Annotated in this window: 57 protein-coding genes (2 of these 57 only partly in view); 25 read left to right on the top strand and 32 right to left on the bottom strand. The window is 67.5% G+C overall.

What is annotated here, in order from left to right; genetic code table 11:
- The 5 genes in view from NS1_RS07475 to NS1_RS07455 are tightly spaced (at most 17 nt apart) and all read left to right on the top strand, a layout consistent with a single transcriptional unit that may run on beyond the window.
- Window positions 1-821, top strand: partial view of a DUF4129 domain-containing protein gene (locus NS1_RS07475; protein WP_062982897.1) — the 3' portion only. The gene continues 109 nt to the left of window position 1, outside the view; only the last 821 of its 930 coding nucleotides appear in the window; the start codon falls outside the window, past its left edge; the stop codon is at window positions 819-821.
- The gene (locus tag NS1_RS07470) at window positions 818-1,312 is read left to right on the top strand and encodes a hypothetical protein (protein WP_056818943.1); all 495 of its coding nucleotides are present in this window, start codon (window positions 818-820) and stop codon (window positions 1,310-1,312) included. Before NS1_RS07475 ends, NS1_RS07470 begins: the two co-directional genes overlap by 4 nt.
- A 17-nt stretch (window positions 1,313-1,329) precedes the next feature.
- The gene (locus NS1_RS07465) at window positions 1,330-2,292 is read left to right on the top strand and encodes an AAA family ATPase (RefSeq protein WP_056818940.1); all 963 of its coding nucleotides are present in this window, start codon (window positions 1,330-1,332) and stop codon (window positions 2,290-2,292) included.
- Entirely contained in the window at window positions 2,289-3,563 is a 1,275-nt protein-coding gene (locus tag NS1_RS07460) for a DUF58 domain-containing protein (protein ID WP_062982801.1), read from the top strand. Before NS1_RS07465 ends, NS1_RS07460 begins: the two co-directional genes overlap by 4 nt.
- Window positions 3,560-4,036 carry a hypothetical protein gene (locus NS1_RS07455; protein ID WP_062982800.1) on the top strand — a complete coding sequence of 159 codons (477 nt, stop codon included), beginning with the start codon at window positions 3,560-3,562 and terminating at the stop codon, window positions 4,034-4,036. Before NS1_RS07460 ends, NS1_RS07455 begins: the two co-directional genes overlap by 4 nt.
- Here NS1_RS07455 and NS1_RS07450 read toward each other — a convergent pair.
- Both NS1_RS07450 and NS1_RS07445 read right to left on the bottom strand, forming a co-directional pair.
- Window positions 4,020-4,850, bottom strand: coding sequence for a GNAT family N-acetyltransferase (locus tag NS1_RS07450; RefSeq protein WP_218019910.1), 831 nt, complete (start codon window positions 4,848-4,850; stop codon window positions 4,020-4,022). The genes NS1_RS07455 and NS1_RS07450 overlap by 17 nt on opposite strands.
- A gap of 67 nt (window positions 4,851-4,917) precedes the next feature.
- Window positions 4,918-5,265: a winged helix-turn-helix transcriptional regulator gene (locus tag NS1_RS07445; RefSeq protein ID WP_062982797.1), complete on the bottom strand. Its 348-nt coding sequence runs from the start codon at window positions 5,263-5,265 to the stop codon at window positions 4,918-4,920.
- Window positions 5,266-5,335: 70 nt separating this feature from the next.
- Between NS1_RS07445 and NS1_RS07440 the strand changes: the two genes are divergently transcribed.
- Window positions 5,336-6,103: an SDR family oxidoreductase gene (locus NS1_RS07440; RefSeq protein WP_062982796.1), complete on the top strand. Its 768-nt coding sequence runs from the start codon at window positions 5,336-5,338 to the stop codon at window positions 6,101-6,103.
- 64 nt (window positions 6,104-6,167) lie between these two features.
- On the opposite strand, the gene dmpG is transcribed toward NS1_RS07440, so the two are convergent.
- From dmpG to NS1_RS07425, 3 genes are read right to left on the bottom strand one after another with little or no spacing between them, the layout of a single operon-like run.
- On the bottom strand, window positions 6,168-7,223 hold the full coding sequence (gene dmpG, locus NS1_RS07435; protein ID WP_062982794.1) for a 4-hydroxy-2-oxovalerate aldolase: 1,056 nt from the start codon (window positions 7,221-7,223) through the stop codon (window positions 6,168-6,170).
- 14 nt (window positions 7,224-7,237) lie between these two features.
- The gene (locus NS1_RS07430) at window positions 7,238-8,143 is read right to left on the bottom strand and encodes an acetaldehyde dehydrogenase (acetylating) (protein ID WP_062982792.1); all 906 of its coding nucleotides are present in this window, start codon (window positions 8,141-8,143) and stop codon (window positions 7,238-7,240) included.
- A gap of 23 nt (window positions 8,144-8,166) precedes the next feature.
- Window positions 8,167-8,952 carry a 2-keto-4-pentenoate hydratase gene (locus NS1_RS07425; RefSeq protein ID WP_062982790.1) on the bottom strand — a complete coding sequence of 262 codons (786 nt, stop codon included), beginning with the start codon at window positions 8,950-8,952 and terminating at the stop codon, window positions 8,167-8,169.
- Between the two features lie 172 nt (window positions 8,953-9,124).
- Here NS1_RS07425 and kstD point away from each other — a divergent pair, with 172 nt between their 5' ends.
- Both kstD and chsH3 read left to right on the top strand, forming a co-directional pair.
- Window positions 9,125-10,828, top strand: a complete 1,704-nt coding sequence (gene kstD / locus NS1_RS07420; RefSeq protein ID WP_062982788.1) for a 3-oxosteroid 1-dehydrogenase — start codon at window positions 9,125-9,127, stop codon at window positions 10,826-10,828.
- Between the two features lie 93 nt (window positions 10,829-10,921).
- Window positions 10,922-11,782, top strand: coding sequence for an enoyl-CoA hydratase ChsH3 (gene chsH3, locus NS1_RS07415; RefSeq protein ID WP_062982786.1), 861 nt, complete (start codon window positions 10,922-10,924; stop codon window positions 11,780-11,782).
- Between the two features lie 54 nt (window positions 11,783-11,836).
- Here the strand turns inward: chsH3 and NS1_RS07410 are convergent, their stop codons facing one another.
- The 5 genes from NS1_RS07410 to hsaA all read right to left on the bottom strand — a co-directional run bounded on the left by NS1_RS07410 (window position 11,837) and on the right by hsaA (window position 15,847).
- Window positions 11,837-12,214 carry a YdeI/OmpD-associated family protein gene (locus NS1_RS07410; RefSeq protein ID WP_062982784.1) on the bottom strand — a complete coding sequence of 126 codons (378 nt, stop codon included), beginning with the start codon at window positions 12,212-12,214 and terminating at the stop codon, window positions 11,837-11,839.
- 97 nt (window positions 12,215-12,311) lie between these two features.
- Window positions 12,312-12,887, bottom strand: a complete 576-nt coding sequence (hsaB, locus tag NS1_RS07405) for a 3-hydroxy-9,10-secoandrosta-1,3,5(10)-triene-9,17-dione monooxygenase reductase subunit (RefSeq protein ID WP_062982782.1) — start codon at window positions 12,885-12,887, stop codon at window positions 12,312-12,314.
- Window positions 12,888-12,905: 18 nt separating this feature from the next.
- Window positions 12,906-13,811, bottom strand: coding sequence for an iron-dependent extradiol dioxygenase HsaC (gene hsaC / locus NS1_RS07400; protein ID WP_062982780.1), 906 nt, complete (start codon window positions 13,809-13,811; stop codon window positions 12,906-12,908).
- Entirely contained in the window at window positions 13,811-14,680 is an 870-nt protein-coding gene (gene hsaD, locus NS1_RS07395; protein ID WP_062982779.1) for a 4,5:9,10-diseco-3-hydroxy-5,9,17-trioxoandrosta-1(10),2-diene-4-oate hydrolase, read from the bottom strand. Before hsaD ends, hsaC begins: the two co-directional genes overlap by 1 nt.
- A gap of 3 nt (window positions 14,681-14,683) precedes the next feature.
- On the bottom strand, window positions 14,684-15,847 hold the full coding sequence (gene hsaA, locus NS1_RS07390; RefSeq protein WP_062982778.1) for a 3-hydroxy-9,10-secoandrosta-1,3,5(10)-triene-9,17-dione monooxygenase oxygenase subunit: 1,164 nt from the start codon (window positions 15,845-15,847) through the stop codon (window positions 14,684-14,686).
- Window positions 15,848-16,041: 194 nt separating this feature from the next.
- Between hsaA and NS1_RS07385 the strand changes: the two genes are divergently transcribed.
- Window positions 16,042-17,217, top strand: coding sequence for a 3-ketosteroid-9-alpha-monooxygenase, oxygenase component (locus NS1_RS07385; RefSeq protein WP_062982777.1), 1,176 nt, complete (start codon window positions 16,042-16,044; stop codon window positions 17,215-17,217).
- On the top strand, window positions 17,217-17,597 hold the full coding sequence (locus NS1_RS07380; protein ID WP_056818908.1) for a hypothetical protein: 381 nt from the start codon (window positions 17,217-17,219) through the stop codon (window positions 17,595-17,597). Before NS1_RS07385 ends, NS1_RS07380 begins: the two co-directional genes overlap by 1 nt.
- On the opposite strand, the gene NS1_RS07375 is transcribed toward NS1_RS07380, so the two are convergent.
- The 8 genes from NS1_RS07375 to NS1_RS07340 all read right to left on the bottom strand — a co-directional run bounded on the left by NS1_RS07375 (window position 17,598) and on the right by NS1_RS07340 (window position 26,040).
- Window positions 17,598-18,347: a DUF427 domain-containing protein gene (locus NS1_RS07375; RefSeq protein ID WP_062982776.1), complete on the bottom strand. Its 750-nt coding sequence runs from the start codon at window positions 18,345-18,347 to the stop codon at window positions 17,598-17,600.
- A gap of 84 nt (window positions 18,348-18,431) precedes the next feature.
- Complete coding sequence (locus NS1_RS07370; protein ID WP_084503572.1) at window positions 18,432-19,679, bottom strand: MFS transporter; 1,248 nt, start codon at window positions 19,677-19,679, stop codon at window positions 18,432-18,434.
- A gap of 16 nt (window positions 19,680-19,695) precedes the next feature.
- Complete coding sequence (locus NS1_RS07365; protein ID WP_062982775.1) at window positions 19,696-20,148, bottom strand: MarR family winged helix-turn-helix transcriptional regulator; 453 nt, start codon at window positions 20,146-20,148, stop codon at window positions 19,696-19,698.
- Between the two features lie 130 nt (window positions 20,149-20,278).
- Window positions 20,279-21,328, bottom strand: coding sequence for an acyl-CoA dehydrogenase family protein (locus NS1_RS07360; RefSeq protein WP_062982773.1), 1,050 nt, complete (start codon window positions 21,326-21,328; stop codon window positions 20,279-20,281).
- A 65-nt stretch (window positions 21,329-21,393) separates the two neighbouring features.
- The gene (locus NS1_RS07355) at window positions 21,394-22,431 is read right to left on the bottom strand and encodes an acyl-CoA dehydrogenase family protein (RefSeq protein WP_062982771.1); all 1,038 of its coding nucleotides are present in this window, start codon (window positions 22,429-22,431) and stop codon (window positions 21,394-21,396) included.
- A gap of 28 nt (window positions 22,432-22,459) precedes the next feature.
- Window positions 22,460-23,602 carry an acyl-CoA dehydrogenase family protein gene (locus NS1_RS07350; RefSeq protein ID WP_062982769.1) on the bottom strand — a complete coding sequence of 381 codons (1,143 nt, stop codon included), beginning with the start codon at window positions 23,600-23,602 and terminating at the stop codon, window positions 22,460-22,462.
- On the bottom strand, window positions 23,603-24,478 hold the full coding sequence (locus tag NS1_RS07345) for an enoyl-CoA hydratase (RefSeq protein WP_062982767.1): 876 nt from the start codon (window positions 24,476-24,478) through the stop codon (window positions 23,603-23,605).
- Window positions 24,475-26,040: a FadD3 family acyl-CoA ligase gene (locus NS1_RS07340; RefSeq protein WP_062982764.1), complete on the bottom strand. Its 1,566-nt coding sequence runs from the start codon at window positions 26,038-26,040 to the stop codon at window positions 24,475-24,477. The genes NS1_RS07345 and NS1_RS07340 overlap by 4 nt, the downstream gene beginning before the upstream one ends.
- Before the next feature lie 79 nt (window positions 26,041-26,119).
- On the opposite strand from NS1_RS07340, the gene NS1_RS07335 reads away from it, so the two are divergent.
- The 5 genes from NS1_RS07335 (at window position 26,120) to NS1_RS07315 (ending at window position 32,098) form a co-directional block, all read left to right on the top strand.
- On the top strand, window positions 26,120-27,307 hold the full coding sequence (locus NS1_RS07335; protein ID WP_084503571.1) for an acyl-CoA dehydrogenase family protein: 1,188 nt from the start codon (window positions 26,120-26,122) through the stop codon (window positions 27,305-27,307).
- Window positions 27,304-28,110, top strand: a complete 807-nt coding sequence (locus tag NS1_RS07330) for an SDR family oxidoreductase (RefSeq protein ID WP_062982762.1) — start codon at window positions 27,304-27,306, stop codon at window positions 28,108-28,110. Before NS1_RS07335 ends, NS1_RS07330 begins: the two co-directional genes overlap by 4 nt.
- 46 nt (window positions 28,111-28,156) lie before the next feature.
- Window positions 28,157-28,777 (top strand): TetR/AcrR family transcriptional regulator, encoded by a 621-nt coding sequence (locus tag NS1_RS07325; RefSeq protein WP_062982761.1) that lies wholly within the window; start codon window positions 28,157-28,159, stop codon window positions 28,775-28,777.
- Window positions 28,778-28,787: 10 nt separating this feature from the next.
- The gene (locus NS1_RS07320) at window positions 28,788-29,987 is read left to right on the top strand and encodes an acetyl-CoA C-acetyltransferase (RefSeq protein WP_062982760.1); all 1,200 of its coding nucleotides are present in this window, start codon (window positions 28,788-28,790) and stop codon (window positions 29,985-29,987) included.
- Between the two features lie 149 nt (window positions 29,988-30,136).
- Window positions 30,137-32,098, top strand: coding sequence for a molybdopterin-containing oxidoreductase family protein (locus NS1_RS07315; RefSeq protein WP_062982891.1), 1,962 nt, complete (start codon window positions 30,137-30,139; stop codon window positions 32,096-32,098).
- Window positions 32,099-32,244: 146 nt separating this feature from the next.
- Here NS1_RS07315 and NS1_RS07310 read toward each other — a convergent pair whose 3' ends face one another.
- The 4 genes from NS1_RS07310 to NS1_RS07295 are packed head-to-tail and all read right to left on the bottom strand — an operon-like array spanning window position 32,245 to window position 35,721.
- Window positions 32,245-33,330, bottom strand: a complete 1,086-nt coding sequence (locus NS1_RS07310) for an NAD(P)H-dependent flavin oxidoreductase (protein WP_056818888.1) — start codon at window positions 33,328-33,330, stop codon at window positions 32,245-32,247.
- Window positions 33,327-34,073, bottom strand: coding sequence for a CoA-transferase subunit beta (locus NS1_RS07305; RefSeq protein ID WP_062982759.1), 747 nt, complete (start codon window positions 34,071-34,073; stop codon window positions 33,327-33,329). Before NS1_RS07305 ends, NS1_RS07310 begins: the two co-directional genes overlap by 4 nt.
- Window positions 34,070-34,960, bottom strand: coding sequence for a CoA transferase subunit A (locus tag NS1_RS07300; RefSeq protein ID WP_062982758.1), 891 nt, complete (start codon window positions 34,958-34,960; stop codon window positions 34,070-34,072). Before NS1_RS07300 ends, NS1_RS07305 begins: the two co-directional genes overlap by 4 nt.
- On the bottom strand, window positions 34,957-35,721 hold the full coding sequence (locus tag NS1_RS07295) for an enoyl-CoA hydratase family protein (RefSeq protein ID WP_056818882.1): 765 nt from the start codon (window positions 35,719-35,721) through the stop codon (window positions 34,957-34,959). Before NS1_RS07295 ends, NS1_RS07300 begins: the two co-directional genes overlap by 4 nt.
- A 70-nt stretch (window positions 35,722-35,791) precedes the next feature.
- On the opposite strand from NS1_RS07295, the gene NS1_RS07290 reads away from it, so the two are divergent.
- The 5 genes from NS1_RS07290 to NS1_RS07270 all read left to right on the top strand — a co-directional run bounded on the left by NS1_RS07290 (window position 35,792) and on the right by NS1_RS07270 (window position 40,580).
- The gene (locus NS1_RS07290; protein ID WP_062982757.1) at window positions 35,792-36,568 is read left to right on the top strand and encodes an SDR family oxidoreductase; all 777 of its coding nucleotides are present in this window, start codon (window positions 35,792-35,794) and stop codon (window positions 36,566-36,568) included.
- A gap of 221 nt (window positions 36,569-36,789) precedes the next feature.
- Window positions 36,790-37,701, top strand: a complete 912-nt coding sequence (locus NS1_RS07285; RefSeq protein ID WP_062982756.1) for an SDR family oxidoreductase — start codon at window positions 36,790-36,792, stop codon at window positions 37,699-37,701.
- A gap of 202 nt (window positions 37,702-37,903) precedes the next feature.
- Complete coding sequence (locus NS1_RS07280; RefSeq protein ID WP_157125123.1) at window positions 37,904-39,022, top strand: hypothetical protein; 1,119 nt, start codon at window positions 37,904-37,906, stop codon at window positions 39,020-39,022.
- Between the two features lie 11 nt (window positions 39,023-39,033).
- Entirely contained in the window at window positions 39,034-39,549 is a 516-nt protein-coding gene (locus NS1_RS07275) for an ImmA/IrrE family metallo-endopeptidase (RefSeq protein ID WP_056818874.1), read from the top strand.
- Window positions 39,546-40,580, top strand: coding sequence for a hypothetical protein (locus NS1_RS07270; protein ID WP_062982752.1), 1,035 nt, complete (start codon window positions 39,546-39,548; stop codon window positions 40,578-40,580). The genes NS1_RS07275 and NS1_RS07270 overlap by 4 nt, the downstream gene beginning before the upstream one ends.
- Window positions 40,581-40,711: 131 nt before the next feature.
- Here the strand turns inward: NS1_RS07270 and NS1_RS07265 are convergent, their stop codons facing one another.
- Window positions 40,712-41,128: a helix-turn-helix domain-containing protein gene (locus NS1_RS07265; protein ID WP_019044759.1), complete on the bottom strand. Its 417-nt coding sequence runs from the start codon at window positions 41,126-41,128 to the stop codon at window positions 40,712-40,714.
- Between the two features lie 365 nt (window positions 41,129-41,493).
- A complete protein-coding gene (locus tag NS1_RS07260; protein ID WP_062982750.1) occupies window positions 41,494-42,657 on the bottom strand; it encodes a steroid 3-ketoacyl-CoA thiolase in 1,164 nt (387 codons plus the stop codon).
- Between the two features lie 132 nt (window positions 42,658-42,789).
- On the opposite strand from NS1_RS07260, the gene NS1_RS07255 reads away from it, so the two are divergent.
- On the top strand, window positions 42,790-44,079 hold the full coding sequence (locus tag NS1_RS07255; RefSeq protein ID WP_303752906.1) for a cytochrome P450: 1,290 nt from the start codon (window positions 42,790-42,792) through the stop codon (window positions 44,077-44,079).
- 65 nt (window positions 44,080-44,144) lie between these two features.
- On the opposite strand, the gene NS1_RS07250 is transcribed toward NS1_RS07255, so the two are convergent.
- From NS1_RS07250 to NS1_RS07230, 5 genes are read right to left on the bottom strand one after another with little or no spacing between them, the layout of a single operon-like run.
- Window positions 44,145-44,564: a nuclear transport factor 2 family protein gene (locus NS1_RS07250; protein WP_056818869.1), complete on the bottom strand. Its 420-nt coding sequence runs from the start codon at window positions 44,562-44,564 to the stop codon at window positions 44,145-44,147.
- Entirely contained in the window at window positions 44,561-45,451 is an 891-nt protein-coding gene (locus tag NS1_RS07245) for a TIGR03619 family F420-dependent LLM class oxidoreductase (protein WP_056818867.1), read from the bottom strand. Before NS1_RS07245 ends, NS1_RS07250 begins: the two co-directional genes overlap by 4 nt.
- Complete coding sequence (locus NS1_RS07240) at window positions 45,448-46,617, bottom strand: thiolase family protein (RefSeq protein WP_056818865.1); 1,170 nt, start codon at window positions 46,615-46,617, stop codon at window positions 45,448-45,450. The genes NS1_RS07245 and NS1_RS07240 overlap by 4 nt, the downstream gene beginning before the upstream one ends.
- Window positions 46,614-47,627 (bottom strand): thiolase family protein, encoded by a 1,014-nt coding sequence (locus NS1_RS07235; RefSeq protein WP_062982887.1) that lies wholly within the window; start codon window positions 47,625-47,627, stop codon window positions 46,614-46,616. Before NS1_RS07235 ends, NS1_RS07240 begins: the two co-directional genes overlap by 4 nt.
- Window positions 47,628-47,643: 16 nt before the next feature.
- Entirely contained in the window at window positions 47,644-48,615 is a 972-nt protein-coding gene (locus NS1_RS07230; RefSeq protein ID WP_056818863.1) for a Zn-ribbon domain-containing OB-fold protein, read from the bottom strand.
- A 60-nt stretch (window positions 48,616-48,675) separates the two neighbouring features.
- On the opposite strand from NS1_RS07230, the gene NS1_RS07225 reads away from it, so the two are divergent.
- Window positions 48,676-49,713 carry an LLM class F420-dependent oxidoreductase gene (locus NS1_RS07225; RefSeq protein ID WP_062982748.1) on the top strand — a complete coding sequence of 346 codons (1,038 nt, stop codon included), beginning with the start codon at window positions 48,676-48,678 and terminating at the stop codon, window positions 49,711-49,713.
- Between the two features lie 21 nt (window positions 49,714-49,734).
- Complete coding sequence (locus NS1_RS07220) at window positions 49,735-51,270, top strand: acyl-CoA synthetase (protein WP_062982746.1); 1,536 nt, start codon at window positions 49,735-49,737, stop codon at window positions 51,268-51,270.
- A 13-nt stretch (window positions 51,271-51,283) separates the two neighbouring features.
- On the opposite strand, the gene NS1_RS07215 is transcribed toward NS1_RS07220, so the two are convergent.
- On the bottom strand, window positions 51,284-52,282 hold the full coding sequence (locus NS1_RS07215; protein WP_062982743.1) for a sigma-70 family RNA polymerase sigma factor: 999 nt from the start codon (window positions 52,280-52,282) through the stop codon (window positions 51,284-51,286).
- A gap of 149 nt (window positions 52,283-52,431) precedes the next feature.
- Between NS1_RS07215 and NS1_RS07210 the strand changes: the two genes are divergently transcribed.
- Window positions 52,432-52,848 carry a VOC family protein gene (locus tag NS1_RS07210; protein WP_062982741.1) on the top strand — a complete coding sequence of 139 codons (417 nt, stop codon included), beginning with the start codon at window positions 52,432-52,434 and terminating at the stop codon, window positions 52,846-52,848.
- Window positions 52,849-52,900: 52 nt separating this feature from the next.
- On the opposite strand, the gene NS1_RS07205 is transcribed toward NS1_RS07210, so the two are convergent.
- The gene (locus NS1_RS07205) at window positions 52,901-53,683 is read right to left on the bottom strand and encodes a crotonase/enoyl-CoA hydratase family protein (protein WP_062982739.1); all 783 of its coding nucleotides are present in this window, start codon (window positions 53,681-53,683) and stop codon (window positions 52,901-52,903) included.
- 61 nt (window positions 53,684-53,744) lie between these two features.
- Here NS1_RS07205 and NS1_RS07200 point away from each other — a divergent pair, with 61 nt between their 5' ends.
- Window positions 53,745-55,388, top strand: coding sequence for an acyl-CoA synthetase (locus NS1_RS07200; protein WP_062982737.1), 1,644 nt, complete (start codon window positions 53,745-53,747; stop codon window positions 55,386-55,388).
- Here the strand turns inward: NS1_RS07200 and NS1_RS07195 are convergent.
- Window positions 55,319-55,915, bottom strand: the 3' portion of a protein-coding gene (locus NS1_RS07195) for a LysR family transcriptional regulator (protein ID WP_255284448.1). 462 nt of this gene lie beyond the right edge of the window; the window shows 597 of its 1,059 coding nt (coding positions 463-1,059); its start codon lies beyond the right edge, outside the window; its stop codon occupies window positions 55,319-55,321. The two genes, NS1_RS07200 and NS1_RS07195, sit on opposite strands and share 70 nt — an antisense overlap.

Here is a 55,915-nt window from a genome sequence, read left to right as displayed (position 1 = left end):
CTTCGCCGCTGCTCGTCGCCGTGATGCCGGTCTTGCTGCTGGTCTCGATCGTCATCCTGGTGGCGGGCGTGATCGCCAGCCAGCATCGACTGCCGCTGGCGATGCCGGAAGCCGAACGCGAGGCCATGCCGCGCATCCAGTGGCGCAGGATGGCGCTGCTGGTCCCGATCGCCGTGGCCACGGTCGCGCTGATCTTCGCCGGTGGCGTCACCGCGCTGTTCCTGCTGCCCGGCGCCCGCCCGATGCGCCCGGCCGCCGAAACGCTGGCCGAGGGCTCCGGCCCCGTCCCCACCACCGACACCCATGCCGCGGACCCCACGACCGGACCCACGGAACTCACCGGCACCGCCCTGGTGATCGCGGCGATCCTGGCCATCGTGCTGATCGTGGTCGCGCTGGTCGGTCTGGTCGTCGTCGCCGTGGCCGCGCGCCGCGAACCGGCCCCTGCCGCGCCCGTCGAGAACGAACCGACCGCCAGCGAAGTCGATTCGCTCACGCGCGCCGCCGAAATGGGCCTGGCCGCGATGAACGCCCCGGGTCAGGACCCGCGTACCGCCATCATCGCCTGTTATGTGGCGATGGAGCGCGGCCTGTCCAGCGACCTCGCCGCCCGCCCGCTGGCCTCCGACACCCCGATGGAGGTTCTCGCCAGGGCCTTCGAAAGCGGTGTGCTGCACGATGCTTCGGCCCGTGAGCTGGTCGCGCTGTTCGAGGAGGCGCGGTTCAGCCCGCACTCGATGCTCGAATGGCAGCGCATGCGCGCCGAACAACTGCTGCGCATCGTGCTCACCGACCTGCAACGCCGGCTGGTGACGGCGTGAATCGGACCTCGGTGATCGTCACGGCCGTACTCGCGGTCGCTGTGATCGAAGTGGCGTTGGTGCGTCTGGATCGTGACTCGGTGCTGCTCGCGGTCGCCATACCGGTGGCCGCGGCGCTCGCGATGCTGGTCTGGTCGCTGCGCCACCGCGTGATCCGCGAGGAACCGCTCACCGAATACATCGACAACGGTCCCGCCGAGATGCTCGTTCGCTGGCACGCGCGCGCCGAGATGCTCACCGCTCGCGCCGACGGCACCCGTGCCGACTGGGATCGACACCTGCGGCCCCTGCTCGCCAAGGAATTCGAGCTGTCGACGGGGCTGAGGGTTTCCAAGAATCGCCGGGCCACCGAGGCCGCCGGTCAGCTGCAGTTCGGACCCGAACTGTGGCGCTGGGTGGATCCGGCGAACTCCGCGCTGCGCGATCAAACCGGACGCGCACCGGGTAAAGAGGCGCTGGATGAGATCCTGCGCCGTTTGCAGACGATGTGAGGGGTTAGAGGCCACCGATGACAATGCCGTTGAACGTGACCGTCCAGCGCTCCGATGCCGTACTGCGTGAGCTGGGCCGTGTCGTGGTCGGCAAGCGAGATGAGATGCAGCTCATCATGATTGCCGTGCTGGCCGGAGGGCACGTACTCATCGAGGACCTGCCAGGCCTCGGAAAGACCTTGATCGCGCGGTCTTTCGCGGCCGCGCTCGGACTCGACTTCACCCGCGTGCAGTTCACGCCGGATTTACTGCCGGCCGACCTGCTGGGTTCGACGATCTACGACATGGCGTCGGGCCGGTTCAACTTCCGTCGCGGTCCGGTCTTCACCAATGTGCTGCTCGCCGACGAGATCAACCGCACTCCGCCCAAGACCCAGGCCGCCCTGCTCGAGGCCATGGCCGAGGGGCAGGTGAGCATCGACGGCGAGACCTTCCTGCTCCCACAGCCGTTCGTGGTACTGGCCACCGACAACCCGATCGAGTACGAGGGCACCTACCCGCTGCCCGAGGCTCAACTCGACCGCTTCGCCATCCAGCTGCGCCTGGGCTACCTCTCCGAGGCCGACGAGACGCAGATGATCCGGCGCAGGCTCGAACGTGGTTCCACCGCACCGCAGGTGGGCCAGGTCGTCGACGCGCAGGGTCTGATGGAGATGCGTCAGTCGGTCGAGTTCGTCACCGTGCACCCCGACGTGGTGAGCTATGTCGTGGCGCTGGCCTCGGCTACCCGCAGCCATCCCCAGGTGGAGGTCGGCGCCAGCCCGCGTGCCGAACTCGATCTGGTGCAGATGTCACGGGCGAGGGCCCTGCTACTCGGGCGCGACTACGTGATCCCCGAAGACGTGAAAGCGCTCGCGGTGGCGGCGATGTCGCACCGCATCACCCTGCGTCCCGAGATGTGGGTCCGCCGCATTCGCGGTGAGGACGTCATCACCGAACTACTCCGCCGGCTACCGGTGCCCCGCGCCACGAGCACATGAAGCATCGCGACGAATCCAGAACGGTCGAGGTCGACCTCCGGTGGCGGCCCGCGCCGCTGGTGTTCATCCTGGCCGGTTGCGCGGCAGCGGCACTGGTCGTCGCGGTGCTGCTCGGGCAGTGGCAGCTGGTCGTCTTCGCCGCGCCGATGCTCGGCGTGCTCGCCACCGCGCCGTGGCAGCAGGCGCCGACCAGAGTCCAGGTCGACGGCAGCGGCACCGTGCGCTGTTTCGAGAACGAGGTGATCGGTTGCAGTGCTGTCGCTTTCGTCGAAAGCGGGCACGCGCTGCTACGGATGACAGCCCTGCCGCTGCCCGGCCTGGAACTCGAGGTCGAGGAAGCCCACGATTCCGGCGGTGCGCCCGCGGGCATGCGACTCGGGCTCTCCGCCACCCGTTGGGGACGGTATCCGGTGCAGGTGAAGGTGTCGGCGCTGAGCCCGGCCGGGCTGGCGGTCGCGACGACCGAGCTGCCCGCGGCCAAACTCTACGTCTACCCCATCGCTGATCCGCAGCGAATGCGCTTGCCGCGCACCGAACTTCCCGACCGCATCGGCACCCACCTGACCCGCAGACACGGTCCTGGCGTCGAATACGCCGACATCCGCGCCTACACACCAGGCGATCAGCTGCGCGCTGTGAACTGGCCGGTGAGCGCGCGGCGCGGCAGGCTCTACGTCACCCAGCGGTTCACCAACCGCTCCGCCGACGTGGTCGTCATGGTCGATACCTCGCTACAGGCGCCGGGTCCGGCCAGCGCCTCGCTGGAACTCTCGGTGCGCGGCGCGGCGCAAGTGGTGCAGTCGACACTGCAATCCGGCGACCGCACCGCCGTGGTCTGCCTCGGCGAAGCGCCTCGCTGGCTGCGCCCCGATATCGGCCGCAGGCAGTTCTATCGCATCGTCGACACCGTCCTCGGCGTCGGTGACGAACACGTCGAGACCACCGGCACCCTCGCGCCCCACGCCGCCGTTCCGATCGGCGCGATCGTGGTCGCCTTCTCCACCCTGCTCGACACGCAGTTCGCGCTGGCCCTGATCGACCTGCGTAAACGCGGCCACGTGGTCGTCGCGGTCGACGTCTTGCGCGGCGCTCCCTTCGAGGACGGCCTCGACCCCACCATGGCCAAGATGTGGCAGCTCGAGCGCGCCTCGATGTACCGGGATATGGGCACCGTCGGCGTCGACATCATCCCCTGGCCAGAAGACACCCGCCTCGACCAAGCCATGCGCCTGCTCCCCGAACACCGCCGAGCAGTACGGGTACGCCGATGACGAGATTCCTTGCCTTGCTGGCCGGCCTGCTGCTGGTCGCCGCGGTCGCGCTGATCAACCCCATCGCCGGAGTGCCCGCGCTGGCGCTGATCATCGCGAGCTGGTGGTGGCGCCCGGCCTCGGTCGGCGCGGTACTGATCACCATCGCCGCGCTGGCCGTCTCCGATGTCGGCGTCATAGCCTCGGCGGCAACAGGTTTGGTCGCGACCACCTACCTGCTGAACGCCGCCGTCCTGCACGCCCCCGAAGGAGTGGTCCCCACCACCATCCCCTCGGTCGGCGGCGCGGTTCTGTTCACGATCGCCGCGGCTACCGCGGCCTGGGTCCCCGTCCAACTGATCTGGGCCCCCTTGGCCGCGCCCATCCTCATCGTCGCGATCTACGCCCTGCTGGTGAGCGGCCTGTCGGCCAAGGGCCCGACCGTCGAAGAGATCCGCGTCGAAGAGGACTCGGGCCCTAGGTGGGGCCTTTGACCAGCACCGCTCGGGTGTAGAGCAGCGCGAAGCCTTGGGCCTGGGAGTTCTTCTGGGATTTCGATCCGGGCTCGGTGGTGACGACCGCGAGGTCGCAGTCGGCTGCGGCCGCGACGCCGAGGCGGGCCGAGAGCAACGCTGTCTGGACGCCTTGTCGACGGTGCGCGGGCAGGGTCGCCGCCCCGGCGAGCGCGGCGATGCCGTCGGACATGCGGAGGCTGGCGCCGCCGGCGGGAATACCGTCTCGGTAGGCGAGGTAGCGGTGAGTGCTGCCGGTGGCGGCGAGGTCTCGTATGACAGCGGCGAGGATGTCGCGGGGGAACTCTTCGTGGGTGGGTAGACCGTCGTCGGGGTGGGCGAAGCCGCCGACGACGGTATCGAGCCAGGTATCGAACCCGTTCTCGTCATCGCGACGCACCTCGACCGACCGCGATGTCGGCCAGGCGCGTCCCCGCGGACACAGGCCGAGCACGTTCTCGAACGAGGTCAACCGATACCCACGAGCGGTCAGGTCGGCCCCGATCCGTGGGTCGGCGAGATGCGCCAATTCCACCTGGACCGGTGCCCCCACCTCGGCATAGGCCTGTTCGACCGCCTCCCACTGCGCCACCGTCGGCACCCCGGCGAAGCCGACTCCGACCACCTTGTTCAGCGGGGATCCGGGCCCCGCGAAACATGCCGCGCCACCGGCGATCTCGTGAGCGAACCCGGTGAACTCCGCCTTCGCCCGACGAAGCCCCGTGCTCACCCCGCCGGTGATGGCATCGGTCTCCATCCGCTCGATTCGGGCAGCCATGCCGGTATCGCAGAACAATGTCGCCGTATCCTCGCTCATCAGCCAGTTATATCGCCGCTGTCCAGCGGTTTTTGCGATCATCGCACTAGCGGTCGGGGCGCCACGGGATTCGGCCGTTGCCGTCACCGGAGGGCGTCCGGTTCTCGGACCAGTCCCACAGGGGCTGCAGGGATTCGGCGAGGAGGGCGCCCTCGGTGGTGAGTTCGTAGGCGCCGCGTTGGCCGTTCTTGCGGATCAGTGCCGCGGCCTGGAGCTGCTGGAGTCGGTCCGAGAGCATGCTCGACGAGCAGTTGCCCATGCGTCGGCGGATGTCGAGGAAGCCGAGGGGGCCGGGCTCCAGTTCCCAGATCACGCGCAGCATCCAGCGCTGGCCGAGTAGGTCGATCGCGGCCAGGATCGCTTGCGAGGGCTCGTCGCCGGTTGCGCTTCTCATTCAGAAGCACGATAGTTGCTTCTGAATCAGAAGCATGACGGCCGGTCGGGGATGGACGAGGAGATCGACGATGGATTCGACAGTGCGGCAGGATCAGCGGATCGTGCTGGTCACCGGGGCTTCGCGAGGGATCGGGGCGGAGGCGGCCGCGCAGTTCGGCGCGGCGGGGGCGCATGTCGTCGTGAACTTCCGGGAGAAGCGCAAGCGGGCCCAGGACGTCGTGGACGCGATCGTGGCCACGGGTGGGAGCGCTTCGGTGCTCGGCGCCGATGTCTCCGATCCGGCGGCTGTCGAGAGGATGGTCGTGGAGGTCGGCCGGACCTTCGGGCGGCTGGACACCCTGGTGCTCAACGCATCCGGCGGGCTCGAACGGGATGCCGATCCCGGGTACGCCCTCCGGCTCAACCGGGACGCGCAGGTGAACCTGGCCACGGCGATGCTGCCGCTGATGCCGGAGGGCGGCCGGATCGTGTTCGTCACCAGCCATCAGGCGCACTTCATCCACGAGAACGACAATGTGCCAAAGGGGTACACGCCGATAGCCCGCAGCAAGCGGGCAGGCGAGGACGCCCTACGAGCGCTGATCCCCGAATTCCGGGAGCGCGGAGTCGGTTTCACGGTGGTGTCCGGCGACATGATCGACGGGACGATCATCGTCCGCCTGCTGGAACGGCGCGATCCGGGCAGTGTCGAGTCCCGCCGCGCGGCAGGCCCGTTGCCCACCGTCGAGGACTTCGCGCGCGTGATCGTTCGGGCAGGCACCGAAGCGGTCGCCGACGGCCACACGTACTTTGTCGGCGGCGACGACTATCTTGCCGCCGGTGCGCTCGCACGGTGAAAAACGTTGTGCCCGCAATGCCGAACGGCGTGACCCGGGGGTCACGCCGTCAGGAGGGTCCGCATCAGGCCGAGGCGGTAACCGAAGCTTCGCGCTGGAGTTCCAGGGCGATATCGATGAGCTGGTCTTCCTGGCCGCCGACGAGCTTGCGCTTGCCCGCGCGGACGAGCATTTCGGCGGCGGAGACACCGTAGCGTTCGGCCTGGCGTTCGGCATGGCGCAGGAAGCTGGAATAGACACCCGCGTAGCCCATCATCAGCGCCTGACGGTCGAGCAGGCATTCCGACGGCATCGCCGGGCGAACCACGTCCTCGGCGGCGTCGGTGACGGCGAAGAAGTCGACGCCGGTCTTGATACCGAGCTTGTCGCAGACGCCGATGAAGGCTTCGACCGGCAGATTGCCCGCGCCCGCGCCGAAGCGGCGAGCCGAGCCGTCGATCTGGGTGGCGCCCGCGCGCACGGCGTAGACCGAGTTCGCCACGGCGAGGCCGAGGTTCTCGTGGCCGTGGAAGCCGACCTGGGCGTCGTCGCCGAGTTCGGCGACCAGGGCCGAGACGCGGTCGGAGACCTGCTCGAGGACGAGCGCGCCCGCGGAATCGACGACGTAGACGCACTGGCAGCCCGCGTCGGCCATGATGCGGGCCTGCTCGGCCAGGTTCTCCGGCGTGGTGGAGTGGGCCATCATGAGGAAGCCGACGGTTTCGAGGCCGAGGTCGCGGGCGTAGCCGAAGTGCTGGATGGAGACGTCGGCTTCGGTGCAGTGAGTGGCGATCCGGCAGATGGACGCGCCGTTGTCCTGGGAGATCTTGATGTCTTCCTTGACGCCGACGCCGGGCAGCATGAGGAAGGCGATCTTGGCCTGTTTGGCGGTTTCCGCGGCAGCCTTGATCAGTTCCTGCTCAGGGGTTTTGGAGAACCCGTAGTTGAACGAGGACCCGGCCAGGCCGTCACCGTGGGTGACCTCGATGACCGGGACACCGGACGCGTCGAGCGCGCCGACGATGTCGCGAACCTCGGTCACGGTGAACTGGTGACGCTTGTGGTGCGAGCCGTCGCGCAGTGAGGTATCGGTGACACGCACATCGAGTTCGCCCGAGTAGGGCTTGCGCACATTGCTCATGGTTGAGTTCTCCCTTACACCCGAGCCGAGAGGATTTGATCGGCCAGCACATCGCCGACCTTGGTGGCCGCGGCCGTCATGATGTCGAGGTTGCCCGCGTACGGCGGCAGGAAGTCGCCCGCGCCCTCGACCTCGACGAAGATCGACACCTTCGCCAAGCCGCCGGATACCAGCGACGGTTCGTCGAACTGCGGGTCGTTGAGCAGCCGGTAGCCGGGCACGTACTCCTGAATGGACTTCTCCATCCGGAAGATCGACTCGGAGATCGCGTCGCGATCGGCATCCTCGGGGATGGCGCAGAAGATGGTGTCGCGCATGATCATCGGCGGCTCGGCCGGGTTCAGGATGATGATGGCCTTACCGCGTTCGGCGCCACCGATGGTCTCCACACCCTTGGAGGTGGTCTTGGTGAACTCGTCGATGTTCGCGCGGGTACCCGGACCGGCCGACACCGAGGACACCGAGGCCACGATCTCGGCGTAGGACACCGGGACAACCCGCGAGACCGCGTTGACCATCGGAATCGTGGCCTGGCCACCGCAGGTGATCATGTTGACGTTCGCCGCGTCCCGCAGCGAATCCAGGTTCACCGGGGGGATCACGGCCGGGCCGACGGCGGCCGGGGTGAGGTCGACGGCGCGGATACCCGCGGCCTCGTATTTCGGCGCGTACGCGCGGTGCACGTAGGCGGAGGTGGCCTCGAACAGCAGATCCGGCTTCTCGTCGAGGGCGAGCAGCCAGTCCGCGCCCTCGGCGGAGGTTTCCAGACCCAGCCCGCGTGCCCGCTTCAGCCCCTCCGAATCCGGGTCGATGCCGATCATCCAGCGCGGCTCGATCTTGTCCGAGCGCAGCAGCTTGTAGAGCAGATCGGTGCTGATGTTGCCGGACCCCACGATCGCGGCGGTGACTTTGCTGGTCACGGTGTACTCCTAGGAAGTCTGGTTCAGCTGAAACGCAAACGGACGGAACCGAGTCCGGTGAACTCGGCGAGGAAGTCGTCACCGGGGCGGGCGTCGATGGCGCGGGTGCAGGAACCGGGTAGCACGATATCGCCCTTCTTCAACCGCACCCCGAAGGTCGCGACCTTGCGCGCCAGCCACGCGACGGCGATCACCGGATCGCCCAGCACCGCGTCGCTGCGGCCCTCGGCGATGACCTCGCCGTTGCGGGTGAGCACGGCGTCGATTGCCTTGATGTCGATGTCGCCGGGTGCGACGCGCTCCTTGCCGAGCACGAAACCGGCCGAGGAGGCGTTGTCGGAGATGGTGTCGGTCAGGCCGATCTTCCAGTCCTTGATACGCGAGTCGATGAGTTCGATCGAGGGCGCGTACGCGACGGTCGCGGCCAGCACGTCGGCCTCGGTGCAGTCCTCGCCGGGCAGGTCGGCGCCGAGCACGAATCCGACCTCGACCTCCACGCGCGGCAGCAGGAACTTCGAGGTGTCGACGGGGACGTCCTCGTAGACCTCCATATCGGCGAGCAGGTGACCGTAGTCGGGCTCGTCGACGCCCATCATCTGCTGCATCGCCTTCGACGACAGCCCCACCTTGTGCCCGACGACCTTCGCGCCGGACCGGAGCCGGCGCTGGATGTTGAGCAGCTGGATCTCGTAGGCGTCGACCACATCGATATCGGGGAACCGGTCGACGAGCGGCAACACGGCGACGCGCTCGTCTTCGGCGCGGGCCAGTTCGTCGGCGAGATGGGTTCGTACCGCGTCAGGCAGCACGCGGACCTCCTTGGCAGCACGGTCGGAAGGATCTAGACGTCAAAACTGTAACCGGTTTTCCAGTCCAGCATCAGCCGTTCACCTGACAATACAACGCTACATCTGGTGATTTCTGCAACATGTTCTACTGAGTTCTATTTTTGTCTGTCCAACGACCGGACCCTTCTATAACGTGTTCTACATGAGTGATCGGGAATACGATGTCGTGGTCGTCGGTAGCGGCGCCGCCGGGATGACCGCCGCCCTCGCGGCGGCGCACAAGGGTCTGAGCGTTGTGCTGTTGGAGAAGGCCGCGCACTACGGTGGGTCGACGGCCCGATCCGGCGGTGGCGTCTGGATTCCGGGCAACAAGGCGTTGCTCGCCGCGGGCCGCCCCGACGACCGCGAGGACGCGCGCACCTACCTGCACAGCATCATCGGCGACGTGGTGCCCGCCGAGAAGATCGATACCTACCTCGATCGCGGCGCCGAGGCGTTCGACTTCGTCCTCGACCACACCCCGCTGAAGATGAAGTGGGTTCCGGGCTACTCCGACTACTACCCCGAGGCGCCGGGCGGCCTCGGTCAGGGGCGTTCGTGCGAACCGACGCCGTTCAACGGCAAGGTGCTCGGCGCGGAACTGGTCAATCTGGAACCGCCCTACGCCAAGGCGCCGCTGAACGTGGTCGTCATGCAGGCCGACTTCGTGCGGCTCAACCTGATCCGCCGTCATCCCAAGGGCGCGATGCGGGCGCTGCGCGTCGGCGCGCGCACCTACCTGGCCAAGTGGACCGGCAAGCATCTGCTCGGCATGGGGCAGGCCATCATCGCCGCCATGCGCAAGGGCCTGCTCGACGCGGGCGTGCCGGTGCTGCTCAACACCCCGCTCACCGACCTGGTGGTCACCGACGGCAAGGTCACCGGGGTCAAGGCCACCGTCGATGGCGAACCGGTCACCTTCACCGCGCGCTACGGAGTGGTGCTCGGCGCAGGCGGGTTCGAACACAATGCCGACATGCGGGCCAAGTACCAGCGTCAGCCGATAACCACTGAGTGGACAACCGGTGCCGCGGCCAACACCGGCGATGGCATCGTCGCGGGTATGGCAGCGGGTGCGACGGTCGGTTTCATGGAGGACGCCTGGTGGGGTCCGACGATCTTCAAGGGCGGCAAGCCCTGGTTCGCGCTGGCCGAGCGCAATCTGCCCGGTACCATCATGGTCAACGACCGGGGCGAGCGGTTCGGCAACGAGTCGGCGCCCTACGTCGAGGCGGTGCACACCATGTACGGCGGTGAGTACGGCCAGGGCGCGGGTCCCGGCGAGAACGTGCCGTCCTGGCTGGTGTTCGACCAGCGCTACCGCAACCGCTACATCTTCGCGGGCCTGCAACCGGGCCAGCGCTTTCCGTCGCGCTGGATGGAGAACGACTACATCGTCAAGGCCGACACGATCCAGGAGCTGGCCGAGCGCATCGGCGTGCCCGTCGAGAACCTGACCTCGACGATCGAGCGTTTCAACGGCTTCGCCGCCGCGGGCAAGGACGAGGACTTCGGTCGCGGCAACAGCCACTACGACCGCTACTACGGCGACCCGACCGTGAAGCCGAACCCGTGCCTGGCCGAACTGTCGCAGGGCCCGTTCTACGCGGCGAAGATGGTGCCCGGCGACCTCGGCACCAAGGGCGGACTCGTCACCGATACCGCCGCACGTGTACTGCGCGAAGACGATTCCGTCATCGACGGCCTCTACGCCGCGGGCAACACCAGCTCGCCGGTGATGGGCCACACCTACGCGGGCCCCGGCGCCACCATCGGCCCCGCGATCACCTTCGCCTACCTGGCTGTGCTCGACATCGTCGCCAGGAAGACGGCCGACTCGGCGAAGGCGAACGCATGAGGGTGAGCCCGACGATCACCATCGGCTACCTCGCAGTGCTCGACGTCGCCACGACCGGTTCGGCGGACGAGCCAACACCCACAGGAGAAGACCGTGCCTATTGATCTAGCGACCGCGCTCGGCGCGACTCTGCCCACGCGCGAGTTCAGTTGGACACCCACCGACGTGCAGCTCTACCACCTCGGCCTCGGCGCGGGTGCCCGCCCGACCGACCCGGCCGAGCTGGCCTACCTCGACGATCGCGCACCCCAGGTGCTGCCGACGTTCGCGACGGTGGCGCCGACCCTCGGTGAAACCGAGCCGCCGCGAGTGAGCTTCCCCGGGATCGAGATCGACCTGGCCAAGGTCGTGCACGGTCACCAGGAAGTGGAGGTGCACAAGCCGATTCCCGCCACCGGCAAGGCGGTCTCGGTCGGCCGGATCGCCGAGATCTGGGACAAGGGCGCCAACGCGGTGATCGTGCAGGAGCACACCGTCACCGGGTCCGACGGTGAACCGCTGTGGACCGTGCGGTCCTCCATCTTCGCCAAGGGCGAGGGCGGCTTCGGCGGCGAGCGCGGCCCGAGCACCCGCACCGAACTGCCGGATCGGGCCCCCGACGCGGAACTGCTCACCCCGACCTTGCCGCAGCAGGCCCTGCTGTACCGCCTCTCCGGCGACCGCAACCCGCTGCACTCGGATCCCGAATTCGCCCGTGGCGCAGGCTTTCCCGCCCCGATCCTGCACGGCCTGTCCACCTACGGCACCGTCTGCAAAGCCCTCACCGACGCCCTGCTCGACAGTGACGCGGGCCGGGTCGGTGGTTTCCGGGCCAAGTTCGCCGGCGTGCTCTACCCGGGCGAGACCCTGCGCACCAAGGTGTGGCGCGAGGGCGACCAGTTGATCGCGGTCGTCACCGTGGTCGAACGAGACGACGCCCCCGTCCTCAGCGACGTCGTCTTGCGTATCGCCTGATCTGGATCACTGATCACCAGGTCGCCGGAGCGTGAGAACTCCGGTGCCTGGTGATTATTTTTCGAGCGCGGCGATCGCTTGGGCGATGCGGCCGTCGGCGCAAGCCGATTCGATGGCCGCGAACCCGGCCGACCGCATCCGCCCCGCGGCGATGAGGGCTTCGGCCTTGGCGACGTTGACCTGCGACCAGGGGCTCCGTGCTCGACGCGGCGAGTATCGCTGCAGGTAGTGGTGGGCGTCGAGGCTGCGGCGATGGCTGTCGATCCAGCCGTAGCAGAGTGCGCCGTCCAGGGTTTCGCTGATCGTCACCGAGGGCTCGGGTGCGCCCTTCTTCGCGATCCGCACCCAGACCTCACCGGCGGACGAGTGGTGGGCCGACAGCCACGCTTCCCAAGCGCTCGCGTCTGTGCAGATGAGGTATTCGATGGTCATAGAGCCATCATCCGAGTCAAAGTGCTCAACGAATGAGCACTTAAAACAGAAAAACGGGCGCTGCCGCACGTTGTGTGTGCGGCAGCGCCCGTTCAGCTCACAGCCAGGTGTCGAGGCTGGTGGTGGTGAGGAAGTGATCCAGGTCGGCACGCCAGGGGGCGGGGGTGGTCTTGTCCGGCTCGATGCCGGTGTACTGGCCGCGGTAGAACAGCAGCGGACGACCGCCGGTGGTGGCCGATTCCGAGAGCGCGTGGACCCGGCCGATCACGATGTAGTGGTCGCCGCCGTCGACGACCGAGTCGACCGTGCATTCGATGGTGGCCAGCGAATCATCGATCACCGGAACGCCGAGTTCGGAGGTGTGCCAGGCGACGCCGGCGAACTTGTCGGTTTCCCGTGAGCCGAAACGCGCGCACGTGGGCTGCTGTTCCTCGGAGAGCACGTTCACGCAGAACCTGCCCGCCGCCTCGATCGCCGCCCACGACCGCGACCCCTTGGTGGGGCAGAACAGCACAAGGGGCGGGTCGAGGGACAGCGCGGCGAAGGACTGGCAGGCGAACCCGATGGGCGCACCGTCCGGATCGAGCGCGGTGATGACGGTGATGCCGGTGCAGAACTGTCCCAGCACAGTGCGGAACTGCCGGCCGTCGATAGCCGGTCTCTGTTCAGTCATGTCCTTCGCCGCCGTTTCCTATTGCTGCCGAAATCCGACAGTGAAATCGTGACCCCACAGGCTGACCGCGGTCGATTCGCGGGCAATCCACTCGTGGTCGTCGACTTCCAGTCCTTCACAACCGAATTCGATGTCGAATCCGCCGGGAGTCTTCATGTAGAAGGACAGCATCTTGTCGTTGATGTGCCGGCCGAGGGTGGCCGACATCTTCACCTTCTTGCGATAGGCGCGGTCCAGGCAGAGGCCTACATCGTCGGCGCTCTCCACCTCGAGCATGAGGTGCACGATGCCGGTCGGATTCGGCAGCGGCAGGAACGCCAGCGCGTGGTGGCGCGGGTTGCAGCCATAGAAGCGCAGCCAGGCCGGGTCGCCGTCGGCGGGTCGGCCCACCATCTGCGGCGGCAGCCGCATGGAGTCGCGCAGCCGGAAGCCGAGGATGTCCTGGTAGAACGCCTGCGCCGCCGCGTCGTCGGTGCAGGTCAGCACCACGTGGCCCAGACCCTGCTCGGCGGTGACGAACTTGTGGCCGTAGGGGCTCACGAAGCGGCGGCCAAGGTACTGCGCGCCGTAGAACGCCTCGAGGGTGTTCCCGGACGGATCCTGGAACCGGATCATGCCCTCGACGCGGCGCTCACCCAGCTCTTCCTTGGTGCCCTCGGTGAAGGCGACCCCGGCCTTGCTCAGGGTCTCGCGCAGCTGCTGCAGGCCGGGACCGTCGGTGACCTCCCAGCCCGAGACCAGCAGCCGGTCCTGCTCGCCGGGAACGATCACCAGACGCGCGGCGAAATCGTCCATGCGCAGGTAGAGCGCGTCGGGGTTCAGCCCGGTGCCCTCCATCATGCCGAGAACCTTGAGGCCGTACTCGCGCCAGGCCGCCATGTCGGTGGCCTCGATGCGCATGTAGCCCAGGGCGCGAATGCTCATTACTTCTCCCCGAGGAAATCGACCGTGAGCCGGTTGAACTCGTCGAACTTCTCCAGCTGTGCCCAGTGCCCACAGCCGCCGAACACATGCAGCTGAACGCGCGGGATCACCTTGGTGGCTACGAGCGCGCCGTCCAGGGGGTTCACCCGGTCCTCGCGACCCCAGATCAGCAGTACCGGCTGACGCAGCTTGTACGCGTCACGCCAGAGCATGCCCTTCTCGTAGTCGGCGCCGGCGAAGGACTTGCCCATCGCCCGCATCGCGGCCAGCGATTCGGGGGTGTTGGCCAGTGCGAATCGCTCGTCGATCAGTTCTTCGGTGACCAGCGACTGGTCGAAGACCATGATCCGCAGGAACTTCTCCAGGTTGTCCCTGGTCGGTTCATAGGTGAACTTCGAGAGCAGCTTCACGCCCTCGGTGGGGTCGGGCGCGAACAGGTTGGTGCTCAGCCCGCCGGGCCCCATCAGCACGAGTTTGCCCGCGCGCGTGGGGTGATCGAGCGCGAACCGCACCGAGGCGCCGCCGCCGAGGGAGTTGCCGAGCAGGTGCACCCGGTCGGTGATCTCCAGGTGATCGAGCAGCGCGAGCAGTGCGTTGGAGCTGTGCACGAAGTACTGCGGGTGGTCGATCGGCTTGTCGGACTTGCCGTATCCCGGTTGGTCGGGCGCGATCACGTGATAACGCTCGGCCAGGACCGGGATGTTGCGGGCGAAGTTCGACCACGCCGAGGCGCCGGGTCCGCCGCCGTGCAGCAGCACGATCGTGGTCGGGTTGCCCACACCGGCTTCGTGATAGTGCAGCTTCAGGTCGGGGGTGACCTGCGCGAAGCGTGAGGTCGATGCGTAAGTCAGTTCAGCGGTCTGGGTCATCGGCTACACCATGGCGTCGGTGACGGGCAGCCCGAACTCGTGCGTGCCGTACATGACGTAGGCGCGCTCGGGATCGTTGGCCGCGTGCACCCGTCCGGCATGCGCGTCACGCCAGAAGCGCTGCAGCGGGGTGCCGTTGGCGAGCGCGGTGGCGCCGGAGGACTCGAAGAGCTTGTCGATCGAGGCGATCACGCGGCCGGTGGAACGCACCTGGTCGCGACGGGCGCGCACGCGCAGATCGAACGGCACTTCCTCGCCCGCCAGCAGCAATGCGTACTCTTCGGCGACATTGCCCGAGAGCTGACGCCACGCGGCGTCGATGTCGCTGGCCGCCTCGGCGACGCGCACCTTGGCGAACGGATCGTCCTTGGCGTTCTCGCCGGCGAAGGCCGCGCGCACGCGCTTGCCCTGGTGCTCGACGTGCGCCTCGTAGGCGCCGTAGCCCATGCCGACGATCGGCGTGGAGATGGTGGTGGGGTGGATGGTGCCCCACGGCATCTTGAAGACGGGGTCGGTGTTCTGTTCGAGGCCGGGCGCGCGGCCCTCGCTCATCGCGCGGAAGCTCAGGAAGCGGTGCGACGGGACGAAGACATCCTCGACGACCACGGTGTTGGAGCCGGTGCCACGCAGACCGACGACGTTCCAGACGTCATCGATGCGGTAGTCCGAGCGCGGGATCAGGAAGCTGCCGAAGTCGACCGGCTTGCCGTTCTTGATCACCGGACCGCCGAGTACCGCCCAGGTGGCGTGATCGGAACCCGAGGACCAGGCCCACGAGCCGCGCACGATGTAGCCACCGTCGACGGCCTGTCCCGCACCCATCGGCGCGTACGACGACGAGATGCGCACATCGGTGTCCTCGCCCCAGACATCCTGCTGGGCCTGCTGATCGAACAGCGCGAGGTGCCAGTTGTGCACGCCGATGATGCCCGCGACCCAGCCGGTGGAGCCGCACGCGCTGGCGATCTTGCGCACGGTGTCGTAGAAGACCACTGGATCGGCGGCGTGGCCGCCCCACTGCTTGGGCTGGAGCAGCCGGAAGAAACCGGTCTCCTGCAGCGCCTTCATGGATTCTTCGGGGATGCGGCGCAGGTCCTCGGCCTCCTGCGCGCGCTCACGCAGCGTCGGCAGCAGTGCCTCGACCCGTTCGGTCACTTCTTGCGTCATTTCGGAGCCCGCTCCTGCCTGTGTCGGATCGACAACCGGTTCTATTCGTCTCTGAGATTAGAACAGGTTCTCGTTTCTGTCGAGAAGATCGCCTTACCTCGGATATAACAGGAGTCAACAGAGAAGTTCGCTGGATAACTGGCGTGAAGTGGCTCAGTTTTGTAACGTGTTCTAGTGAACGAGGAGGGTTCGGGATGGCGATCAACCCCAAGGTGAGGGAACTCGACGTCGGTGCACCGCCGACGAGGTTCGCACGCGGCTGGCATTGTGTCGGTCTCGCGGCGACGTTCCGCGACGGCAAACCGCACGCGGTCGAGATCTTCGGTACCAAGCTCGTCGTGTGGACCGATACCGACGACCAGATCCGCGTGCTCGATGCCTACTGCAGGCATATGGGCGGCGATCTGAGCATGGGCACGGTGAAGGGCGACGACATCGCCTGCCCGTTCCACGACTGGCGCTGGGGCGCGAGCGGAAAGTGCACCGCGATTCCGTACGCGCGCCGCGTTCCGCCGCTGGCCCGCACCAGGAAGTGGACCACGCTCGAGCGCAACGGCCAGCTCTACATCTGGCACGATCACGAGGGCAACGAACCGCCCTCGGAGGTCACGATCCCGTATATCGAGGGTCCGTACACCGATGAACAGGGCAATCCGACCGAGACCCATAACAGCGGCTGGACCGACTGGACGTGGGACTCGTTGCTGATCGAGGGCGCCAACTGCCGCGAGATCATCGACAACGTCGTGGACATGGCGCACTTCTTCTACATCCACTACGCCTTCCCGACGTTCTTCAAGAACGTCTTCGAAGGGCATGTGGCGACGCAGTTCCTGGAGACCAAGGGTCGTCCCGACGTCGGCATGGCCGCCAAGCACGGCGGTGACACGCTGCTGAAGTCGGAGGCGTCCTACTTCGGACCGTCCTACATGATCAATCCGCTGGTGAACATCTACAGCGGGTACGAGATCAAGGTCCAGCTGATCAACTGTCACTACCCGGTCAGCCAGGATTCGTTCGTGCTGCAGTGGGGCCTGAGCGTCGAGAAGCCCAAGGGTCTCCCCGACGAGGCCGCGAAGAAGCTGGCCGACACGATGGCCAAGTTCTTCGGCGACGGCTTCCTGCAGGACGTGGAGATCTGGAAGCACAAGTCCAAGGTCGAGAACCCGCTGCTCTGCGAGGAGGACGGCCCGGTCTACCAGCTGCGCCGTTGGTACGACCAGTTCTACGTCGACGTCGCCGACGTCACCGAGAAGATGACCCAGCGCTTCGAATTCGAGGTCGATACGACCAAGGCGAATCAGGCGTGGGAGGCCGAGGTGGCGGAGAACCTGCGCCGCAAGGCCGAGTCCGAGGAAGCGGGCGTGTGATGAGTTCCAGGTCGGGCGAGCCGCAAAGGTCCGGCGATCCGTCGCGGCCCGCTCCGACCTGGGCCAAGGCACCCGATTTCGCTGATCAGCCCGTGCGACGGGCCGCAGTGCAGGCGCAAACCGTGGTCGACAAACAGCACTACCTCGACTCGGGCATGACGCCACTGCGGTGCCAGACATGTTCGGCGCAGGTGCTGGTGCGCAAGGCGAGCGCGCACCAGACCTCGGTGCAGTGGACCGACCGGCCCGACGCGCACTGCCCGATCTTCGCGCAGTTGACCGCGCACGGTGCGCGGCCGGGTCGGCCGGAATCGTGTCCGTCACTGGAGAAGTCGATCAAGTGGGCGGTCGATGAGGGCGTCCTCGAGGTCGGCGAATAGTCAGCTGAACGGTGTGTGCGGGCGATCCTGTCGCACACCGTCCAGGTAGATGTCGACCTTCTCGTTGTAGAAGCACGCCAACCCGGCCACCTTCTGGCTCTCCGGCAGCGGCGTGCGATAGATCCAGACGACGTCCGGGTGATCGGTGTCGCCGACCCGGACATTCCAGTAGTCCGCGGTGCCCTTGTACGGGCAGCTGGTGTGGGTGTCGGACGCGGTGAGCAGATCCATCCGGACATCGGTCAGCGGCAGGTAATACCGTGCGGGCAAACCGGTTTCGAACAGAATGCGCGGCGAGTGCGAGTCCGCCACGGTGACTCCGTCGATCTCCACCCGCACATGTCGCGAGCTGCCGAGGATGTCCACGCGCGAATACGGATCGCGGGGATGGACGAACACCTGCTCGTCTTCCTCGAACCAGTCGAAGGCGGCGATATCCAGTCGCACAGCGTCTTTCAGTTCCGTGAGCGGTGAGTCGAGGTAGCGCAGCGCAGCGCCCTCGGCCCGCAGGCCCTCGACCGCCACGTCGTATCCGGTCGAGTCGCCGCGGCTGGGGGAGTGCTCGGTGATCCCGTTCGGGTCCAGGTCGGCGCGCACGTCGGTGAGCGGCACGTAGTAGGTCGGGTAATACGGGACTTCCCAGACCAGCAGCGGCCGCACGGTGTCGGCCACCAGCTTCCCGCGCAGATAGACCCGCACCCGCTTCTGTCCCGTTTCCACCTTGACGCGCCCGCGTCGGTTCTCGGCCATGGCATCGACGCTACGCCCGAGACAGCGAATCGCCCCTGATACTCGTGGTACCAGGGGCGATTCGGGTGCACCGGCGGGGAGGGGTCAATCGCCGACGGTGATGGCCTGTGCTTCCTCGACGGAGTGCGGGGCGGGGTCGTGATCGTCGATGTGGGCGAGCGCGCCGCGCCCGAGGAACAGCACCGCCACCGCGGCGGCGGTGAAGGCCGCGCCGAGCCAGAACGGCAGCGACATATTGTGCTCACCGAGCTTGCCCGCCACCCACGGCGCCGCCGCGCCGCCACCGAATCGCACGAAGCTGTAGGCCGCCGACGCGGTCGAGCGCTCGACCGGCGCCGAGATCATCACGGCCTCGGTGATCAGTGTGTTGTTCACGCCGAGGAACGCACCGGCGATCACGACGCCGACGATCAGCACGATCTTGTGCTCGGTGAACATCCCCATCACGGCCAGATCGATCGCGAACAGGGCCAGCGAGAGGGCCATCATCGGCAGCGAACCGAAGCGCGCCTGCAGTTTCGGGGCGAGGAACACCGAGGACAGGGCGAGCAGGATGCCCCAGCCGCAGAAGATGAAGCCGATCGCGTAGGTGCCCATGTCCAGCGGGAACGGGGTGAACGCGAGCAGGGTGAAGAACCCGAAGTTGTAGAGCAGCGCGGTGATGCTGACGGTCAGCAATCCCTTGTGCCGCAACGCCTTGAACGGCGCGGTGATCGAGGTCGGATGCGCCGGTTTCGGCATCTCGGGCAGCAGCACGATGATCGCGATGAAGGCGACGGCCATCAGCACCGACACTCCGAAGAACGGTCCGCGCCAGCTGATGCCACCGAGCACACCGCCCAGCAGCGGGCCGGTCGCGATGCCGATACCGAGCGCGGCCTCGTAGAGGATGATCGCCTTGGCGACGCCGCCGGTGGCCGCGCCGACAATGGTGGCCAGCGCCGTCGCGATGAACAGGGCGTTGCCGAGGCCCCAGCCCGCGCGGAAGCCGATGATCTCGCCGATGCTGCCGGACATGCCGGCCAGCGCGGCGAACACGATGATGATCGCCAGCCCGGACAGCAGCGTCTTCTTCGCCCCGAAGCGGCTCGAGATCACGCCGGTGACCAGCATGGCGACACCGGTCACGGCCATGTAGCTGGTGAACAGCAACGACACCTGGGACGGCGTCGCGTTCAGCTGTTCGCCGATCGGCTTGAGAATGGGGTCGACGAGGCCGATGCCCATGAACGCGATCACGCTGGCGAAGGCGACGGCCCAGACAGCCTTGGGCTGGCCGGATGGGGAAGTGGCTGCGGCAGTGTTGTCGCGAGTCAACTGGGGGATGCTCACTGGCGCTCCTGTTGCTTCACTGATGACCGCGGGCAACCGAGCGGAGGGCTGTCAGCAGGTCGTTCATGTCGGTGTCGAGACGGATCAGCCGGTCGAGATCGAAATCGGCGAGTCCGGGTGCCATGGCGGCGGCGAACGCGCGCCTGGCCTCGGTGAGTCGGGACCGGCCGGCCGGGGTGAGCTCGACGAGCGCTGCCCGGGAATCGTGCGGGTCCTTGGTGCGGGTGGCGAATCCGTCGGTGACGAGTCGACCGATCAGCGCCGTTGCCGCCGGTTGGGAACATCTGTCGATCCGAGCGAAATCGCTCACCCGCAGACCGCCGTGCTCGTCGAGCACGGCCAGGGCCCGCAGGACCGCGCGGGGCAGATCGTCGTTGCTGATCGCCCCGGCCAGTCGGGTGAGCCGACCAGCAGTGACCAACAGGTCGACCACGATGTCGTCCGCGGATGGCTGCGGTGTCTGCTTCACGAGGTTTAATATTACATAAGCTAACTATCTAAATCCAGTGGGGATCCGGGCCCGAGGCCGGTGAAGTGACGCACAGCATGCCGAAAGCCCTGGCCGCGGGGCTGCGGCCAGGGCTTTCGGTGAATATCGGCTAGGCCGCGACCGGGCGCCTGCCGGTGCCGAACAGCTCGGCGGTGGCGTGGGCCCGCTTGAAGTAGAGGTGGGCGTCGTGCTCCCAGGTGATGGCGATGCCGCCGTGCAGCTGGATGGTCTCGGCCGCCACCGTGGAGAAGGTCTCGGTGCAGTGCTTGCGCGCGACCCAGGCATCCTCCGCGGCCGACGGGCTGTTCTCGGCGACTGCCTGGGCAGCGGCCAGCGCCGCCGATTCGGCCGACTCGACCAGCACGTACATATCGGCCATCCGGTGTTTGAGCGCCTGGAAGCTGCCGATCGGGCGTCCGAACTGCACGCGCGATGCCGTGTACTCGACCGTCATCTCGAGGCAGTGCCTTGCCGCTCCGACCTGCTCGGCCGCCAGCGCCGCCCAGGCGATTTCGCGCAACCGGCGGCGCAGCGTCGCGGGGTCGCCGGTGCCGATCCGGGTGGCGGGGGCATCGGTGAAGGTGATGGTGGCGAGTTTGCGCGTGGGGTCGAGCGCGGGGGTCGCGGTGACGACCACGCCGGGGGCGTCGGCTGTGGTCTCGAACAGCCCTTCGTCGGTCAGTACCAACAGCAGGTCGGCCTGCGCACCGTGCAGCACGTAATGGGCCGCGCCGCTGAGCTTCCCCTCGGTCACGCCGACGCCGAGCGAATCCCAGCCGTTGGCATCGGCCCAACACAGGGCCGCGGTGCGCGACCCGTCGGCCAGGTCGGGCAAGAGTCGGGCGCAGGACGGTTCGTCGTCGGCCAGCAGGATCGCCTGCACCCCGAGCACCGCCGACCCGAGCATCGGCACCCCACTCAGCGTCCGTCCCAACTCGCCGACCACCATGAGTGATTCGACGAGGCCTGCCCCCGCGCCACCCCACTCCTCCGGCACCGCGAGCGCGGCCACACCGACCTGCTCGCACAGCATCCGCCACAACTTCGGGTCGTGCCCGAGGTCGGTGTCCATCGCGGTACGCAGCGCGGCCGACGTCGCGTGCTTGCCGAGCAGGGCCCGCACGGAGGTCCGGAATTCGAGTAGTTCATTCGATGACATGGAGTTCCTCGTAAGGCTCGGTGATGGCGCGGTGTTCGGCCTGGGTCGGCGGTGGCATCGCGGTGTCAGCTCGTGGCTGCAGCGGGTTCGGCGGCGCGTAGGGCGTCGGCGATCCTGCCCCGATGGAAATCGGCTGTGCCCCAGGCAGTGCGCAGGGCGGCGACCTTGGTGAGCCACAGCGACAGGTCGAACTCCGCGGTGTAGCCGATGGCACCGTGCACTTGGAGCCCGGCGCGCGCCGCGCGATGAGCAGCGTCGCCGCAGGTCACCAGGGCTGCCGAGACATCGCGAGCGCGGTCGGCGGAATCCAGGGTGAGCGCCGCGCGGTACACCAGCGGCTCGGCCAGATCCAGCGCGATCAGCACATCGGCGAGTTGCTGCTTCACCGCTTGGAATTCACCGATAGCGCGACCGAACTGCTTGCGCTGCTTGGCGTACGAGGTGGTCTGCTCGAGAATCGAGCGGCCCGCGCCGAGGAGCTGCGCGGCACAGGCGAGAACGCCGATGTCGAAGGCGTAGTCGATGGCGGCTTCGACCTCGGGACCCTCGGCGATCAGTTCGTCGGCCGTGACGCGAAACAGCTTGCGGGCGGGGTCGATCGAGGTCACCGGCTCCGTTGTCGCGTCCCGGCCGGAGCCGGCCGGCAGACCGAGCGTCAGCCGACCGTCGGTGGCGACGAGTACCGGCTCGGCGATATCGGCGTCGAGAGCGATGCCGCGCTGCGGCTCGAAGGTGACGGTGCCGAGCGCGTCGCCGCTCGCGAGCGCGGGCGACCACCGCTGCGCCGAAGCGTCGTCCGGAAGGCGTTGCAGCAGAGCTGGAATGACGGCAGCCGACTCGATCACCGGGCCGGGGACAGCGCCACGACCCAGTTCGATCAGCGCGACGACGAGATCGACCGTGGTCGCGTCCGCCCCGTCGTACTTCTCGTCGACGATCAAGCCGAAGACGCCCATCTCGGCGATCTGCCGCAGCAGCGCGCGGCCCTTGGCGGGGTCACCGTCCGCCCAGGCACGCACCGCGGCGGGCGCCTGGCCTGCCTCGAGGATCTTGCGCAGCTCGGCGGCGAAGTCGAGCTGTTCGGTACTGAGCGCGAATCTCATCGCAGGCCTCCTGAGTAGAAATGCACGTTCATCGCTTGCTCTCGCGGGGCAGGCCGAGGATGCGCTCGGCGATGATGTTGCGCTGGATCTCGTTGGTGCCCGCGTAGATCGGGCCGGAGAGCGAGAACAGATAGCCATCGGTCCAGTTGCTGCGCTGCTCGGCGGCCGTACCGAGCAGGTCGAGCGCCGTCTCGTGCATGGCGATGTCGAGTTCGGACCAGTACACCTTGGTGATCGACGATTCCGCGCCGAGTTGGCCGCCGTCGGTGAGGCGAGTGACGGTGCCGAAAGTGTGCAGCCGGTAGGACTCGGCGCCGAGCCAGGCGTCGACCACCGAGTTCCTGGCCGCGGTATCGCTCGGGTCGGCAGTCTCGCGCCACAGCTCGACGAGCCGCTGCGCGGTGGCGCTGAACCGCCCCGGGCTGCGCAGCGAGAGGCCGCGTTCGTTCGACGAGGTCGCCATCGCGACGCGCCAGCCCTCGTTCACCCCGCCGATCACATCGTGGTCGGGCACGAAGACATCGTCGAGGAAGATCTCAGCGAAGCCGGGTTCGCCGTCGAGCTGGGGGATCGGGCGCACGCTCACGCCTTCGGCGGTGAGCGGGAACATCACGTAGGTGAGTCCGTGGTGGCGCTGGGCCTCGGGATCGCTGCGGAACAGGCCGAACGCCCAATCGGCGAAGGACGCACGCGAACTCCAGGTCTTCTGGCCGTTGAGCAGCCAGCCGCCTTCGGTGCGTCGAGCGGTCGAGCGCAGGCTCGCGAGGTCGCTGCCCGACTCCGGCTCCGACCAGGCCTGCGCCCAGATGTCGTCACCACGGGCCATGCGCGGCAGGATCCGCGCGAGCTGTTCGGGGGTGCCGTGCTCGAACAGGGTCGGCGCGAGCAGGAAGATGCCGTTCTGCGCGACTCGCCCCGGTGCGCCTGCGGCGTAGTACTCCTGCTCGAACAGCACCCATTCCAGGATCGACGCGTCACGCCCGCCGAACTCGCGCGGCCACGAGACGGCGGACAGCCGCGCCTGCGCCAGCTTCGCCTCCCATTCCCGGTGCGCGGCAAATCCTTCCGCCGTGTCCATCGACGGCAATGGTTCGGCGGGAACATTGGCGGCGAGGAACTCGCGCACCTCCAGCTGGAATTCCCGGGCAGCCGGGTCGATCTCGAGATCCACTTACTTCGTCCCGTTCTGTTCGGCGGAGGTGGCGGCGCCCTTCATCGAGCGGGCGTTCATCCCGCCGAGCGAATCGGCGCCGACCTCGGCATTGTGCGCGTGTGCGAAATGATGCAGGCCGAAGACAGAGTCCATGCCGGAGCGCATGCCCATCAGATCCTCGGCCTGGTTGACAGCCTTCTTGGTGAGCGCGAGCCCGAATTGCGGCATGGCGGAGATCTTCTCGGCCAGGCCCATCACCTCGGCCTCGAGCTCGTCGCGCGGCACGACCCGGTTGACCATGCCCCACTCCTTGGCCTGCGCCGCCCCGAACCGGTCACCGGTGAACAGGAACTCCTTGGCCGCGCGCGGACCCATCACCCACGGATGCGCGAAGTACTCCACGCCCGGAATGCCCATCCGGACCACCGGATCGGAGAAGAACGCGTCGTCGGAGCAGACGATCAGATCGCACACCCAGGCCAGCATGAGCCCGCCCGCGATGCACGCGCCCTGCACCATCGCCACCATCGGCTTGGGGATTTCCCGCCAGCGCCTGCACATGCCGAGATACACCTCGGACTCGCGCGCGAACCGCTGATCGCCGCCGAGGCGGTCGAGGTGGTCCCACCACAGCGCGGCCTTGTTCTCGTAGTGCGCATCGTGGTCGCGACCCGGCGTGCCGATGTCGTGCCCGGCGCTGAAGTGTTTCCCGTTGCCCGCCAAGACGATCACCTTGACCTCGGGATCCTCGACGGCCCGCACGAAGGCGGCGTCGAGGGCGTAGGTCATCTTCGAGTTCTGCGCGTTGCGGAAGTCGGGCCGGTTCATGGTGACGACGGCGACCGGTCCACGCACCTCATAGGTGACGACCTCGGCCTCGGTTTCGGGACTCACGACTTCTCCTCACGTAGCTCACGCTTGAGCACCTTGCCCGCGGCGCTGTAGGGCAGCTGGTCGCGGAACTCGACGAGCCTGGGCACTTTGAAATTCGCCAACTGACCCGCGGCGAAGGCGATCACCTCGTCGGCGGTCAGCGTGGATCCGGCCCTGCGGACCACGACGGCCTTGCCGACTTCGCCCATCCGCTCGTCGGGCACGCCGATCACCGCGGACTCGGCGATACCGTCGAGCCTGGCCAGGGTCTGTTCGATCTCGGCGGGATAGACGTTGAATCCGCCGGTGATGTACATGTCCTTGAGCCGATCGGTGATCTTCAGGTAGCCGCGCTCGTCGACGATGCCGATGTCGCCGGTGTGCAGCCAGCCCTCGGCGTCGATGGCCTCGGCGGTGGCCTCGGGATCGTCGAGGTAGCCGAGCATCACGTTCGGTCCGCGCAGCAGCACCTCACCGGCGTCGGACAGGCGCAGCTCGAAGCCCGCGATCGGTCGTCCACAGGTGTTGGCGATGGTGGCGGCGTCGTCCTCGGGGCGGCACATGGTGCCGAAACCGGCCGTCTCGGACAGGCCGTAGGCGGTAATGACCACCTCGAAGGCGAGGTCGTCGCGCATGCGCTCGATCAGGACCACCGGCACGGTCGCCGCGCCGGTCACCGCTACCCGCAGCGAGGTCAGCGCACGGTCGGCGCGCTGTGGATGCTCGAGGATGGTCTGGTAGATCGTCGGGGGACCGGTGAGCACGGTGATCTGCTCGGACTCGATGAGCGCCAGTGCGGCGGGCACGTCGAAGGTGGCCTGCGGCACGATCGTGGCCCCGGTGACCAGGCACGCGAGAATGCCCGCCTTGTACCCGAAGTTGTGGAAGAACGGCGGGATCACCAGGTAGCGGTCGCCCACGCGCAGAGTCGAGCACTCGACCCACCCGCGCACCACATCCAGGGCCTGCCGGTGCGCGACGAGCGTGCCCTTGCTGCGGCCGGTGGTGCCGGAGGTGAACAGGATGTCGGAGATGTCGTCGGGGGAGACCTGGGCGGCCCGCTCCTCGCCGACCGCTTCGGACACGGTCGCGGCCTGTTCGAGCAACTCGTCCCACGTGAGGGTCGTGGGTGTGGGCGCCCCCGCGGCGCGGGCCGGTTCGTCTCCGATCGGGATCACGACGACGGTCCCGATGCCCAGTTCCGGTGCCGCCGCCGCCAGTTCCGTCGCTCGATCGCGACCGAGGAAAGGACCGGCGACGAACAGAGCCTTCGCATCGACGCGGGCCAGCACATCGACGGCCTCGGCCGCCACGTACCGGGTGTTCAGCGGCACCAGCGCGGCCCCGACAGAATGCGCGGCCAGGGCGGCGATCACCCAGTGATAGGTGTTCGGCGCCCACATCGCGACCCGGTCGCCAGGGGAGATGCCACGGGCGATCAGGGCGCGGGCGGCCACCCGGACCTGGTCGAGCAGCTCGGTCCAGTCCAGGCGGATCGCGCCGTCGATCAGGGCAGGCTCGTGCGGATGCGCCGCTGCGATGTGTCGCAGCGCCTGCGGAGTGGTTTGTGCAGGGGGTGTCACGGGGTCCTCACCGTTGTGCGGTTCGCTGTTCTTCCGAAGCAGCTAACAAAGCAAGTGCTTGGTAGGTTATCCTACCGAGGTGGGCGTGATCCAGACCTCAGATTCCGATACCGCGACTTCCGACGCGGAGTTTCGCGCGGAAATACGCGATTGGCTCGCCGAGAATCTTTCGGGCGAGTTCGCTGACCTGCGCGGCACCGGTGGACCCGGCCGCGAGCACGAATTCTTCGAAGAGCGATTGGCGTGGGACCGACACCTCGCCGCGGCGGGCTGGACCTGCCTCGGCTGGCCGGTCGAATACGGCGGTCGCGGCGCCAGCGTGCGTCAGCAGGTGATCTTCCACGAGGAATACGCCAAGGCCGACGCGCCCGCTCGGGTCTCGCATGTGGGCGAGGAACTGCTCGGCCCCACCGTGCTCGCCTTCGGTACCGATGAGCAGAAGAAGCGCTTCCTGCCGGGCGTGCGCTCGGTCGGCGAACTGTGGTGCCAGGGCTATTCCGAGCCCGGCGCCGGCTCCGACCTGGCCGCCGTCGTGACGACCGCGCGCCTCGACGGCGACAAGTGGGTGATCAACGGCCAGAAGATCTGGACCTCGCTCGCGCACGTCGCCGACTGGTGCTTCGTCATCGCCCGCACCGAGCGCGGCTCGAGCCGTCACAAGGGCCTGTCCTATCTGCTGGTCCCGATGAACCAGCCGGGCATCGAAGTGCGGCCGATCGAACAGCTCACCGGCACCTCCGAATTCAACGAGGTCTTCTTCGACGATGCCGTCACCGACGCGGACCTGGTGGTCGGCGCGCCGGGCGACGGCTGGCGAATCGCGATGGGCACGCTCACCTTCGAGCGCGGCATCTCCACCCTCGGCCAGCAGATCCGCTTCGCGCGTGAACTCTCCGACATCGAAGACCTGGCCCGGCGCACCGGCGCCGCCGACGACCCGCTGATCGCTGATCGCCTCGATCGCGCCTGGGTGGGACTGCGGGTGCTGCGCGCGCACGCGCTGCGCACCATGAGCGAGGACCACGACGACGCGGGCGGGGCCTCCGTGTCGAAGTTGTTGTGGGGCAACTGGCATCGCGACCTCGGTGAACTGGCGATGGCCGTGCAAGGCGCGGTGGGCCTGCTCACCGGCCCCGACGACATGACCGCATGGCAGCGGCTGTACCTGTTCAGCCGCGCCGACACGATCTATGGAGGTTCGAACGAAGTGCAGCGCAACATCATCGCCGAGCGGGTGCTCGGTCTGCCGCGAGAGGCGCGCCCGTGACCGAGCAGAATTCCCCGCTGTCGGTCGCTCCGGCGCCGATCCCCGGGCACGGCCTGCTGACCGGCCGCAAGGCCGTGATCACCGCGGCGGCGGGCACCGGTATCGGTTCGTCCACCGCGCGCAGGCTTCTCCAGGAAGGCGCCGATGTCGTCGTCTCCGATTGGCACGAACGGCGGTTGACCGAAACCGCCGAGCTGCTCTCGAAGGATTTCCCGGAGCGCACGGTCGGTGCCGTGGTGTGCGACGTCCGCGCCACCGGGCAGGTCAACCAGCTGATCAGCGCGGCCGCCGAGGAACTCGGCCGGATCGACATCATGGTCAACAACGCCGGCCTCGGCGGTGAGACCCCGGTGGTCGACATGACCGACGAGCAGTGGGACCAGGTTCTCGACATCACCCTCACCGGCACGTTCCGTTGCACCCGGGCCGCTCTCGGCTACTTCCGTGGCGCGGGCCACGGCGGCGTGATCGTCAACAATGCCTCGGTGCTGGGCTGGCGTGCCCAGCACGGCCAGGCGCACTACGCGGCCGCGAAAGCGGGCGTGATGGCGCTGACCAGGTGCAGCGCGGTCGAAGGCGCCGAATTCGGCGTGCGGATCAATGCCGTCGCGCCGAGCATCGCCCGTCATCCGTTCCTCGACAAGGTGAGCTCGGCCGAGTTGCTCGACTCGCTCAGCGAGCGCGAGGCCTTCGGTCGCGCCGCCGAACCGTGGGAAGTAGCGGCGACGATCGCCATGCTGGCCAGTGACTACACCTCGTATCTGACCGGCGAGGTTGTCTCGGTGAGCAGTCAGCGCGCATGATCGCCGTGGCGGGTAACCCTGAACCAAGCAAGTGCTTGGTTGTACGATGACGGGTGTGACCGCACCCGACACCGTGAAACGCACCCGCCGCGCTGAACTGCTCGGTCTCGCCGCCGACCTGTTCGCCGAACGTGGACTGCGTGCCACCACGGTGCGCGACATCGCCGACTCGGCGGGCATCCTCTCCGGCAGCCTCTACCACCACTTCGATTCCAAGGAATCGATGGTCGACGAGATCCTGCGCGGCTTCCTCGACGACCTGTTCGGCCGCTACCGCGAGATCGCGGCCGCCGGCCTGAGCTCGCGAGACACGTTGGAGTCCTTGGTGATCGCCTCCTACGAGTCGTTCGACCGGCATCACGCCGCCGTCGCGATCTACCAGGCCGAGGCGAAGAACCTGCGCGATGTCGAGCGCTTCGGTTACATCCGCGACTTCAACACCGAGTTCCGCGAGCTGTGGCACCGCGTGCTCGCCGCCGGCGTCGCCGACGGCAGCTTCCGTGCCGAACTCGATGTGGAACTGGCCTTCCGCTTCCTGCGCGACACCGTGTGGGTCGCGGTGCGCTGGTACACCCCCGGTGGCCCGATCACCGTGCAAACCCTTGCTCAGCAATATCTCACCATCGTGCTCGACGGGCTGACCGTGCCCGAGGGCACCGCGAAATAGGAGTTCCAACATGACCGCATCCGCCGAGCGCCGTCCCTACGCCCCGCTACGGGAGGCCTATGTGATCGATGCGGTACGTACCGCTGTCGGCAAGCGCGGTGGCGCGCTGGCCGAGGTGCACTCCGCCGATCTCGGCGCCGCCGCGCTGCGTGGCCTGGTCGAGCGCACCGGCATCGACCCGGCCGTCGTCGACGACGTGATCGTGGGCTGTGTCGACAATCTCGGTCCGCAGGCGGGCAATATCGGCCGCACCATGTGGCTGGTCGCCGGCTACCCCGAAGAGGTGCCCGGCGTCACCGTCGACCGGCAGTGCGGTTCCAGCCAGCAGGCGATCAACTTCGGCGCGCAGGCCATCATGAGCGGCACCGCCGAGGTCATCGTGGCAGGCGGCGTGCAGAACATGAGCGCCATCCCGATCGGCGCCGCCATGATCGCGGGCAAGCCCTACGGCTTCGAGTCCTCGTTCATCGGCGCGAAGGGCTGGGACTCGCGCTACGGCACCGGTGAGGTCTCCCAGTTCAAGGGCGCGGAGATGATCGCCGAGAAGTGGGGCATCAGCCGCGAGGACATGGAGCGCTGGGCGCTGCAGAGCCATCAGCGCGCCAAGACCGCCATCGCCGAGGGCCGTTTCGACAACGAGATCGTGCCGGTCGGCGACTTCACCGTCGATCAGGGTCCGCGTGAGACCAGCCTGGAGAAGATGGCGACGCTGCAGCCGCTGTCGGAGGGCAGCCCGCTCACCGCGGCGGTCGCCAGCCAGATCTCCGACGGCGCCAGCGCCACCCTGCTCGCCTCCGAGTGGGCGGTCAAGGAATACGGCCTGACCCCGCGTGCCCGCATCCACCACGTCAGCGCGCGCGGCGCCGACCCGATCTTCATGCTGAGCGCACCGATCCCGGCCACCCAGTGGGCGCTGGAGAAGACCGGCCTGACCATCGACGACATCGACGTCATCGAGATCAACGAGGCCTTCGCCCCGGTGGTGCTGGCCTGGATCAAGGAGATCGGCGCCGATCCGGCGAAGGTGAACGTCAACGGTGGCGCCATCGCGCTCGGCCACCCGCTCGGCGCGACCGGCGCCAAGCTGTTCGCCACGCTGCTCAACGAGCTCGAGCGCGTGAACGGCCGCTACGGCCTGCTCACCATCTGTGAAGGCGGCGGCACGGCCAACGTGACGATCATCGAGCGTCTGGACGCCGACAAGAAGTAGCTCCGCACTACGAAAAGTGGTGGTCCTCGGCGTATTTCGCCGGGGACCACTCTTCGTTCACCACCAGTGGGTCGCCACATCCCAGCGCCGCAGCGTGTCGGGCACCTCCGGTCTCGGCGAGGGTGATTCATCCCACCTATGATGGCTTGGTGAAGGTGCTCGGTGCATGCCCGCTCGACTGCCCCGACGCGTGCTCGTGGGTGGTGACCGTCGAGGACGGGGTGGCCACAGGGCTACGAGGGAACAAGCAACACCCGGTCACGCGCGGTGCGCTGTGCGTGAAGGTGAACCGCTATCTCGAGCAGGTCGGCGCGCCGGATCGGCTCAGGTATCCGATGCGCCGGGTCGGGCCGAAGGGGTCGGGGCGGTTCGAGCGGATCAGCTGGGACACCGCGCTCGACGAGATCGCCACCCGGGTCACCGGCATCATCGACGAGTTCGGTGGTGAGGCGGTCTGGCCGTTCCACGGCACCGGCAGCCTGGGCTATATCCAAGGGCTGGAAGGCTTTCCGGGGCGCAGGATGTTCAACCTGCTCGGCGCGTCGCACCACGCGCCGACCATCTGCTCGGTCGCGGGCGGCGCGGGCCTTCGCTACACCCTCGGCACCTCCGGCGGCATGGATCCCGAGGACTTCGCGAAGTCGAAGCTGATCCTGCTGTGGGGCACCAATCCGCTCAGTTCCGGGCACCACCTGTGGAAGTTCATCCAGGACAGCGGCGCCTACCTGGTCTCCATCGACCCCATCCGCACCAAGACCTCCGAGCGCTGCGACGAACACCTCGCGCCGTTGCCCGGCACCGACGCGGCGCTGGCCCTCGGGTTGCTGCACGTGGTGGTGTCGCTGGACGCGCAGGACACCGAATTCATCGCCGAGCACACCGAGGGCTGGCCCGAATTCCGTGACCGTATCGAGGAATACACGCCCGAACGCGTCGCCGCGATCACGGGCCTGCGGGAAGAACAGATCGTCGCGCTCGGTGAGCGGATCGCCCGCACCAGGCCGACCGCAATCCGCGCCTCGCAAGGTATGCAGCGACACGCGGGCGGCGGTATGGCGCTGCGGGTACTCGGCTGCCTGCCCGGCGTGACCGGCGACTGGGCGATACCCGGTGGGGGACTGCACTATTCGACGAGTGGGCACTTCCGCCTCGACGAGGCCGCGCTGCGTCGCGACGACCTGCTGCCGCGACCGGTCCGCACCCTGTCGATGACCCGGCTCGGCGAAGCCCTGCTCGAGACCGACGGTCCGCCGGTCAAGGCGCTGTTCGTGATCGGGGCGAATCCGGTCGGCTCGAACCCCGACCAACGTCGCGTGATCGAGGGCCTGTCCCGCGAAGACCTGTTCACCGTGGTCCTCGAGCACTTCGGGACCGACACCGTCGACTACGCCGACATCGTCCTGCCCGCCACGATGCAGCCCGAACACCTCGACGTGCTCGCCGGTTACGGGCACCTCTATCTGATCTGGAACGAACCGGCCGTCGAGCCGCCCGGCGAATGCCTTTCCACCACAGAGACTTTCCGTCGACTCTCGCGGCGCTTCGGTCTCACCGAGCCCGCGCTCTACGACTCCGACGAAGAACTGGCCAGACAACTGCTGAAAGGCCACGACCTCGAACGTCTCAGGGCCGACGGATTCCTGAAGGTACAGGCAGGCCCGGTTCCCGCGGGGAAGCTCCAGTTCGTCTCCGCCAGAGCGGAACTGGCCGGTCACGACGCGCTACCGGCCTACACCCCGCCCGCCGACCCCGGCGAGGGCCTGGTGCTGATCTCCGCCGCCTCGCACTACTTCCTGAACACCACCTTCGGCTCCAACCCCGAATTGCGACGTCGCGCCGGCGAATCCAGCATCACACTGCATCCCGACGACGCCTCCGCACGCGGTATCGCCGATGGCGCCGCGGTGATCGTGTCCAACGCCCGCGGTTCCTTCGAGGCCGTCGCCGAGGTATCGGACCGGGTCCGGCCCGGCGTCGCGGGCACGACCAAAGGTCGCTGGGCCAAGTTCACCGGCGGCGCGACCGTGAATGCCACGATCGCCGAACGTGATTCGGACTACGGAGGCGGCGCGGTCTTCCACGACAATCGCGTCGAGGTCGCGCTGCGATAGTTTTTCGCCGGGGGCGTCACGGACAACAGCGAAAAGCGCCGGACCCGGGCGCGCCTTGTGGGCGTCGCACCTGGTCCGGCGCTCTGATCACCCGGCGAACTCGACGGACGCTCCAGGCCGTCGAGTCGGGGGCGAGCTTCGACCGGTCAGCGCGCTTCGGCGGCGGGCTCGCTGGTCAACGCGCTCACCGCGGCGATCCGGGCCACCGCGTCGGCGACGATCTGTTCGACCAGTTCGGCCACGGTCGGCAAGCTGTCGATGATGCCGGTGACCTGGCCCGCGGGCAGTACGCCCGCGTCGGTGCGACCCTCGACGAGACCGGCCTTGGTCAGCATCGCCGAGTTCGCCGCCATCACGACCTGAGACCAGCTGAGGTCCTTGGTCTTTCGCATCGCCAGGCCGTCGCGCATCAGCGTGGACCACTTCATGCCGGTCATGCTCTTGAACTTGGCGGCGTTGCTCACCGCGGCCGACAGCCCGCGCCAGCCGCCGGAGTGTTCCAGCTTCTCGACCAGCTCGGTGTTGAGCATCCGGTGCGGCATGCCGTCGACCTTCACCGACACCACCGTGTCCTGGAGGCCGCGGGCCAGGTACTCCTGCTTCACCGCCTCGGGGACGGTGCTCTCCTGGGTGAGCAGGAAGCGGGTGCCCATCGCGACGCCCGCCGCGCCGTAGGACAACGCGGCAGCCAGACCGCGACCGTCGAAGAAGCCGCCCGCCGCGATCACCGGGATGTCGACGGCGTCGAGCACCGACGGCAGCAGCAGGGTGGTGGCGACCGGTCCGGTGTGCCCGCCGCCCTCACCGCCCTGCACGATCACCGCGTCGGCGCCCCACGAGGCCACCTTCACCGCGTGCTTGGCCGCGCCGATCGACGGAACGACCACCACCCCGGCGTCTTTGAGCCGAGCGATGAGTTCCTTCTTCGGCGCCAGCGCGAACGACGCGACCCGCACCTGCTCACGGATGAGCAGTTCGATGCGTTCGGGAGCGTCGGTGGCATCGGCGCGGATATTCACGCCGAAGGGCTTGTCGGTGAGCGACTTGGTCTTGGCGACCGCCGCCTCGAGCTCCTCGAAAGTCATGGTCGCCGAGGCGAGAATGCCGAGTCCGCCCGCGTTGGCGGTGGCCGCGACCAGGCGGGGACCGGCGACCCAGCCCATCCCGGTCTGCACGATGGGATGCTCGATCCCGACCAACTCGGTCAGCGGGGTCCGCAAGCGCGCGCTCATGCCGCTACTTCCTTCTCCCGGAAACCCTTGGGATCGAGCACGGTTCGGATGATCCGCAGCTCTTCCTCGGTCGGCAGCCTGGTCTCGCCCGCCGAACCCAGCTCGGCGATCTCGAAGGAGGTGTTCTCCGCGACCTCGGCCGGGCTCACGCCCGGGTGCAGCGACAGTGCGCGCAGGGTGTGGTCGGGACCGTTGAAGTCGAACACGCCCAGGTTGGTCACCACGCGGTGCAGGTGATGGAAGCGGTAGGCGGGATTCTCGGGATCGATGCGGTCGTAACCGATTCCGGAGATGATGTCGACCTTGTCGACGAACACCCGGTTGTTGTGCCGGGGCACGAAGTAGCTGGTCGCGTGGTTGATGGTGTTGCCCGGCGCGCCACGCACACCGAACATCTGCCTGGTCGGCTGCTGGAGCGGACCGAAGGCCGACAGGTTCTGGTTGCCGAACCGGTCGATCTGGTTGGCGCCCATCACCACATGGCGACGGCCCGAGGCGACCACGTCGAACACCCGGGAGAACGGAATCCAGCCCTCGACAGGGGCTTTGGCGCCGATCGCCGGTACCTCGGCGAAGAACAGCGCCTCGCCGTCGGAGAGCAGCAGGTCGGGTTCGAAGGTGAGCCGGGCCAGCCGGGCGCCGATGGTGGTGACCGTCGACATCGGACTGGCCATGATCTCACCGGCCCCGCGGAAGATTTCCGCGGCGGCGACGACGCAGACCTCAGCACGAGTAATAGTCATAGCTTCTGCTCCTCAGCGAACGCGGCCACGGCGGACTGGTATTCCTCTTCGGAGACATCCAGGTAGCGAGCCTTGAACTCGGCCCACGACTCCGGCGTCTTCGCGGCGGCCACATAGTGCTTCTGAAACTTCTCGTCCCGCCCGTAGCTGCCGGAGAAGGTGAAGTGCGCGCCACCGGGCGACTCGACCACACCGTCGACCAGCATGCGGTTGAGGATGATCGACTGCTGCGGAACGGCTTTCACCAGTTCCTCGGTCTCGACGAGGCGATCCACCGAGACATAGCGACGCTCCGCCGCCAGGCAGTACAGATCGTCGAAGTACGGATCGACGCCCGTGTAGGCCGCGTTGCCGTGCTTGTCGGCCAGATCCAGGTGCACGAACGACGCGTCGAGATTCAGCGCCGGCATCGCGACCAGGGTCTCGACGCGACCGTCGGCGGCGGGATACGGCGACGCGACGGTCTTCAGCTCGCCCTCCCAGAAGTCGAGCACGGCGGATCCGAGCCCGGCCCGGATCGGCAGGAACGGTAGTCGCGCCGCGGCCGCTTGCAGCCCGCACTTCACCATTCCCTCGTCCATCTCGCGCACGGTGATCGCGCCCTCGGTGCGCGCCTTCGCGAACCACGGGTCGTAGAACGGCGCAGAATCCAGCGACACGAACCCGTAGTACGCCTTGCGGACCTTGCCCGCCGAACACAGCAGGCCCAGGTCGGGGCCGCCATAGGTGACCACGGTCAGGTCGGTGACATCGGAGCGCAGCAGCGCGCGCACCAGCGCCATCGGCTTGCGCCGCGAACCCCAGCCGCCGATCCCGATGGTCATGCCGCTGCGCAGCTCACCGACCACCTCGTCGAGGGTCATTCTCTTGTCGCGCATGGCTTTCAGCTCTCCTTCTTCTGCGCGGCGAGATCGTCGTCGAAGCGCGCCCTGATCTCGTCGGCGACCCCGGCGAGGTTGAGCTCCATCGTGAAGCCCTGTTCGTAGCGGTAGGAACGGTGTACGTCCTGCACGTCGATGCCGTTGAGCGCGCGTTTGGCGGCCCGGATCACGCGGCCGTCCTTGTTCGCGATGTTCTTGGCGACGTCCATCGCGGCGGCGTCGAGCTCGGCGCGCGGCACCACCTTGTACACGGAGCCGAAGTGGTGCAGCTGCTGGGCGGTGAGTTTGCCCGCGGTGTAGAACATGGTGCGCATCAGGTGCTGGGGGACCAGCCGAGACAGATGCGTTGCGGCGCCGAGCGCGCCACGGTCCACTTCGGGCAGGCCGAAGGTGGCGTCGTCGGAGGCGACGATGACATCGGAGTTGCCGACCAGGCCGATGCCGCCGCCGAGGCAGAAGCCGTTCACCGCGGTGACCACGGGCACCTCACAGTCGTAGACCGCGGCGAAGGCGTCGAAACAGCCGTGGTTGGCGCGGATCAGCGCGGTATGGCCGACGTCGGCGTTCATCTCCTTGATGTCGACGCCCGCGTTGAACCCGCGGCCTTCCGCGCGCAGGACGACCACCCGGGTCTCCTGATTACGGCCCGCTGCTCTGACGGCGTCGGCCAGTGCGAACCAGCCGTCCGAGGGCAGGGCGTTGACCGGCGGATAGTCGACTGTGACGACCTCTACCCCGTCGGCTTCGGTGTGACGGTTAATCCCCATCGCGATGTCTCCTCGTGCGCGCCCCGGCGAACCCGAGACAAAGCAAGCAATTGCTTGGTAGGTTAACACGGTGGCTGTAGAAATCGACCTTTCCGAGCAGATCGTTCTGGTGACGGGCGGCGTACGCGGCGTCGGCGCCGGAATCAGCCGGGCCTTCCTCGCCGCGGGCGCGACGGTGCTGACCTGCGCGCGCAGACCGGCCGACGAACCGATCACGGCAGGCGGCCGCAACACCGAGCACCTCACCTGCGATGTGCGCGACGCCGACGTGGTCGCGGCGATGTTCGCCGAGATCCTCGCCAGGTACGGCCGGGTCGATCATGTGGTGAACAACGCCGGTGGCGCCCCGTTCGCGATGGCCGAGGCCGCGAGCCCCAAATTCCACGCCAAGATCGTGGAGCTGAATCTGCTCGCGCCCCTGCTGATCTCCCAGCAGGCCAATGCGCTGATGCAGAAGCAGGACGCGGGCGGCTCGATCGTGATGATCACCAGCGTCAGCGGGCACCGGCCCTCGCCGGGCACCGCCGCCTACGGTGCGGCCAAGGCGGGCCTGGACAATCTGGTCTCCTCGCTGGCAGTCGAGTGGGCTCCGAAGGTCCGGCTCAACTCCGTCGTCGTCGGCCCGGTGGAGACCGAACTCAGCCACCTGCACTACGGCGACGCCGAGGGAGTGGCGGCCGTCGCGAAAACCGTCCCCCTCGGCCGCCTCGCCAGCCCCGCCGACGTCGGCAACGCCGCCCTCTTCCTGGCCTCACCCCTGGCCGCCCACATCACCGGCGCCGCCCTAGTCGTCCACGGCGGCGGCGAACGCCCTGCCTTCCTCGACGCCGCCAATGCGAACAACTAGCCGCCGATGCGAACCCTCAGTAGTCACCTCGTCTAGCGACTGAACGTCCCCCACCTGCCGCAACCAACGCCACCCGCCCAACCCAACCACCACGATTTTCGGCCGCCTCGCATCCGAAGGGCGAGACGGAACGCCGAAGGCGCAGTATCGCCCTTCGGATGTGAGGCCCACAGGGCCGAAAATCCCGCGGCGCCAGCCGCCAATAAACACAGGAGTGCAATATGGACGACCAGTCAATTTGCGCCGGCCGCACGGTAATCGTGACCGGCGCCGGAAGAGGAATCGGCCGCGCCCACGCCCTGGCCTTCGCAGCAGCAGGCGCCCGCGTGGTGGTCAACGATGTCGGCACCGCACTCGACGGCGCCGCGACCACGGAAACCCCCGCTCAGCAGGTTGTCGACGAGATCGTCGCCGCCGGTGGCGAGGCCGTCGCCAACTACGACGACGTCGCCGACTGGGAAGGCGCTCGCCGCCTGATCCGCCAGGCCGTCGACACGTTCGGCGGGCTCGACGTGCTGGTCAACAACGCCGGCTTCGTGCGCGACCGCATGCTGGTGAACCTCGGCGAGGACGAGTGGGACGCGGTGGTTCGCGTGCACCTCAAGGGCCACTTCGCCACCATGCGGCACGCGGCCGAGTACTGGCGGGCCGAATCGAAGGCGGGCCGTCCGGTGGACGCCCGCGTGATCAACACCAGCTCCGGCGCCGGTCTGCAGGGCAGCGTCGGCCAGGGCAACTACGGCGCGGCCAAGGCGGGTATCGCGGGCCTCACACTGACCGCGTCGGCTGAGTTCGGCCGGTACGGCGTGACGGTGAACGCCATCGCCCCCGCCGCCCGCACCCGGATGACCGAGACGGTCTTCGCCGACACCATGTCCGCTCCCGACGCGGGCTTCGACGCGATGGCTCCGGAGAACGTCTCGCCGCTGGTGGTGTGGCTCGGCAGCACCGAATCCGCCGGGGTGACCGGCCGGATGTTCGAGGTAGAGGGCGGAAAGGTCGCACTGGCGCAGGGCTGGCTCCATGGCACTCCGGTCGATCGTGGCGCTCGCTGGAACCCTGCCGAGCTGGGTCCGGTCGTCAAGGAACTGATCGAGAAGAGCACTCCGCCGGAGCCGGTTTACGGCGCGTAGCTAACTCTGAGGCGCAGGCCGGGGAAAAGTCCCCGGCCTGCGCCTATGGCATGTCACCTACGTCTAGGGGGCTGGATGACTCTTGCTCTCTTCTGCGGGGCTGAGGCCCTGGGTTTACTATGGGCTACTGTTCGTCGATCCCGGAATGTGTCGCGACCGGGGGTTAGTGCTGCGCTGAATAACTAAGGGGATGATCTAGCGCATGGCCATTGGTCGCATGTTGCGCGTGTTTGCCGCTGCGAGTGTCCTGGTCGGCTGTGCGCTCTTAGGGCCCGCTGTCGCGATGGCCGCCCCGGAAAAACCGCCCACACCTGCGCCGCAGGCGCCCGACACCGGAAGCAGTGGGCAGGGCAACGGCAACCCGCAGTCAGGCGCCTCGATCGCGGACGAAGGCGAATGGGCCCCCCTCGCCATCCCGGGCCAATCGAGCGATGATCTCCCCAAGAAGGAAGTCGCGGGCCCACTTTCCGGCTCGGCCGCCGTCGGCTCCGCCGCGGCAGGCACGGGCTCGGCAGCCGCGGGCATTGTCCTCGGCACCGGTTCGGCCGGGCTCGGCGTGCTGCTCGGCACCGGGTCGGCGGGCCTGGGCGTAGTACTCGGTACGGGCTCCGCAGGCGCGGCCGCCATCCTCGGCACCGGTTCGGCAGGTGCGGCAGCGGTTCTCGGTACGGGTTCGGCAGGTGCGGCAGCGGTTCTCGGTACGGGTTCGGCAGGAGCCGCCGCGGTTCTCGGCACGGGTTCGGCCGCGGTCGGCTCGGCCGCCGCGGGTACCGGTTCCGCCGCACTCGGCGCGGGCTCAGCTGTCCTCGGAACAGGTTCTGCCGCAGTCGGTTCTGCCGCAGTCGGTTCCGCGGGGGTAGGTTCCGCGGGCGCGGGTTCGGCCGCCGTCGGCTCGGCCGCGGTCGGTTCGGCGGCCGTCGGTTCGGCCTCGCCACTGCTGCTGCTCCTGATCCCGATCCCCTCGGTCCCGGCCGCACCGGCTCTGCCGTCGATCACGATCCCCGCCGCACCGGCGATCCCCGGTGTTCCAAATGTGGCTGTGGCAGTGCCTGTTCCGGCAGCCGTGCCACCCGCGGCGCAGGCCCCCGCGGCGCCGCCCGCCGCGGCCGCACCGGCGCCGGCGGCCAAGCCGAACCACGAGTTCAAGCCGACCAGCGACAACAGCGCCCTGCCCGAACCCGAGCTGCTGTCGGTGATCGGCGGCCTGATCGCGCTGACCCTCGCCGCGACCGGTTCGGGCGCAGTGAGTTTCCAAGGTGCCGCGGCAGCCCAAGCGCGGGTGAACGCGGCGCGTGCCGAGTTCTTCGGACCGAGGTCGTGAGGGGATCTTCGATGAGTAAGAGCAAGACCCAGAGCACCTCCCGGTCCTATCGCCGCGTCGCCGCCGCCGTCGACGCGGTGTGCGCGGTCGCCGCCGACTTCGACGCCACCACCCTCGACGAGGTGGTCCACGCCATCTCGCTGGAGCGGCAACGCGAAATCGAAATAACCAGTGCGAACCTGGGCCCCGGCGTGTGCGGTCAGCGCCGGTTCTATCCCGAGCGCGACATCATCGTGCTCGCCGACGCACTCCCCAGTCGCGATCACACCCTCGCGCACGAACTCGGCCACATCGTCTTCGACCACGAGGGCGCGCCCGCGGTGGAGACGACCCTCGAAGTCAGCGACGACCTGATCGCCTACATGCTCAGCCAGCGCGCCCACGCGCAGATCGTCGACGACGGCGCCGACGATCTCGCCGAGTGGGAAGCCGAGACCTTCGCGGCGATGCTCATGACGCGACTTCGCGTATTCAGCAACCGGGGCGCAGGCGTCTCGGTCCTTCGATTCGATGAGGCGCTCGGATGACACTCTGGTTGACAGCCCTGCTGGTCTGGGTTGCCGCGGGTGCGCGAGTGGGTCGCGTGCTGGTGAAGCCCGCGACGACCGCCCGCGTGGCCATCGTCGTCGCGGTCGCCGCCGTGGCGCTCGCGGTCACCGCCGCCATTCCGGAGATGGCCGTCGCCATCGACAACCTGATGAAGGGTGGGGTGCACAGCGGCTGGCTGTCCACTGGCATCGTCATCTCGGCCTGGATCCTGTTCACCACGGCCACCTCGGTGGTGGCCTCGGCCGCGTGGCCGGTGGTCTCGCGGCGCAACCTGCGCCAGGTCGCGATGATCGTGTACGGCATCGGCGCGGTGGCGATCGCGATCACCCTGGCGTGGTCGTTCACCTTCGGCTGGGTCGCGGTCGCGCTCGGCGCGGTGTTCATCGTGACCACCGGTCTGCGCAATCTGGACTGGACCATCCTCGGTCGCGGCATCGCCATCTACATCACGGGCACCGCGCTGGTCGCGGTGCTCGCCGTGGCCAATGTGGGCCGCGCCCTCCAGGACGCCGCGCCGACGCCGCCCGACGAACCGCTGTGGGGATGGGTCGCGTGGGAGATCGCCGCGCTGCTGATCGCACTCGGCGCCGTGTCGATCGTGATCGAGCTCTGGTGGCGGGCCAAGGTCCTGCTGCGCCGGATCCGGCCGCTGCACCAGCTGATGGTGGGTCGGTTCCCCGAGGTTGTCGCGCCCGAGCAGAACGCCACTTCGGCACAGCTGAAGGCTTCCGATCACATGGCTCAGGTGATGGACGCGCTGTATCTGCTCTCGGGCAGCGGCATCGTCATCCCGGCGGCAGGCGAGCCGCCGAACTCGGTGCCGAAGCGGGCCGCGGTGGTGGCCGAGTGGGCGCGAAATCCGTTGGGGGACTTGTTCGTCGACGCGCGCTGGATCGCTCCGCCGCCCGGCATCAGCCCCCGCGGCTGGGTGCTCGCGCTCGCGAATCAGTACGAGAGCGCGGTGTCTGACGCGAAGTCGGCACCGCAGAACGCCGCTACGTCGAGCTGACCGCTCAACGCAAAAAACGGGCCTGAGCTGGTGATTTCCACCGTCTCAGGCCCGTTGTCTGCGTATCCGACGTTTTTACGGCCGCACCCAGGACACCATCAGGTGCGTCAGGCCGACCGGTTGCGTAGATCCTATTCTGTTCCGTCCGGAGGAATTTCGGGCAAGCCTTCGCTGGCCCGCAACTTCTCCGCCATCGATGTGAGCAGATTTTGTGATTCTTCGGACAGATCGAATGCCCTACTCGACAGTCGACGAAGTCCGTAACCCTGCAGCTGCGCGAGCAGCTCCAGGTCGTGATCGATCTTGGCCGCGTAGATATCGTTGAAGAAGTAGTCAGGCTTGACCTTGAAGAACTTCGCCAGGGCGGCCACCGTCTCGTCGGACGGATTCGTTCGTTGTCCCGACCGCAACTGCGAGAGATACGGCTTCGAGATCGGATGCCCGGAGGCAGTCAGCGCAGCCGCAACCTCTGCGTTGGTATGCGGCTTGCGCCCCGGGGGATGCACGGTTTCGAACAGCTTGTTCAGCCGCGCCGCGAAATCAGCCATTGTGAGCCGCCCAATTCCCTTCACTGTACTAACAGTCGTTATCTCGGATACGTATCATTGATATTAGCGGCTCAGTAACTGAAAACCTACGCCTGATTCAGGATTTCTCGACGATTTCCGACGCTCACCTGCGTGCAGGGGCGGCGGCGGACGCGTTTGCGGGTCAGGCCAACGACTCTTACGGAGCGCAGGGGGGCCCGGGTTCGTGCCCGTCGCGGGGCTCTTCAGCCCTCACCGCGCAATAACCCAAAGATAGCTGACATCTCATCATCCCCCTGCCCCCCGTGACTTTGTGGCGTACGACACGTTCCGGGCGCCCTGGGATGAATGTTCAACCTGGGCGCCCGGTTTCGGTATGGGTCAGTCTACAGGCGTTCGATGATGGTCCCGGTCGCCAGCGCGCCGCCGGCGCACATGAGCACCATGGCAGTGCCCTGACCTGTGCGTTCGAGTTCGTGTAACGCGGTTGTGATCAAGCGGGAGCCGGTAGAGCCGACAGGATGCCCGATTGCGATCGCGCCGCCGTTGACATTTACACGGTCCATGTCAGGTTGATGTACGGCAGCCCACGAAAGTGCGACCGACGCGAATGCTTCGTTGATCTCGAATAGATCGATATCGCCAATCGTCATTCCCGAACGCTCGAGTAGGCGGGTGCACGCCTGAACCGGACCGTCGAGATGGAACTCCGGTTCGGCGCCGACGAGAACCTGGGTATGGATCCGGGCGCGCGGGCGCAAACCCTTTCGGCGCGCGACGGTTTCGTCCATCAGCAGCACCGCGGCGGCGCCGTCGGAGATCTGCGACGAGGTACCCGCGGTGTGGATGCCGTCGGCCACGACCGGTTTCAGCGCGGACAGCCCTTCGATGGTGGTGGCGCGCAGACCCTGGTCGCGGGCAACCTCCACCTTCTCCCCGGTGGCCACGCCTTCGCCGTCGAGTACCGGGGCCGAGATCGGCAGCACTTCGCGGTCGTAGCGGCCCTCGGCCCACGCCTTGGCTGCCAATTGCTGTGAGCGCAAGCCGAATCGGTCGATATCGGAGCGGGTGATCCCGCGCCTGCGGGCGATGCGCTCGGCGGCGCCGAACTGGTCGGGCAGATCGATCGACCACGACGCGGGCCGTCGGGTACCTGCCTCGGTGCCCACATTGGCGCCCAGCGGCACCCGGCTCATCGCCTCGACGCCGCACGCGACGCCCACGTCGATAGCGCCGGTGGCGATGAGGCCCGCGATGAGGTGGTTGGCCTGCTGGGCCGAGCCGCACTGGGCGTCGATCGTGGTCGCGCCGGTCTGCCACGGCAGGCCCGCGTGCAGCCAGGCGACGCGGGTGACGTTGTTGGATTGCTCGCCCGCCTGGGTGACGCAGCCGCCGATCACCTGCTCGACCTCAGCCGGGTCGAGACCCGCCCGGTCCAGTAGTCCGCGCTGGGCCAGGCCGAGTAATTCGGCGGCGTGCAGTCCCGAAAGTTGCCCTCGACGTTTGCCGATGGGGGTCCGCACGGCCTCGACGATCACGGGTGTGCCCATGTGATTCTCCCTCATAACTGCAACAGGTTCCGATTTTGAGCTCAGGGTAAAACCGCGAGGTTCTTCCGTCGCGGCGACCGCTATGCTTGAATGATTATAGAACGTGTTTCAGTTTGTCGAAGGAGACATCTGGTGGTAGATCCGAGCACCGAACACGCCGGCCCTGTGACGGGTGCCCGGCCGAACCTGCCGGACGGGTTCGACGTTACCGACCCGGCCATCTACGCCGAGCGGATTCCGGCCGAGGAGTTCGCCGAACTGCGTCGTACGGCCCCGATCTGGTGGAACCCGCAGTCGCCCGAGGTGGGCGGGTTCCATGACGACGGCTTCTGGGTGGTGAGTAAGCACGCCGATGTCAAAGAGGTATCGCGCCGCAGCGATGTGTTCTCGACCTTCGAGAACACCGCGATCCCGCGCTTCAACGACGACATCCAGCGCGAGCAGATCGAACTGCAGCGCTTCGTCCTGTTGAACAAGGACGCCCCCGAGCACACCAAGCTGCGCAAGCTGATCGCCAAGGGCTTCACCCCGCGCGCGATCAACGGCCTGCGCGCCGAACTCTCGGCCCGTGCCGAAGGCATTGTGAAGCGAGCGCTCGAGTCCGGCAGCGGTGACTTCGTCACCCAGGTGGCGTGTGAGCTGCCGCTGCAGGCGATCGCCGAACTGATCGGTGTGCCGCAGGAGGACCGGATGAAGGTCTTCGACTGGTCCAACGACATGACCAGCTACGACGATCCCGACAGCACTGCCGATCCGGTCGCCGCGTCGATGGAGATCCTCGGCTACGCCTACCAGATGGCCGAGGCCAGGAAGGCCGAACCGGCCGACGATCTGGTGACCACGCTGATCCAGGCCGACGTCGACGGCGAGCACCTCACGCCGGAGGAATTCGGCTTCTTCGTGATCGTCCTGGCTGTCGCGGGCAACGAGACGACCCGCAACGCCATCACCCACGGCATGATCGCCTTCATGGAGAACCCCGACCAGTGGGAGTTGTTCAAGAAGGAGCGCCCCGCCACCGCGGCGGACGAGATCATCCGCTGGGCGACCCCGGTCACCTCCTTCCAGCGCACCGCGCTCGAGGACACCGAGTTGGGTGGGGTGCAGATCAAGAAGGGTCAGCGCCTGGTCATGCTGTATCGCTCGGCAAACTTCGATGAAGAGGTTTTCGAGAACCCGGAGAAGTTCGATATCACCCGCGCCGACAACCAGCACCTGGCCTTCGGTGGCACCGGCGCCCACTTCTGCGTCGGCGCGAACCTGGCTCGGCTCGAGGTCGATCTGATCTTCAACGCGATTGCTGATCATCTGCCCGATATCACGCAAATCGGTGATCCGAAACGTCTGCGTTCGGGTTGGCTCAACGGGATCAAGGAGCTTCCGGTCGATTACAAGCCCGCCGGTTGCCCTGTTGCGCACTGAGTCGTCACAGCGAGAACAGCCCGGGACCGAAAGGTCCCGGGCTGTTCTCGTGTTTGCTGCTTCGGCTATACGGGGCGCGTGGTCGCGACCGCGCGGTCCACTTCCCAGAAGGCGCGCAAAGCGGTGATCTTTCCGTCGGCGCGAACCTTGTAGGTGAACACACCCTCGGCGTCGATGACATGGCCCGCCATGGTGGTGCGGATCAGGCCGGTGAAGGCGATTTCATTGCCGCACGCGAAGGAGTCCTCGAAGCGGAATTCGATGGATTCGGTGAGGGCGATGGCCTTGTCCCAGAATGCACCGATGGCCTCGTGGCCGCGGTGGCCCACGCCTTCGGGGTCGAAACCCGAAGGGCCGACGGGGTCTTCGACGATGCCGTCCTCGGCGAACAGCGCGACCCAGGCGGCCCGATCCTTGGCCCGGACAGCGGCCTGGGATGCCAGGCCCGCGGCACGGGCGGAATTCTCGACTACGGTCTCGGTCATGGCGCTACCTTCGCGATGATGGGGTCGGCGATGTACTTCTCGGCGAACTTGCGCATCGAGTCCTGCTTGGCCGCCAGCTCGCCGTCGAACCCGATACCGTCGGCCAGCCAGGGCACCACGATGTTGTCGGTGACGCCCGCGTCGGCCAGATCCTGATAGCCGTCGCGACCGAACTTGTCGATGCAGACGGCCTGGATCTCGAACGGCTCCTCGGACCGGCCGTATTCGGCACGCAGGTCGCCCAGCGTGCCGATGGTGGTGACGAGGTCGTCGAACTTCATCATCGCCGAGGTCCAGCCGTCACCGATGCGCGCGGCCCGGCGCAGTGCCGGACCGGTGTGCCCGCCGATGTAGAACGGCACCCGCTCGCTCGGCGCCGGACTCATCTGCAGCTCGTCGAAATCGAAGAACTCGCCGTGGAATTCGACCATGCCGCCGTCGAGGACGAGCCGGATGACCTCGATCATCTCGTCGACCCTCGCGCCGCGGCGGGCGTACGGAACGCCACACCACTCGAATTCCTCAGGCGCCCAGCCGATTCCGACGCCGAAGCCGAAGCGGTTGCCCGACAGATTGGCGATCGAGCCGACCTGGCGAGCCAGCAGGAGCGGATTGCGCGAGCCGAGCTTGAGGACGTTGGTGTAGAACCGCAGCTTCGTGGTCACCGCGGCCATCGTCGCCGCGGCGATCAGCGGGTCGACCCAGGGAGTCTCCGGGCCCCAGAAGCGGCTGCCGTCCGGGGTGTACGGGTAGTCGGCGGCCTGCGACTTCATATAGAACAGCGAGTCGGGCAGGCCGATGGAGGTGAACCCGCATTCCTCGGCCGTCTTGGCCAGCTCCGCGAGCTGTTCCAGCGGGCTCAGCGCGATACCGACGGTGAACTTCATGCCGGGGGCTCGCTTCCGACGACCCACATCGAGAAGTACTGGGAGCCGCCGCCGTACGCGTGGCCGAGTGCCTTGCGCGCGTTCGACACCTGGTAATCGCCTGCGCGTCCCATCACCTGCTTGGCGGCTTCGGCGAATCGGATCAGGCCCGAGGCGCCGATCGGGTTGGACGAGAGAACGCCGCCCGAGGGATTCACCGGCAGGCGTCCACCGATTTCGGTCTCACCCTTGTCGGTGAGTTTCCAGCCGTCGCCCTCGGCGGCGAAGCCGAGGTTCTCGAGCCACATCGGCTCGAACCAGGAGAACGGCACATAGATCTCGGCGACATCGATCTCTTCCAGGGGATCGGTGATCCCGGCCGACTTCCACAGGGCGGCGGCCGCGTCCCGGCCCGCCTGTGGGTTCACCTGGTCGCGACCGGAGAAGGTGGTCGGCTCGGTCCGCATCGCGGTCGCGTGGACCCAGGCCACCTTCTTGCCTTCGGCTTCGACCACCGCCGCAGCCTCGGCATCGCCGATCACCAGCGCGCACGCGCCGTCGGAGGACGGGCAGGTCTCATCGAAACGGATCGGGTCCCAGAGCATTTGGGATGCCAGGACCGAATCGAGGGTGATGTCGGGCTGATGCAGGTGCGCGAGCGGGTTCTTCGCGCCGTTGCGCCGATCCTTCACCGCCACCATCGCGCCGATGTGCAGTGGCGCGTTCGAGCGACGGATGTAGGAGCGCACGTGCGGGGCGAAGTAGCCGCCCGCGCCCGCGCCGACCGGCATGGTGAACGGCACCGGAATCGACAACGCCCACATGGCATTCGACTCGGACTGCTTCTCCCAGGCGATGGCGAGCACGCGTTTGTGCACGCCGGCCTGTACGAGGTTCGCCGCGACGACGCCGGTGGAGCCGCCGACCGAACCGGCGGTGTGCACGCGCAGCAGCGGTTTGCCCGCCGCGCCGAGTGCCTCAGCGAGATACAGCTCGGGCATCATGACGCCCTCGAACATATCGGGCGCCTTGCCGACGACGACGGCGTCGATATCGGCAATGGTCAGGCCCGCGTCATCGAGTGCGCGATCGATCGCCTCACGGCACATGCCCGCCATGGACACGTCCGTACGTTTTGTCACGTGATGAGTTTGGCCGGTGCCGAGCACCGCCGCGGGGAAGCTCATCGTGCCTCCGATTCGAGAACGGCGACCAGGTTCTGCTGCAGCGCAGGGCCGCTGGTCGCATGAGCGAGAGTCCGGTTGGCAGTGCCGGAGATGATGGCCTCGGCGGCACACCCGATCCGTTCCAGTCCGGCCGAGAACATCGGGTTGGCGGCGAGCGCGCCACCGGAGGTATTCACCGGCGTGCCCGCGGGCAGACCGATCGCCTCGGCCAGGATCAGCTGCTGGTGGCTGAACGGCGCGTGCAGTTCGGCGAGGTCGAAGGTGGTGTTGCCGCCGGTCGCCACCGCGGCGGCCTTGGTGGTGGAGGGGGAGCGGGTCAGGTCGCGGCCACCGAGCGCCTGGGCGTCGATGTTGTGCGCGATTCCGGTGATCCACGCCGGGCGCTCGCACAGTTCCCTGGCCCGGTCGCCGACCGCGAGCACGATCGCGGCGGCGCCGTCGGTGATCGGCGCGATGTCGTGGGCGCGCAGCGGATCGGCCACATACGGCGCGGAAAGCAAGGATTCGATGTCACCGCCGGCGACAGCGGCCATCTCCTGCTCGGTCCACCGGCCGGAATCGAGCCCGGCTCGCGCCTGCAACCCGGCGACCGAAACGGCGTCCGGCCACAGCGGCGCGACCAGATACGGGTCGAGCTGCATGGTCAGAACCTGATGCAGATTACCCGCCGAGGCCTTGCCGAAGCCGTACACGAGCGCCGTCTCGGCCTGGCCGGAACGCAGTTTCACCCACGCCTCGTAGAGGGCCCATGCCGCGTCCATCTCCACATGCGATTCGTTGATCGGCGGCACCGCGCCGATCGCGTCGACCGCGGAGATGAACGAAAAGGCACGACCCGCCATGTAATCCGAGGAGCCGGAGCACCAGAAGTCGATGTCGGTCTTGGTGATGCCGAGGGTCGCGTAGAGCTGCTGGAAGCACGGCACGAGCATCTCGACGCCATTGGTCGTGCCGAAGGTCTCCGGCACATGCGGTGCGTGGGCGAACCCCACCACCGCGATTTCGGGAATGGTCACCGTCGCCTCTCTAGAGGTGGTTCTGGAAGGACTCGTACGGTGCATCGGGCTCACCGCTGGGCTGGAAGTGGTCGATATTGGCCATCGTGTGACCCCACTCCTCACGGGGTTTCCACACCGCCTCGACCCGCATTCCCATCCGCACCTCGCTGGCCTCGCAGCCGAGCACCAGGTGCAGGAACGGAATGTCGGCGCCGTCGAGCAGGATGTAGGCGGCCACATACGGCGGCTTGATCCGCTGGCCGAGGAACGGCACGTTGACGATGCAGAAGGTGGTGACGATGCCCTTGTCCGGCAGCTCGACCAGGTCGTTGGTCGGGGTGCCGTCGGTCGGATTGGCGCCACGCGGCGGGAAGTAGACCCGCCCGCCCGCCTCGGACCGGCCGCCGATGAGCTTGCCCTCGGCGAGGCCGCGCAGGTAGATGCTCTCCTGCGGGGAGGCGGTGTGCTTGTAGTTCAGGTCTACGGGAGTGGTCAGCATGGTGACCAGAGCTTCGGTGTCTTCGGCGGAGATCGCGGTCTGGGTGGTCTCGCCCGGCGCGAAGCAGGCGATGTCCTGGATGCGGCCGGTGCGCTCGTCGGCCCAGCGGGCACTGACCCGCATTCCCGTGCTGAGCTGGCCGGGGTCGGTAACGTCGAGGGCGTGCAGCAGAGCTGTGTCGGCGCCGTCGAGCTGGATCAGCGCCCAGGCGAACGGGCGGTCGAACGGCTGGCCGGGCAATGGCTCCGACACCCACGTCCAGGACGTGACGGTGCCGGTTGCCGCGACCTCGACCAACTCGCCTACCGGCGCGCTGGTGAGTGGATCGTATTCGGGTGGTGGCACGAGTATCCGGCCGTCGCTGCCGCGAGCGCCGAGTATCCGGCGTTCGCGCAGTCCGGTCAGAAATGCGCCGATGATGGGTCCGACGGACCTGGTGTAGTCGAATCGCACCCGAAGGGGTGCACTCAATACTTCCACTGCGGTATTCCCCTGGGTCACGATATCGAGTAGAACAGGTTCTTATTCTGCTCGCAAGGATTCGCCGAAAGGGCGCCGATCATGAAATTCGGACTTCAACTCGGATACTGGGGCGCGCAGCCGCCCGCCAACGCCGGCGAACTGGTGATCGCGGCCGAGGAATCGGGGTTCGACGCGGTGTTCGCGGCTGAGTCCTGGGGCTCGGACGCCTTCACTCCGCTGGCCTGGTGGGGGTCGTCCACCGAGCGCGTGCGCCTCGGTACATCGGTGGCGCAGATGTCGGCCCGCACTCCCGCGGCGGCCGCGATGCACGCGCTCACGCTCGACCACCTCAGCGGCGGCCGGGCCATCCTCGGCCTCGGCGTCTCCGGTCCACAGGTGGTGGAGGGCTGGTACGGGCAGCCGTTCGCCCAGCCGCTGAAACGCACGCGTGAGTACGTCGACATCGTGCGCAAGGTGCTGGCCCGCGAGGCGCCGGTGACCTCGGAGGGCAAGCACTACGGCCTCCCGTACGGGGGCCCAGGCGCCACCGGGCTCGGCAAACCGCTCAAGCCGATCGTGCACCCGCTGCGCGCTGATCTGCCCATCTGGCTGGGCGCGGAGGGCCCGAAGAACGTCGCCCAGACCGCCGAGATCGCCGATGGCTGGTTGGCGATCTACTACGCCCCGCGCCTGGCGGGCATGTACAACGAGTGGCTCGACGAGGGCTTCGCGCGTGCGGGCGCGCGCCGTTCGCGGGCCGATTTCGAGATCGCGGCCAGCGCGCAGGTGGTGATCACCGACGATCCGGCGGCCGAGATCGAGCGGATGCGCTGGGTGAGCGCGCTCTACATCGGCGGCATGGGCGCTCCCGAGCTGAACTTCCACGCCCAGGTGTACAAGCGGATGGGCTACGGCGCCGAGGTCGACGAGATCTCCGCGCTGTTCCAAGCGGGACGCAAGGCCGAGGCCGCCGCGGCGGTGCCCGACGAGCTGATCACCGACACCGCGATCTTCGGCGACGAGGCCCACGTGCGCACCCGGCTGAAGGAATGGGAGGACGCGGGCGTGACGATGATGCTTGTCTCGGTGTCGGATGCCGAACAAATGCGTCGGCTCCAACCCCTTGTCACCATGTAGAACACGTTCTAAATTCGAAGGGTGAGCAGCCAGCAGACAACGGAAGTCCTCGGACTGTGGAATATCGCCGAGGCCGATCCTGAACGGATCGCCCTCGTCGACCCGGACGGTAGGGAGATCAGCTATCGAGAATTGGCCACCCTCGCCAACCGCTACGCCAACGGACTACGCGGCATCGGATTGCGCACCGGCGACGTCGTGGTCAGCATGCTGCACAACGGGGTCGAGGCGATCGCCGCGTACTTCGCCGCCTACCAGGCCGGTTTCTACATCGTCGCGGTGAACTGGCACCTCACCGCGCCGGAGATCGCCTACATCCTCGGCGACAGCGAGGCATCGGCATTCCTGGCCAGCGAAAGGTTCGCAGACACCGCGGCCGAAGCGGCCGACCTCGCGGAACTCTCCGCCGAAGCCCGCTTCTCGGCGGGCACGATCGCCGGGTTCCGGCCGGTAACGTGGCTCGGGGCCGCCGACACCGGTCGTCCGGACGAGCGCTCCATCGGCGCGCCGATGCTCTACACCTCGGGCACCACCGGTCGGCCCAAGGGCGTTCGCCGCCCGCTGACCGGCGCGGATCCCGATGTCGTTCCCGCGGCGAACCAGGCCTACTTCAGTCTGTTCGGCCTCGGTCCCTACGACGATCACGTGCACATCTGCGGTTCGCCGCTCTATCACACGGCCGTGCTGAACAACTCGACGATCTCGATCCAGATGGGGCACAAGCTCGTTCTGATGGATCGCTGGGACGCCGAGGGCATGCTCGCGCTGATCGAGAAGTACAAGGTCACCCACAGTCACATGGTGCCCACGCAGTTCAACCGGCTGCTGGCCCTGCCCGACGAGGTGCGGGCCCGCTACGACATGTCCTCGCTGCGCAGCATGATCCACGGTGCGGCGCCGTGCCCGCCCGACACCAAGCGACGCATGCTCGAGTGGTGGGGACCGGTCGTCACCGAGTACTACGCCGCGACCGAGGGCGGCGGCACGGTGATCACCGGCGCCGAGTGGCTGGAAAAGCCGGGCTCGGTGGGCAAGGCGTGGCCGTGGTCGGTGGTGAAGGTGCTCGACGAGCAGGACGGCACCGAACTGCCCGCGGGCAAAGAGGGCCTGATCTACATGAAGATGGGCGCATCCAGCTTCGAATACCACAAGGCCAAGGAGAAGACCGAGGAGTCGCGCGTCGGTGAGATGTTCACCGTCGGCGACATCGGCTACTTCGATGAGGACGGCTACCTGTTCCTCTGTGATCGGCGTTCGGACCTGATTCTCTCGGGCGGGGTGAACATCTACCCTGCCGAGATCGAGGGCGTGCTGATGAGCCACCCGAAGATCGCCGATGTGGCGGTACTCGGTGTGCCCGACCCGGATTGGGGTCAGCAGGTGAAGGCGTTCGTGCAGCCGGTGCCCGGCACCGAGGGCAGCGACGAACTCAGCGCCGACATCCTGGAATTCGCCGCCGGTCAGCTCGCGAAGTACAAGCTGCCCCGCACGGTGGAATACCGTGCGGAGCTGCCCCGCGATCCCAACGGAAAGCTGTACAAGCGCCGCCTGCTGTGAAAACCGTTCTCGCTCAGACGGGCTCGCGCCACTCCGGCTCGAGCCCGAAGAGTGGGAACAGGCGCTGGGTGTCGAGGAAGAAGTTGAGGCCGGCGATGGTGTTGCCCTCCAGCTCGAGCACCGTGATCGACCACGGCACCCAGACGCCGGGCTCCTCGCTCGGCTTGTAATGGCCGAAGGCGGGCGAGCCGTTGGCGCCGACCAGCGGCACCATCCGCGAATCGCGGCACGCGCTGCCCGTACTGAGCATGAACGCGGCCACGTTCTCCGGGCCCGAGATCCAGAGGTCGAACGGCGGCATCGACAGCGCCACATCGGCTTTGAGCAGCGTGGTGAGCGTGTCCATGTCGTAGGCCTCGAACGCGGTGACGAAATCGTCGACCAGTTTGCGCTGATCGGGATCGGTCTCGTCGAAACTGTCGGTCACGGTGGGCTGCACCTTCGACATGGTGGCCCTGGCCCGCTGTAGCGCGCTGTTCACCGACGCGGGCGACATCATCAGCGCTTCGGCGGTCTCACCCGCGGAGAAGCGCAGCACTTCGCGCATGATCAGGATCGCGCGCTGAGTGGCGGGCAGGTGCTGGCAGGCCGCGACGAAGGCGAGGCGCAGGGTGTCTCTGGTGGAGGCGTGGTCGGCCGGGTCGGCGCCGAAGGCGAGCGCGTTCGGAATCGGCTCGATCCACACGTAATCGGGCTGTGGCATGGGCAGCGGCGAATCCGGGCGGCCCGGCCCGTTGAGATCCATCGGTCTGGCACGACTCTGTGGACGGTCGAGCATGTCCAGGCAGATATTGGTGGCGATCTTGTACAGCCACGAGCGCAGACTCGCGCGGCCCTCGAAGGAATCGTAGGAGCGCCAGGCTCGGGTGAAGGTTTCCTGCACCGCGTCCTCGGCCTCGAACGAGGAGCCGAGCATGCGATAGGCGTAGGCGCACAACTCGCGCCGATGCGTCTCGAATTCGGCGAGTACAGCGGGATCAGGCCCGGTGGTGGCGGTTGCGGCGTCGCTCATAGTTTCACGATGCCACAGGGGTCCGACAGCCGACAGAGCCGAAAACGGACTATCCCGATTCCGCGAACTTTGTGTGGATGCGATGAATCCGGACCAGCCGACGCGTCTACATGAACGAGACCGCAACGACGCCTCGAAAGGCTGATCCCATGAGCAACAAGATGATCTTCATCAACCTCCCCGTCGCCGACCTCGACCGTTCTAAGGGCTTCTATGAGGCGCTGGGCTGGAAGGTCAACGAGGATTTCACCGATCAGAACGCGTCGTGCATCGTGATCGACGACAACATCTGCCTGATGCTGCTGACAAAGCCGTTCTTCTCGACCTTCAGCTCACGTCCGATCGCCGACACCATCAACACCGCCGCCGCGGGGTACGCGCTGTCGCTGGCCAGTGCCGAGGAGGTCGACGTGCTGACCGACGCCGCCGTCGCGGCGGGCGCCACTGAGGAGACCAATGAGGACAAGCGAGCGCAGGAGGCCCAGGTCGGCATGCACGGTCGCACCTTCATCGACCCCGACGGCCACCAGTGGGAGCCGTTCTACATGGACTACCCGGGCGCGTGAGCACCCCAGCCGACCAGGGCGCGGGGCCTCGAGCCCGGCGCCCTGGTGGCGTTCAGGAACCGGTGAAGTTCGGCTTGCGCTTCTCGGCGAAGGCTCGCGGGCCTTCCTTGGCGTCGGCTGATCTGAACACCTCGATGCCGATCTTCGCCTCGATGGGGAACGCCTCGTTCTCCGGCATGGCCTCGGTTTCGCGCAGGGTGCGCAGCATCGCCTGGACGGCGAGCGGGCCGTTGTCGGCGATCTGGCCTGCCAGCGACAAGGCCTTGTCGAGGGCGGTTCCGTCGGGGACCACATGGCCGATCAGGCCGATGTCCTTGGCCTCGGCAGCGGTGATGTGCCGACCGGTCAGCAGCAGATCAGCGGCCACCGTGTACGGGATCTGCCGGGCCAGCCGCACCGCGGAACCACCCAGCGGGAACAGGCCCCAACGGGCCTCGGAGACGCCGAACTTGGCGCTTTCCCCAGCCACGCGCAGATCGGTGCCCTGCAGGATCTCGGTGCCACCGGCAATGGCAGGGCCCTCGACCGCCGCGATCAGCGGCTTGGCCAGTCGCCGCCCCTTCAGCAGTGCGGGGAGGTAGGCCGGGTCCCAGCTGCCGCTGGAGGCGGTGTCTCCCGGATGCTGCGAGCTCATCGCCTTCAGGTCCATCCCCGCGCAGAAGGCCCCGCCCGCACCGGTGAGAATCGCGACGCGGATGTCGGGATCGCTGTCCACCTGGTCCCAGGCGTCGCGCATGATCGCCATCATCTCGCCGGAGAGGGCGTTGCGCGCCTCGGGGCGGTTCATGGTGACGATGAGGACATGGTCGCGTTTCTCGACCAGGCAGTGGGCCATTTTCGTACTCCTGACAAGTTGAGTCTTGTCAGAAACAGTAACACGTTCTATTTTTGTCCTTGTGAGCTACAACATAGCCGATCTCGTCGAACATGCCGTCGACTTGATGCCCGACCGGATCGTGCTGGTCGGCGAACATCGAGAGTCGACCTACGCCGAACTAGAGGAGCGGGCCAACAAACTGGCCCACTACCTGCTGGAACAGGGTGTGCGTCCCGGCGACAAAGTCGGAATCTATTCCAGGAACACCGTCGAGGCCGTCGAGGCGATGGTGGCCGTCTTCAAGGCGCGGGCGGTGATGATCAATGTCAACTTCCGCTATGTCGAGAACGAGTTACTGCACATCTTCGACAACTCCGACATGGTGGCGCTGATCCACGAGCGCCGCTACACCGACAAGGTGGCGGCGGTGCGGGACAAGGTGCCCGCCCTGAAGACGGTGATCGTCGTCGACGACGGCACCGAGGGCCCCACCGGCGCGGACACCGTGGAGTACGAAGTGGCGTTGGCCGGTTCGTCGGGTGAACGCGACTTCGAGGAGCGCTCGCCCGACGACATCTACATGCTCTACACCGGCGGCACCACAGGGCTGCCCAAGGGCGTGATGTGGCGGCACGAGGACGTCTGGCGGGTGCTCGGCGCGGGCATCAACTTCGTCACCGGCGAGTACACCAAGGACGAGTGGGAGCTGGCCAAGATCGGCGCGGAGAACCCGCAGATGGTGCGCTTCCCGATCCCGCCGATGATCCACGGCGGCTCGCAGTGGGCCACCTTCCACAGCCTGTTCGGCGGCGGCAAGGCCGTGATGATCCCGGAGTTCAGCGGGCACGGTGTCTGGCAGGCCGTCGACAAGCACGGCATCAACCTGATCTTCATCACCGGTGACGCGATGGCCCGCCCGATGCTCGACGCGCTCGCCGAAGGCAACCCGGAAACCGGTGAGCCCTACGATCTTTCGACCCTGTATGTGCTGGCCAGCAGCGCGGCGCTGTTCTCGCCCTCGCTCAAGGACAAGTTCCTCGAGGTGCTGCCCAACCGGATGATCTCCGACTCCATCGGCTCCTCGGAGACCGGCTTCGGCGGGCTCTCCCTGGTCGCCAAGGGCGCCACCCACACCGGTGGCCCTCGGGTGAAGATCGACGCGGCCACCCAGGTACTCGACGAGGAAGGCAATCCGGTGGAGCCGGGTTCCGGTGTCGTCGGCCTGCTGGCGCGCAGCGGGCACATCCCGCTCGGCTACTACAAGGACGAGGTCAAGTCGGCCGCGACGTTCAAGGAGTTCAACGGGGTCCGCTTCGCGATCCCAGGTGACTACGCGCGCGTCGAGGAGGACGGCTCGGTCACCATGCTCGGCCGCGGTTCGGTGAGCATCAACAGCGGTGGCGAGAAGATCTACCCCGAAGAGGTGGAGGGCGCCCTCAAGGCGCACCCCGACATCTTCGACGCGCTGGTGGTCGGTGTCGAGGACGCCCGCTGGGGCCAACGGGTCGTCGCCGTCGTCCAGTGTCGCGGTGAGAACCGCCCCACCCTGGCCGACCTGAAACCGGTACTGGCGCAGGAGATCGCGTCGTACAAGCAGCCACGCAGCCTGTGGTTCGTCGACGAGATCAAGCGCTCGCCCGCGGGCAAGCCGGACTACCGCTGGGCCAAGTCACAGACGGATGAGCGGCCTGCCGACGAGCACGCGGAGGCAGGCTCGGCCTGACGCCGAGTGATGGAAGTCGTGGCCCGTCCAGCGTTTTCGCTGGGCGGGCCATTTTCGCGTTCGGCGGTGAACAGGGCGCGGTCGGTCGCCGGAATCCAGCATCCGAGGGCGGCATCGCGGTTGTACGTACCGCGCACGTGGTCGATGAGATGAGCGAGTTCGGGGTGGCGGTTGGCCGTTTTCCACAGCAGGGCGAAGGGATAGGCGGGGACCGGATCGGTGATCGGAATCTGGCGGCTGTCCGGGTGCCACGGCGTGCTGGTCGCCTCGCCGATGAAGGTGGCCAGGGTGCGGGAGGCGGTGACCTGCTCGACGATGCGCGCCATCGGCACGGCTCTGGGACCGGTCTCGACGCGGATGCCACTGAAACGGCTGAGCTGGTTGTAGAAGTCGGCCCACTCGGAGTGCACGGCAGCGCCGGGAACCCAAGCGGTGAAAGGGCGCAGGTCGGCGAGCGTCACGTGGGTTCGAGTGGCGAGTGGGTGGTCCTTACCGACCAGCAGCCGCAGTGGTTCGAGGTAAGCCGG

The organism is Nocardia salmonicida NBRC 13393 (genome assembly GCF_001613085.1).
GTDB classification, from domain to species: Bacteria; Actinomycetota; Actinomycetes; order Mycobacteriales; family Mycobacteriaceae; genus Nocardia; species Nocardia salmonicida.
The sequence above is the reverse complement of the archived record's forward strand: the minus strand, read 5'-3'. Positions and strand labels throughout refer to the sequence as shown.

Bases quoted from the DNA above. Each gene is read 5' to 3' on its own strand.
- NS1_RS07465 (WP_056818940.1), top strand. From the start codon at position 1,330: ATGACAATGCCGTTGAACGTGACCGTCCAGCGCTCCGATGCCGTACTG.
- NS1_RS07460 (WP_062982801.1), top strand. From the start codon at position 2,289: ATGAAGCATCGCGACGAATCCAGAACGGTCGAGGTCGACCTCCGGTGG.
- NS1_RS07455 (WP_062982800.1), top strand. From the start codon at position 3,560: ATGACGAGATTCCTTGCCTTGCTGGCCGGCCTGCTGCTGGTCGCCGCG.
- NS1_RS07445 (WP_062982797.1), bottom strand. From the start codon at position 5,265: ATGAGAAGCGCAACCGGCGACGAGCCCTCGCAAGCGATCCTGGCCGCG.
- NS1_RS07440 (WP_062982796.1), top strand. From the start codon at position 5,336: ATGGATTCGACAGTGCGGCAGGATCAGCGGATCGTGCTGGTCACCGGG.
- dmpG (WP_062982794.1), bottom strand. From the start codon at position 7,223: ATGAGCAATGTGCGCAAGCCCTACTCGGGCGAACTCGATGTGCGTGTC.
- NS1_RS07410 (WP_062982784.1), bottom strand. From the start codon at position 12,214: ATGACCATCGAATACCTCATCTGCACAGACGCGAGCGCTTGGGAAGCG.
- hsaB (WP_062982782.1), bottom strand. From the start codon at position 12,887: ATGACTGAACAGAGACCGGCTATCGACGGCCGGCAGTTCCGCACTGTG.
- hsaC (WP_062982780.1), bottom strand. From the start codon at position 13,811: ATGAGCATTCGCGCCCTGGGCTACATGCGCATCGAGGCCACCGACATG.
- hsaD (WP_062982779.1), bottom strand. From the start codon at position 14,680: ATGACCCAGACCGCTGAACTGACTTACGCATCGACCTCACGCTTCGCG.
- hsaA (WP_062982778.1), bottom strand. From the start codon at position 15,847: ATGACGCAAGAAGTGACCGAACGGGTCGAGGCACTGCTGCCGACGCTG.
- NS1_RS07385 (WP_062982777.1), top strand. From the start codon at position 16,042: ATGGCGATCAACCCCAAGGTGAGGGAACTCGACGTCGGTGCACCGCCG.
- NS1_RS07380 (WP_056818908.1), top strand. From the start codon at position 17,217: ATGAGTTCCAGGTCGGGCGAGCCGCAAAGGTCCGGCGATCCGTCGCGG.
- NS1_RS07375 (WP_062982776.1), bottom strand. From the start codon at position 18,347: ATGGCCGAGAACCGACGCGGGCGCGTCAAGGTGGAAACGGGACAGAAG.
- NS1_RS07360 (WP_062982773.1), bottom strand. From the start codon at position 21,328: ATGTCATCGAATGAACTACTCGAATTCCGGACCTCCGTGCGGGCCCTG.
- NS1_RS07355 (WP_062982771.1), bottom strand. From the start codon at position 22,431: ATGAGATTCGCGCTCAGTACCGAACAGCTCGACTTCGCCGCCGAGCTG.
- NS1_RS07325 (WP_062982761.1), top strand. From the start codon at position 28,157: ATGACGGGTGTGACCGCACCCGACACCGTGAAACGCACCCGCCGCGCT.
- NS1_RS07320 (WP_062982760.1), top strand. From the start codon at position 28,788: ATGACCGCATCCGCCGAGCGCCGTCCCTACGCCCCGCTACGGGAGGCC.
- NS1_RS07310 (WP_056818888.1), bottom strand. From the start codon at position 33,330: ATGAGCGCGCGCTTGCGGACCCCGCTGACCGAGTTGGTCGGGATCGAG.
- NS1_RS07305 (WP_062982759.1), bottom strand. From the start codon at position 34,073: ATGACTATTACTCGTGCTGAGGTCTGCGTCGTCGCCGCCGCGGAAATC.
- NS1_RS07295 (WP_056818882.1), bottom strand. From the start codon at position 35,721: ATGGGGATTAACCGTCACACCGAAGCCGACGGGGTAGAGGTCGTCACA.
- NS1_RS07285 (WP_062982756.1), top strand. From the start codon at position 36,790: ATGGACGACCAGTCAATTTGCGCCGGCCGCACGGTAATCGTGACCGGC.
- NS1_RS07280 (WP_157125123.1), top strand. From the start codon at position 37,904: ATGGCCATTGGTCGCATGTTGCGCGTGTTTGCCGCTGCGAGTGTCCTG.
- NS1_RS07275 (WP_056818874.1), top strand. From the start codon at position 39,034: ATGAGTAAGAGCAAGACCCAGAGCACCTCCCGGTCCTATCGCCGCGTC.
- NS1_RS07270 (WP_062982752.1), top strand. From the start codon at position 39,546: ATGACACTCTGGTTGACAGCCCTGCTGGTCTGGGTTGCCGCGGGTGCG.
- NS1_RS07265 (WP_019044759.1), bottom strand. From the start codon at position 41,128: ATGGCTGATTTCGCGGCGCGGCTGAACAAGCTGTTCGAAACCGTGCAT.
- NS1_RS07260 (WP_062982750.1), bottom strand. From the start codon at position 42,657: ATGGGCACACCCGTGATCGTCGAGGCCGTGCGGACCCCCATCGGCAAA.
- NS1_RS07250 (WP_056818869.1), bottom strand. From the start codon at position 44,564: ATGACCGAGACCGTAGTCGAGAATTCCGCCCGTGCCGCGGGCCTGGCA.
- NS1_RS07245 (WP_056818867.1), bottom strand. From the start codon at position 45,451: ATGAAGTTCACCGTCGGTATCGCGCTGAGCCCGCTGGAACAGCTCGCG.
- NS1_RS07240 (WP_056818865.1), bottom strand. From the start codon at position 46,617: ATGAGCTTCCCCGCGGCGGTGCTCGGCACCGGCCAAACTCATCACGTG.
- NS1_RS07225 (WP_062982748.1), top strand. From the start codon at position 48,676: ATGAAATTCGGACTTCAACTCGGATACTGGGGCGCGCAGCCGCCCGCC.
- NS1_RS07215 (WP_062982743.1), bottom strand. From the start codon at position 52,282: ATGAGCGACGCCGCAACCGCCACCACCGGGCCTGATCCCGCTGTACTC.
- NS1_RS07210 (WP_062982741.1), top strand. From the start codon at position 52,432: ATGAGCAACAAGATGATCTTCATCAACCTCCCCGTCGCCGACCTCGAC.
- NS1_RS07205 (WP_062982739.1), bottom strand. From the start codon at position 53,683: ATGGCCCACTGCCTGGTCGAGAAACGCGACCATGTCCTCATCGTCACC.